The organism is Phormidium tenue FACHB-1050, from assembly GCF_014696925.1.
In the GTDB taxonomy this organism is placed as follows: Bacteria; Cyanobacteriota; Cyanobacteriia; order Pseudanabaenales; family Pseudanabaenaceae; genus Pseudanabaena.
Genome location: NZ_JACJQY010000007.1, coordinates 1 through 57,671, shown reverse-complemented (window position 1 = coordinate 57,671; position 57,671 = coordinate 1). Strand labels below are relative to the sequence as shown.

At 43.0% G+C, this 57,671-nt stretch carries 51 protein-coding genes (1 of these 51 running past the window's edge); 33 read left to right on the top strand and 18 right to left on the bottom strand.

What is annotated here, in order from left to right; all coding sequences use genetic code 11:
* A protein-coding gene (locus tag H6G05_RS06505; protein ID WP_190577357.1) for a Shedu immune nuclease family protein crosses the window boundary here: on the top strand, positions 1 to 1,712 show its 3' portion. It extends 319 nt beyond the left edge of the window; only the last 1,712 of its 2,031 coding nucleotides appear in the window; its start codon lies beyond the left edge, outside the window; it ends in the stop codon at positions 1,710 to 1,712.
* Positions 1,713 to 1,726: 14 nt separating this feature from the next.
* On the opposite strand, the gene H6G05_RS06500 is transcribed toward H6G05_RS06505, so the two are convergent.
* Both H6G05_RS06500 and H6G05_RS06495 read right to left on the bottom strand, forming a co-directional pair.
* Positions 1,727 to 2,155, bottom strand: coding sequence for a DUF7680 family protein (locus tag H6G05_RS06500; protein ID WP_190577355.1), 429 nt, complete (start codon positions 2,153 to 2,155; stop codon positions 1,727 to 1,729).
* Positions 2,155 to 5,379 (bottom strand): ATP-binding protein, encoded by a 3,225-nt coding sequence (locus tag H6G05_RS06495; RefSeq protein WP_190577353.1) that lies wholly within the window; start codon positions 5,377 to 5,379, stop codon positions 2,155 to 2,157. The genes H6G05_RS06500 and H6G05_RS06495 overlap by 1 nt, the downstream gene beginning before the upstream one ends.
* Positions 5,380 to 5,545: 166 nt before the next feature.
* On the opposite strand from H6G05_RS06495, the gene H6G05_RS06490 reads away from it, so the two are divergent.
* Both H6G05_RS06490 and H6G05_RS06485 read left to right on the top strand, forming a co-directional pair.
* A complete protein-coding gene (locus H6G05_RS06490; RefSeq protein WP_190577352.1) occupies positions 5,546 to 6,037 on the top strand; it encodes a hypothetical protein in 492 nt (163 codons plus the stop codon).
* A 48-nt stretch (positions 6,038 to 6,085) separates the two neighbouring features.
* Entirely contained in the window at positions 6,086 to 6,748 is a 663-nt protein-coding gene (locus H6G05_RS06485) for a hypothetical protein (RefSeq protein WP_190577350.1), read from the top strand.
* Between the two features lie 506 nt (positions 6,749 to 7,254).
* On the opposite strand, the gene H6G05_RS06480 is transcribed toward H6G05_RS06485, so the two are convergent.
* The 4 genes from H6G05_RS06480 to H6G05_RS06465 all read right to left on the bottom strand — a co-directional run bounded on the left by H6G05_RS06480 (position 7,255) and on the right by H6G05_RS06465 (position 10,699).
* Complete coding sequence (locus tag H6G05_RS06480) at positions 7,255 to 7,644, bottom strand: hypothetical protein (protein ID WP_190577348.1); 390 nt, start codon at positions 7,642 to 7,644, stop codon at positions 7,255 to 7,257.
* Positions 7,626 to 8,405, bottom strand: a complete 780-nt coding sequence (locus H6G05_RS06475) for a ParA family protein (RefSeq protein WP_190401359.1) — start codon at positions 8,403 to 8,405, stop codon at positions 7,626 to 7,628. The genes H6G05_RS06480 and H6G05_RS06475 overlap by 19 nt, the downstream gene beginning before the upstream one ends.
* Before the next feature lie 114 nt (positions 8,406 to 8,519).
* Positions 8,520 to 8,744, bottom strand: coding sequence for a hypothetical protein (locus H6G05_RS06470; RefSeq protein WP_190577347.1), 225 nt, complete (start codon positions 8,742 to 8,744; stop codon positions 8,520 to 8,522).
* Positions 8,745 to 8,935: 191 nt separating this feature from the next.
* Positions 8,936 to 10,699 carry a hypothetical protein gene (locus H6G05_RS06465; RefSeq protein ID WP_190577345.1) on the bottom strand — a complete coding sequence of 588 codons (1,764 nt, stop codon included), beginning with the start codon at positions 10,697 to 10,699 and terminating at the stop codon, positions 8,936 to 8,938.
* 674 nt (positions 10,700 to 11,373) lie between these two features.
* Between H6G05_RS06465 and H6G05_RS06460 the strand changes: the two genes are divergently transcribed.
* Positions 11,374 to 12,063 (top strand): zinc metallopeptidase, encoded by a 690-nt coding sequence (locus tag H6G05_RS06460; protein ID WP_190577344.1) that lies wholly within the window; start codon positions 11,374 to 11,376, stop codon positions 12,061 to 12,063.
* A 48-nt stretch (positions 12,064 to 12,111) separates the two neighbouring features.
* Here H6G05_RS06460 and H6G05_RS06455 read toward each other — a convergent pair whose 3' ends face one another.
* Positions 12,112 to 12,642 carry an HAD family hydrolase gene (locus tag H6G05_RS06455; protein WP_242025303.1) on the bottom strand — a complete coding sequence of 177 codons (531 nt, stop codon included), beginning with the start codon at positions 12,640 to 12,642 and terminating at the stop codon, positions 12,112 to 12,114.
* On the bottom strand, positions 12,620 to 12,868 hold the full coding sequence (locus tag H6G05_RS25280; protein WP_242025302.1) for an HAD family hydrolase: 249 nt from the start codon (positions 12,866 to 12,868) through the stop codon (positions 12,620 to 12,622). The genes H6G05_RS06455 and H6G05_RS25280 overlap by 23 nt, the downstream gene beginning before the upstream one ends.
* Before the next feature lie 227 nt (positions 12,869 to 13,095).
* Here H6G05_RS25280 and H6G05_RS06450 point away from each other — a divergent pair, with 227 nt between their 5' ends.
* Complete coding sequence (locus H6G05_RS06450; RefSeq protein ID WP_126390956.1) at positions 13,096 to 13,311, top strand: hypothetical protein; 216 nt, start codon at positions 13,096 to 13,098, stop codon at positions 13,309 to 13,311.
* Between the two features lie 14 nt (positions 13,312 to 13,325).
* Complete coding sequence (locus H6G05_RS25275; protein ID WP_242025301.1) at positions 13,326 to 17,750, top strand: hypothetical protein; 4,425 nt, start codon at positions 13,326 to 13,328, stop codon at positions 17,748 to 17,750.
* Positions 17,751 to 17,790: 40 nt separating this feature from the next.
* On the opposite strand, the gene H6G05_RS06440 is transcribed toward H6G05_RS25275, so the two are convergent.
* The 4 genes from H6G05_RS06440 to H6G05_RS25270 all read right to left on the bottom strand — a co-directional run bounded on the left by H6G05_RS06440 (position 17,791) and on the right by H6G05_RS25270 (position 22,221).
* Entirely contained in the window at positions 17,791 to 18,111 is a 321-nt protein-coding gene (locus H6G05_RS06440) for a helix-turn-helix domain-containing transcriptional regulator (protein WP_199310362.1), read from the bottom strand.
* Between the two features lie 31 nt (positions 18,112 to 18,142).
* Positions 18,143 to 19,801, bottom strand: coding sequence for a GTPase (locus H6G05_RS06435; RefSeq protein WP_190577342.1), 1,659 nt, complete (start codon positions 19,799 to 19,801; stop codon positions 18,143 to 18,145).
* Between the two features lie 58 nt (positions 19,802 to 19,859).
* The gene (locus H6G05_RS06430; protein ID WP_190577335.1) at positions 19,860 to 21,842 is read right to left on the bottom strand and encodes a GTPase domain-containing protein; all 1,983 of its coding nucleotides are present in this window, start codon (positions 21,840 to 21,842) and stop codon (positions 19,860 to 19,862) included.
* 112 nt (positions 21,843 to 21,954) lie between these two features.
* Positions 21,955 to 22,221 carry a hypothetical protein gene (locus tag H6G05_RS25270; RefSeq protein WP_242025299.1) on the bottom strand — a complete coding sequence of 89 codons (267 nt, stop codon included), beginning with the start codon at positions 22,219 to 22,221 and terminating at the stop codon, positions 21,955 to 21,957.
* A 51-nt stretch (positions 22,222 to 22,272) separates the two neighbouring features.
* Between H6G05_RS25270 and H6G05_RS06420 the strand changes: the two genes are divergently transcribed.
* The 26 genes from H6G05_RS06420 (at position 22,273) to H6G05_RS06295 (ending at position 48,062) form a co-directional block, all read left to right on the top strand.
* Entirely contained in the window at positions 22,273 to 22,704 is a 432-nt protein-coding gene (locus H6G05_RS06420) for a hypothetical protein (RefSeq protein ID WP_190577327.1), read from the top strand.
* A 102-nt stretch (positions 22,705 to 22,806) separates the two neighbouring features.
* On the top strand, positions 22,807 to 23,223 hold the full coding sequence (locus tag H6G05_RS06415; RefSeq protein WP_190577325.1) for a Rho termination factor N-terminal domain-containing protein: 417 nt from the start codon (positions 22,807 to 22,809) through the stop codon (positions 23,221 to 23,223).
* 140 nt (positions 23,224 to 23,363) lie between these two features.
* Positions 23,364 to 23,804 (top strand): hypothetical protein, encoded by a 441-nt coding sequence (locus H6G05_RS06410; RefSeq protein ID WP_190577324.1) that lies wholly within the window; start codon positions 23,364 to 23,366, stop codon positions 23,802 to 23,804.
* Positions 23,805 to 23,879: 75 nt separating this feature from the next.
* The gene (locus H6G05_RS06405; RefSeq protein WP_190577322.1) at positions 23,880 to 26,246 is read left to right on the top strand and encodes a hypothetical protein; all 2,367 of its coding nucleotides are present in this window, start codon (positions 23,880 to 23,882) and stop codon (positions 26,244 to 26,246) included.
* Positions 26,247 to 26,388: 142 nt separating this feature from the next.
* Positions 26,389 to 27,372 carry an Eco57I restriction-modification methylase domain-containing protein gene (locus tag H6G05_RS06400; protein ID WP_242025297.1) on the top strand — a complete coding sequence of 328 codons (984 nt, stop codon included), beginning with the start codon at positions 26,389 to 26,391 and terminating at the stop codon, positions 27,370 to 27,372.
* A gap of 89 nt (positions 27,373 to 27,461) precedes the next feature.
* Entirely contained in the window at positions 27,462 to 31,688 is a 4,227-nt protein-coding gene (locus H6G05_RS06395; RefSeq protein WP_190577320.1) for a DEAD/DEAH box helicase family protein, read from the top strand.
* 531 nt (positions 31,689 to 32,219) lie between these two features.
* Entirely contained in the window at positions 32,220 to 33,764 is a 1,545-nt protein-coding gene (locus tag H6G05_RS06390) for a group II intron reverse transcriptase/maturase (protein WP_190577319.1), read from the top strand.
* A gap of 568 nt (positions 33,765 to 34,332) precedes the next feature.
* Positions 34,333 to 34,803: a hypothetical protein gene (locus tag H6G05_RS06385; protein ID WP_190577317.1), complete on the top strand. Its 471-nt coding sequence runs from the start codon at positions 34,333 to 34,335 to the stop codon at positions 34,801 to 34,803.
* Positions 34,804 to 34,876: 73 nt separating this feature from the next.
* Positions 34,877 to 35,044 carry a hypothetical protein gene (locus tag H6G05_RS06380; protein ID WP_190577316.1) on the top strand — a complete coding sequence of 56 codons (168 nt, stop codon included), beginning with the start codon at positions 34,877 to 34,879 and terminating at the stop codon, positions 35,042 to 35,044.
* Positions 35,045 to 35,103: 59 nt separating this feature from the next.
* Positions 35,104 to 35,424 (top strand): hypothetical protein, encoded by a 321-nt coding sequence (locus tag H6G05_RS06375; RefSeq protein WP_190577314.1) that lies wholly within the window; start codon positions 35,104 to 35,106, stop codon positions 35,422 to 35,424.
* Positions 35,408 to 35,668 (top strand): hypothetical protein, encoded by a 261-nt coding sequence (locus tag H6G05_RS06370; RefSeq protein ID WP_190577312.1) that lies wholly within the window; start codon positions 35,408 to 35,410, stop codon positions 35,666 to 35,668. Before H6G05_RS06375 ends, H6G05_RS06370 begins: the two co-directional genes overlap by 17 nt.
* Before the next feature lie 120 nt (positions 35,669 to 35,788).
* Entirely contained in the window at positions 35,789 to 36,829 is a 1,041-nt protein-coding gene (locus H6G05_RS06365) for a DUF6744 family protein (RefSeq protein WP_190577310.1), read from the top strand.
* 68 nt (positions 36,830 to 36,897) lie between these two features.
* Complete coding sequence (locus H6G05_RS06360; RefSeq protein WP_190577309.1) at positions 36,898 to 38,115, top strand: AAA family ATPase; 1,218 nt, start codon at positions 36,898 to 36,900, stop codon at positions 38,113 to 38,115.
* Between the two features lie 63 nt (positions 38,116 to 38,178).
* Positions 38,179 to 39,636 carry a VWA domain-containing protein gene (locus H6G05_RS06355; protein WP_190577307.1) on the top strand — a complete coding sequence of 486 codons (1,458 nt, stop codon included), beginning with the start codon at positions 38,179 to 38,181 and terminating at the stop codon, positions 39,634 to 39,636.
* Positions 39,637 to 39,759: 123 nt separating this feature from the next.
* Positions 39,760 to 40,932 carry an AAA family ATPase gene (locus H6G05_RS06350; protein ID WP_190577305.1) on the top strand — a complete coding sequence of 391 codons (1,173 nt, stop codon included), beginning with the start codon at positions 39,760 to 39,762 and terminating at the stop codon, positions 40,930 to 40,932.
* Between the two features lie 117 nt (positions 40,933 to 41,049).
* On the top strand, positions 41,050 to 41,457 hold the full coding sequence (locus tag H6G05_RS06345; RefSeq protein WP_175358797.1) for a single-stranded DNA-binding protein: 408 nt from the start codon (positions 41,050 to 41,052) through the stop codon (positions 41,455 to 41,457).
* 90 nt (positions 41,458 to 41,547) lie between these two features.
* Positions 41,548 to 41,985: a hypothetical protein gene (locus tag H6G05_RS06340; protein WP_190577303.1), complete on the top strand. Its 438-nt coding sequence runs from the start codon at positions 41,548 to 41,550 to the stop codon at positions 41,983 to 41,985.
* A gap of 129 nt (positions 41,986 to 42,114) precedes the next feature.
* Positions 42,115 to 42,432, top strand: coding sequence for a hypothetical protein (locus H6G05_RS06335; RefSeq protein ID WP_190577301.1), 318 nt, complete (start codon positions 42,115 to 42,117; stop codon positions 42,430 to 42,432).
* Positions 42,429 to 42,641 (top strand): hypothetical protein, encoded by a 213-nt coding sequence (locus tag H6G05_RS06330; protein WP_190577299.1) that lies wholly within the window; start codon positions 42,429 to 42,431, stop codon positions 42,639 to 42,641. Before H6G05_RS06335 ends, H6G05_RS06330 begins: the two co-directional genes overlap by 4 nt.
* Positions 42,638 to 42,892, top strand: a complete 255-nt coding sequence (locus H6G05_RS06325; protein ID WP_190577297.1) for a hypothetical protein — start codon at positions 42,638 to 42,640, stop codon at positions 42,890 to 42,892. The genes H6G05_RS06330 and H6G05_RS06325 overlap by 4 nt, the downstream gene beginning before the upstream one ends.
* A gap of 1 nt (position 42,893) precedes the next feature.
* Positions 42,894 to 43,646: a hypothetical protein gene (locus tag H6G05_RS06320; protein WP_190577296.1), complete on the top strand. Its 753-nt coding sequence runs from the start codon at positions 42,894 to 42,896 to the stop codon at positions 43,644 to 43,646.
* A gap of 10 nt (positions 43,647 to 43,656) precedes the next feature.
* Positions 43,657 to 44,364 (top strand): hypothetical protein, encoded by a 708-nt coding sequence (locus H6G05_RS06315; protein ID WP_190577294.1) that lies wholly within the window; start codon positions 43,657 to 43,659, stop codon positions 44,362 to 44,364.
* Positions 44,316 to 45,050: a Mov34/MPN/PAD-1 family protein gene (locus tag H6G05_RS06310; RefSeq protein ID WP_190577292.1), complete on the top strand. Its 735-nt coding sequence runs from the start codon at positions 44,316 to 44,318 to the stop codon at positions 45,048 to 45,050. Before H6G05_RS06315 ends, H6G05_RS06310 begins: the two co-directional genes overlap by 49 nt.
* Positions 45,050 to 45,226 (top strand): hypothetical protein, encoded by a 177-nt coding sequence (locus H6G05_RS06305; protein ID WP_190577290.1) that lies wholly within the window; start codon positions 45,050 to 45,052, stop codon positions 45,224 to 45,226. Before H6G05_RS06310 ends, H6G05_RS06305 begins: the two co-directional genes overlap by 1 nt.
* A 530-nt stretch (positions 45,227 to 45,756) precedes the next feature.
* On the top strand, positions 45,757 to 47,301 hold the full coding sequence (locus H6G05_RS06300; protein ID WP_190577288.1) for a group II intron reverse transcriptase/maturase: 1,545 nt from the start codon (positions 45,757 to 45,759) through the stop codon (positions 47,299 to 47,301).
* Entirely contained in the window at positions 47,262 to 48,062 is an 801-nt protein-coding gene (locus H6G05_RS06295) for a ThiF family adenylyltransferase (RefSeq protein WP_190577286.1), read from the top strand. Before H6G05_RS06300 ends, H6G05_RS06295 begins: the two co-directional genes overlap by 40 nt.
* 73 nt (positions 48,063 to 48,135) lie before the next feature.
* Here the strand turns inward: H6G05_RS06295 and H6G05_RS06290 are convergent, their stop codons facing one another.
* The 3 genes from H6G05_RS06290 to H6G05_RS06280 form a co-directional block, all read right to left on the bottom strand.
* Positions 48,136 to 48,792 (bottom strand): hypothetical protein, encoded by a 657-nt coding sequence (locus H6G05_RS06290; RefSeq protein ID WP_190577284.1) that lies wholly within the window; start codon positions 48,790 to 48,792, stop codon positions 48,136 to 48,138.
* A gap of 121 nt (positions 48,793 to 48,913) precedes the next feature.
* Positions 48,914 to 52,054 carry a plasmid replication protein, CyRepA1 family gene (locus H6G05_RS06285; RefSeq protein ID WP_190577282.1) on the bottom strand — a complete coding sequence of 1,047 codons (3,141 nt, stop codon included), beginning with the start codon at positions 52,052 to 52,054 and terminating at the stop codon, positions 48,914 to 48,916.
* A gap of 47 nt (positions 52,055 to 52,101) precedes the next feature.
* The gene (locus H6G05_RS06280) at positions 52,102 to 53,328 is read right to left on the bottom strand and encodes a LysM peptidoglycan-binding domain-containing M23 family metallopeptidase (protein ID WP_190577280.1); all 1,227 of its coding nucleotides are present in this window, start codon (positions 53,326 to 53,328) and stop codon (positions 52,102 to 52,104) included.
* Between the two features lie 211 nt (positions 53,329 to 53,539).
* On the opposite strand from H6G05_RS06280, the gene H6G05_RS06275 reads away from it, so the two are divergent.
* Positions 53,540 to 54,691 (top strand): hypothetical protein, encoded by a 1,152-nt coding sequence (locus H6G05_RS06275; protein WP_190577278.1) that lies wholly within the window; start codon positions 53,540 to 53,542, stop codon positions 54,689 to 54,691.
* A 338-nt stretch (positions 54,692 to 55,029) separates the two neighbouring features.
* On the opposite strand, the gene H6G05_RS06270 is transcribed toward H6G05_RS06275, so the two are convergent.
* Genes H6G05_RS06270 through H6G05_RS06260 form a run of 3 tightly spaced genes read right to left on the bottom strand, consistent with a single transcriptional unit; the run spans position 55,030 to position 57,045 of the window.
* Positions 55,030 to 55,716 carry a DUF6753 family protein gene (locus tag H6G05_RS06270; RefSeq protein ID WP_190577276.1) on the bottom strand — a complete coding sequence of 229 codons (687 nt, stop codon included), beginning with the start codon at positions 55,714 to 55,716 and terminating at the stop codon, positions 55,030 to 55,032.
* Position 55,717: 1 nt separating this feature from the next.
* Positions 55,718 to 56,437, bottom strand: a complete 720-nt coding sequence (locus H6G05_RS06265) for a P-loop NTPase family protein (RefSeq protein ID WP_190577274.1) — start codon at positions 56,435 to 56,437, stop codon at positions 55,718 to 55,720.
* An 11-nt stretch (positions 56,438 to 56,448) separates the two neighbouring features.
* Complete coding sequence (locus H6G05_RS06260) at positions 56,449 to 57,045, bottom strand: hypothetical protein (RefSeq protein WP_190577272.1); 597 nt, start codon at positions 57,043 to 57,045, stop codon at positions 56,449 to 56,451.
* Positions 57,046 to 57,671: the final 626 nt, after the last annotated feature.

Here is a 57,671-nt window from a genome sequence, read left to right as displayed (position 1 = left end):
CGAAAGGTATTGGACGATTCCTATGGCTAAAAGTATTTAACTCAGTTTTTATTAAAAGCATATACAAGTCTGACAATAAGCCATATAGGCGAGAATTTAGATTTTCGCTCCAACATGAAGCAGTTACAGATTTGGTAGAAGAGGTCGCAGCAAAAACTGATAGTCTGAGAACCGAAGTTAATTTGCTGGGTTTCAAAGATAGCTATCGTAAGCATTGTCCTCAAAAGGCTGAGACTATATCTAAAAGAATTATTGAGCATTGCTTAGTCTTCTTTTTGTCACAATCATGTCCCAAAATTTACGTCCATGATGGCGATGAGACATTTGAATTAAATAGTCTTTTCTCCAAAACAGTTGAGGCAAACTCTAGAGAAGAAATATTTACTCTAAAAGCAAAAGAATTCAAGATTAAAAGCTTAAAACTATATGGTAGCGAAGAATCTGAACACAGGATATATTTTTGTGGTCAAGATAGAGAAGTAATAAATGAGAAGCTTAGCAGCTACATTTCTGACTTAAACAAACGATTAAAAGACGATCAAGAGAATCCTTTCACATATTTGGCTTATGTCACAGGAGCCTATCTTGACGAGCGAGTAAACCCTGAGCGAACTAACTTTAATATGACCAGTTCTTCCGAGATTGACTTTCCAGATGAGATTACCTTAGATGAACTCAAAAAGGAAACAATTTCTCAAGTAAAAAACTACTTGGCTCCTTGGCTAGAAGGTATTAAAGACAATAAATTTTTAGAGGTACAGAGATTTGTTACAACTAAGGCTCCTCAGTATCGGTCACTATTGAGACATCACCCTGCACTTCTAGATAATATCGAAGCAGGTTTATCTGAGGATAAACTTGACCTTGCCTTATATAAGCTCAATGCAAAAGTTACACTTGAAATCAAAGAGCTTAGTCAAACTTTTCTTACTGCAACTGTTGATGATTTTAATAATTATCCTGACTATTCTCAACAATATAACAAGTTTATCGAACAATTCAATGACTTTGGCAAAGCAAACCTCGCTCAATATATTGTTCATAGAAAAACTCTTTTAGATCTTCTAGATAGTCACTTAAACCGTGATGAGGAAGGTAATTATAAGCTGGAGAAACATATTCATGAGCTGATCTTTCCAATTAAAACAACTTCAGATAATGTTGATTTTGATCGACAAAACTTATGGATTATAGATGAGAAACTTGCGTATCATAAATACCTTGCATCAGATGTTCCACTTAGTAATTTAGAGGGGATGTCAATAGAGAGTAACGATCGCCCAGATCTTGTAGTATTTAATCATCCTTTTGCTTTTGTAGAGGGTGAAACTCCCTATTCATCTGTCGTGATCATCGAATTTAAGCGCCCTATGCGTAAGGGATATAGTGAGGATGAAAACCCAATCAATCAAGTTCTTGGATACATCAATAAGATTCAAGAAGGTAATACTACAGATAAAGAAGGAAGATTAATTCCGATCTCAAAGAATATTCCTTTCTATGCTTATATTATTTGTGATTTGACACCAAAGATTAGAGATCTTGCAAAATATGCTGGTTTTACTGTAGCTCCTGACCAAATGGGATACTTTAACTTCAATCCAAATCTAAACACTTATATAGAAATCATCTCTTTTGACAAACTTGTTTCTGATGCGAAGAAACGTAATAATGTTCTGTTTGAAAAACTTCACTTACCATTAACACGTTAAGGTAAATGTATTATTTAATCACCTAGTAATACCCGAATCGCTTTAAGAGCATTTCTTTTAGACCCATTGGACACCTTTGCAAACCAATAATGCGCCTCCTCATTACTCATCGCCGTCACACCATTAGCAATATTGGCAATCCTCTCCTCCTTCGAGAGTGGTTGTACCGTCTGAAATAGCAAAGCCAAACTTACCCCTGATTGTTCATCAAGGATATAGGGCGCTTGGCGATCGCATTTCAAAGTTTTGGGATCGTACTTATTTGCTTTCAGTGCCGCATAGATCGCCTGTCTGGTCAGTACTAACGCATTACCCTTGAGCTTACCGATCCGCTTTGCCGCAGGACGCTTTTTCTCACCCGCTTGCTTATAAGCACATTGATATAGCTCCAAAGCAAAATTATTGTTATCTGTGGGTACAACCCTTAGTTGAAACTCTTGCATTAGTAACTTACCCTCGCTGTTAAAGATAGACGCTCGACAGGATTACGCAGTAAAGCTTGTTGTAAGATTACTAACTCATTACCATTAGTGGCGATCGCAGGTTCAAAGGTAAATGTTAGCTTGAGACTCACATTAGCTCTAACTCCCTCAGTATTTAAAAGAGAATTAACAGGATTCAAGAAACCTTGAAAACCACGCAATCCACCTTGATAATCTAAACGCACAAATTGCTTGTCCATCTGAATTGTTGCTTTTTGATCAATCTCAAAGGTAAGTTTACCGAGTAACGGGAAAGATGTCGTAATCTTGCGATAGTCCATCACTTGATCGACCGTAATCTCGATACTCTGAATGTTTTTAACTTTGTAATCAGAACAGCGATCACTAAATCCTGTAAACGCAGCATTAACAGTTCCAGACAGATCAATCGTTTCAGGCTTTACTTCAAAAATTGAAGGTGCATCATGTCCATTTGTCGCCGAACCCATGTTAGTGGGAGTTTCATAGGAAACAATTGCGGCTCTAGTTTCCTGCTCTGCGGTTTCCCCATTGCCATAGTCAGCCACAATTTTAAAAATCGTGGTTTGACTAATTTGTACCTGACGACTATCCGATGGCAAAAATTCACCAGCGATTGGTACTCCATCCTGATAAAGCTTGACCGATAAAGCTCCCTGCGATCGCCACCGTAAATTCACAGTTTTTGCTAATTCACTACTGGGCATCACCTGAGCAGACAACTCGATCACACGCGGCTCAGGTGGCTTGAGAATACCACGCCGATATAATTCCATGCGATCGGAAAATTCAATTGTGTCTGGTAGACTTGGCAACTTACCATCATCACCACGAATATAGACCTTAGCACCAACTTTTAAATCCCATTGACCTTCCTGTATACCTTTACGGACGGTTTCTCTTAGTTTGGGAATATCCGCATCAAGCAACATCTGTAATCCTAGATTTTTGGCAAATTCTTCTTTTAATGCTCTTGTTGTCCAATGCTCTATTCCTGCTAACCAAACCTTTTGCAGAATGTAAGCAGGTGCAAATGCTCCCGCATCTTCTAAACGAATTTTTTGACAATCCTTTAAAGACTTGAGAATCACATCCTGTTGGTTTTTATTGCCTTTGACATCACTTGATGACTCCGCAGGTAAAGTGAAATGGAGCAATCCTTTCGGTGCTTTGACTGGATCGTTAGTTGGATAAAAAAGATGGCGATAGGTATTTGTTAAGGCAACTCTTACATCTAGGTCTTTGATACCACCTCTTTCACGCAATTGCTTACGCTGATTTTCTGATAAGTCCTCTTGGCGATTTGGTGACTTCAAAATGTTTTGAATGGCAAGATGCTCCTTAGTAATGTCGATCGCCCGATCTAGTTCCTGCTTATTTGCCACCAAAAAAAGCAATCGATTCCGAAATGTGCGGAACTTACCAGACTCACCAGTATTATTAAAAATTTGCTCAACTAGATTCGGTGCAACATCGGTTGAAGCATTCACGGTTCCTTGGTCAAAATCAATTACACAAAGCGCAATATCATCAGGTTTATCATCAACATCTCCCGAACTTTCAGGACTAGCTACTAAGGTAAATACTTTGTTGGCAAAGATACTATCGCGACGCGATCGCAGATGGTCTTTCGCTGTGAGATTGCCAATCTGTTCTTTCTCTTCCGCAATAATTTTATTGATCGATGGTTCTTCTTTAAAACGTGCGATCGTCGTAATCGGATCGATATCCAGATACCATGCCACGCTCGTTAATCGATCTAACACAGGTTCAATATAACTAATTTCAACAGTGGGCATCAGCAAAGCTAAATTTAGCTCTGCGCGACGGATACCTGCGGATGTACCTTGATTAATGGAATGCAAGAAGATTGTTCTCGCTACCCATGTCGCAAAGGGCGACTTGCCTGCTGCCTCCCACTCTTGATCGTGTATTTGGGCATGAGCAAGTTTCCCATCAGTATTAAAAATATCTGCCTGGATTGGGCTTCGCATCAATGGACGCTCTAATCGTGACGTAAATTCGCTGGTCACACCTTCATCTAAACCAATGGGAATATGGTGTGGATGAATCATTGGTATCCATACCGTCATATCTTGCCAGAGATGCCTTACCACCATCGCAAGTAACCGCAACGCCCCTCTTGTACGCTGAAAATTAGGAATAGATGCAATTTTTTTGGTTAATAAGTCAAATAGTTCTGGAGAAAATGGATAGCTAGACTTCAATACTTGAGCATGGTTCGCATCTTTACACCCATCAGGTAGATTTAGCCGACTGGATTTATAAACGCTTAAATAATCCTTTGCCGCAACATCAGCAGCTTTATCGTCAATACTCTTAAAAATTCTCTGCTTAACAATGTTGTAGATTTCAATATCTGTGCTGGGACTAAGTACCCGTTCTTGTCGAGCCGACGTTTGCAATGCTTCCTTTAGATCGTTGGTTTCTGCGCCAAAGGTATCGGATATCGAGGCTAAAGTGTAGACAAATACAATATTGTTACAGGCAGCCGTTAAATCCATCAGTGTAAATAGAAATGCAACGACTTGTTCAGATAGATCGCTTTTGCCTACGGCAATTGCTTTAGCACGGCGCAAATATTGAGCAATTTCATCAAGAATGATTACCGTCGGTTCTTTTTTGGTCAGTTTTTCGATGACAACTGTTCCTGGGCTAACTTTCTGCTCATCCGAACCTCTAAGCAAGCTATAGCCTTCTACCCCGCCAATTTGATAAGCGATTTCACCCCAAAGTGTATGTACTCTTATCCCTGACTCTTCATGCAATACACCATTTACTGGGTCAAGATCTTGACAAGCGATCGCCGCTACTTGGATCGGGCGATCTGGAATAATTGTAATGTCATTTACAAATCTATCTAACCCACTTATTTGTCTTCCATTTTTCGCAATATGCCAAATCGCGATTTCATCGTGGGTCTTACCTCCTCCAAAACTGGTTTCTAAGCGAATTACAGGCGAACCTGTATCTGCACCTGTTAAACGCCCAAATACTTCGGATATCAGAGTCTTGAGTCCATTTGTCGGAAAAGTATTCGCGAAAAATGTATTTGGATCTTGATAAACTAAAGGCGCACTACCATCCACAACTTGCTTTAATTTCGCAGCAAATACATCCTCTGATAAGTTACCGCCAAGCACCTCATCGCGTGGTACACAGGTTTCAAAAATAGATCGGAGCATAGATTCGGTAGTGCAAGACTTTTATGGTTAACGATTGGTAAGCTTTTAGCTGTATATAACAATATGTATTCATAACACATTTGTTCTCTAGCATACGCTACCAGAGCTTAAACCTCACATCTGAAGGAGTCTTAGCGATTTCTATTAGGTTATTTCTGTCCTAAATATGACTAAAAGTATTCCAGAGAAATGTAAAAAGTGTGCGATGCTTTCGGCGACTCAGGCTCAAGAACTTCATGGTGAGTTAGGCGATCGCTGTTGGAATCCTGCTGTTTGCTATAGTCGCCGCTCCTATGCTCGTCATCGAGATCGCCGTAATCTGGTTCGCGCTCATAAACGTGGTGATTCTGATGAAAGTTTAGTTGTGAATATTGATGAGTTTGCGTCAGTATATTGGGCTGTGCTAGTGGTTTATCGGCAGGCAGGAACGGATACGCCGATTCATGCAATCGCGGCGCAAGTATGGAAAGGGCAAGAAAAGTTTGCGGCGGTTCCACCAATTCATTGTGCGGGGATGGTAGCGACTCAGGTGCATACATATGTGCAGAAAGTATTGGTTTTGCTAGAGTCAAATTATGGGATTAAGAAATTCGCTAGCCAAGAACGTCTCGATCCTTGGCTTTGCCCTTTGCGTCCTTGCCCTTGTCATCCTACCTAATTGGGTTTGTGAGCGTTTCGCAATCCCATCAAAACTTCTGGAGAAACTATGCAAGTTAAACAGCTTGAGTTGGATTTGTGGGATGTCCTTTCAACCGCGAGACAAACTCCTGAAGAGGCTAATTTATCAATGGTGTTTGAGCTTTTGGATCTGACTCTGGTTGATCTCGATACGCGATCGCAGTTACGAGTAGCAGGAGAAGCGGTATGTCAGATTGCAGATTTGTTTTGCAATCGCTCTAATTTTTTATTTGAGGAGTTACATTCTCGTGCGGTAAATGGTGAGCCGATCATGGCTGATGATGCTTTTGTTCGTTATGTGCGTCAGTCTATGGTGGCCGATTTTGACCAGTTTATTGAACCTTTGCAAAGTTTACCTAGGAAGATTCCTGAACAGACTAAACAGGGTAATTCGATAGTTGGCGCAATTGATAAGGAGGTTTTGATTCAAGCTTTGGAGCAGGAAAGTTTGCTTAGTTTTGAGGAGGAATTTGAACGGGCGATTAGTACGGCTCATGCTGAAGATGTTTCGGCTTGGATTGAGGCTATCGCTTATTCGCTAAAGATCAATGCTTTACCTATGCGTTTACTGGCTTTACAGGATAGTTTGCAATTGCCCATCGTCGAGATTTGGCTAGGTTTACTTTTAGGTGATTTCAAACTGGAGCAAAAAGGCGTTTTCTATAATTCAAACGAAATTTGGATTGGCTAAATTATATCTTGTAATCATTATATGATGACACCAAGATGTAATTATATGATTATTTTTTCAGTCAAAATCTTCTCAGCAAATATGTGCTTACATCACGCTCAGATCTGATACCTATCAATCAGATCTGATTTAGGAGAATTACCAACACTCCAACAATGTTGTTCAGTCTTAATCACAATTATTTATGTAATGACTGCAAGATATAATAATGTCTTGCAGTCATTACATAAATACACCAAGATATAATGAAACCTTGGTGTATTTATAAGATTCACAGAAAGGGTGCGACCTCTATTTGATAGATCACTACCGCCTAAGCATTCTGGCTTTTGTTAATTCAGGTCATAATCCTTGAGTGAATTCGATGAAAGGTATTGGATGAAGATAGCACTCCAGAAAAAGTCAAGACACTAAAAGTTAGTAAATTTAGAGAGCATTTATATAATAAGCTAAACATATAAATAAGTCTTGATATAAATATATAATGACACCAAGACTTATTTAGGTTAACCTTTTAAATTTTTAATCGCACTTTCAGCTCGTAATAAGATGCCTTGCTTACGTCTATGATCATTGATTGCAGTTGCTTGCTGAGAAATTAATTTCATAACTTCTTCGTTTTGTTGACAAATTTCCCAAGCTGCTTCTATAAAAGCATCCTTAGTAATACCTTGCTCTGACTTCAAGTTATTTAATGCTTTACTGATTGATTTTCGGAGTCTAACAGTAGAGGCTACTTTTTGTTCTTCAGGGTCTGTAATCGGTTGTGTTTCCTGAACCTCAATAAATTCCTGATTGTTACTAATATTATTAACCTCACTACCAATTGAGGTATCTCGATGCACTTTAGGACGTTTACTACGTCTCAAAAAATCTTCTATTTCTGCGGCACACATAGTTCTAAGTCCTCAACTACCTGAATAAAGGGGTGTTCCAAATCTCTATATCCAATTTCAGAAAGTGTTTTACCGTTATCCATCGCTTGTTTATGTCGTTCAGACTGCAAAATTGATGAAAAGACTCTGAGTTCTTCTTCGATAGCAGTAGCTTTGATGAGAGTCGTTGCTTTCTTGCTCGTAGTTGTTTGGTTTGCCCCAACCCACACATCTTTAAACGGTAGCACGCCCAAAATATCGCCATTGAGCAATTCAATGTCCTTCAACTCAGCAATTGTGTCAATAGTTCGTAGTAGGGATTGAACTCCTTTGATCGTACACTCGCAGGAAATAAGCAGTTTATTAGCTGCGCCCATACAAGAAATACACAATTGAGATCGCTGAGGAGGTGAGTCAATGATACAGAAGTCAAATAGATCATTGAGCGGTTTAAGATACTTACGAAGCATAAGACCACCCATGCCAGAGTCAGCTAAATGTTGCTGAATTTTATCTAAGCCATCATCACTAGGTATCAAAAATATATTGGGCGCTTCTAACTGATAAACAGCTTCAATGGGTTTTACAACTCCCTTTAGAACTTCAAATAAGCTCGGCTCATCTTGCTTGGTTTGATGTCTTGAGTAAAGTGTTAGAGAGCTTTGTGGATCGCCATCTACCAACAAAACCTTGTACTTGGCTGCCAGCATGCGAGCTACAAAGTAAGCGCAGCTTGTCTTACCCTGCCCACCAGCTAATGAACATATTGTTAATGTAATCATATAATGATGTGATTAGTTTTTGGTGTCATTAATAGATGAACCAATATATAATTACACCATTATATAAATAAAGCAATAGTGACATCCATGAATCTAAGTCATTGAGTTATTTATCTAATAACGGTTTGATCCAATCAAAATGGTAACGCAGCATCCCGCTCTTAATCCCAAAAAACTTGGTTCTGAAGCACTCAGCAAATCAAACCCACCATCCTGAACGCTATTGATGACCTGAGACACATTGAGTTGCAAAAGCTCCAAGTTAGTCATCGCATCAGTTGTGATATCACTAGATTTAATAAGAGTATGGGGAATATCACCAAGATCAAAACCCGACAAGACATAAATCACCCCGCCGCAAGCGGACGGGGTATCAAATTCTTTTTTACTAGAATATACTCACACCGCTCTGCGGTGAGGTATTTACCCTCTTAGTTGAATAAATTTTGTCACCATCCTGAAAGCGATCGCCCGATTTCGGGCTAGTTTCTCAGAAATGAAACGCACCACGTATCCTGTATCTACCCCCATTAGGGACTGGAGTTTGTCTGCCGATCGCGTTCTAGCCTTTCTAGTTCGGCTTGCAAGCTAGCAATTTCCGATGCAGATTTACTCCTACGCAAAATTGGCGTTTCTAGTAAAGCTTTGAGATAGCCAATCCTACTACCAATCGCTGATATAGGCTCAGATTTTGGTGGTTCATAGGGTCGCAAACAGTCGGCATTAGCCGTGCGGGTAGATGGATTTTGAGAGATCGTGACCTTAGAAATTTCAGCTTTTGGCTGACTTAGCCTACCATGAGTCTCGATCCACATCGGATCGCTAGGTTTTTGCGGCGACTTTGACAAGTCTGTTGAGACCTGAAAATCAACGTCGGCAAATTTTGGCAATTCTTGCCCTCGCAGGGGCGTTTCAGACAGAGCTAACGCTTTATATAGGACTTTTTCTGTAACAGTCTTTTCTGTCTGGGTTTCAGCTTGTTCGACAGGGGGGGCGATCACTATGGGGGATGGGGCGAAATTGTTTGTATTTGGACTGTTACGCGATTCTGTGAATTCTGGATGCCATAGCTGTTTGTTTTCGTATAGGGTTTCTACTGATACTTTTGCTGTTTTGGCGATCGCTTGTGCCATCCCTCGGATTGTTTCTGGCATTTCTCCTGTTTTATTTAGTTCGTTTACACTTGTGCGGATGCGTTCTAGCCTTTCTGCTTGTTTCTGGGCTTTTTGGATTTCTGTATTTTCCTTTTCGTTGTCTGTTTGTTCTTCCTTTTTACTGCCCCAGGGGAAATGATGCTTGATACACCATTTGGCGATGTCTTTGGCTTTTTGTTCGAGTCTCTTGATATCTCCGCAAAATTTTAGGAATCCTGCGGCGGCTTTTGCTGTTTTGGTGATGTATTCGGTGATCGCATCGTCTTCTTCACAGCCTAGGAAGACTCGGGCGTATTTGCCCATGAGGTATAGTAGCTCGTTGGATTGCCCCTGTCCTGTCCATCCTTGTTGGATTTGTTTTTCGAGGTCTTCTCGCCATTGGATCGTTTTTCGATTGTCTTTGGGTGGTTGATAGTTGGCTTTGGCTTCGGCGATCGCCTGTTTTAGTAGGTCGATGTCTTGATGCTCTTGTACGGTCAGCCATGTTTCGACAAATTGATTTAGATCCCGTCCAATGATCTGGAGGTCGTTGTCGAGTTGGTAACTGCCTGTTTGCAGTGGCAGTCGATGTCCGTTGTATTCTGAGTCGTATTTTTTGGTGTTGGGGAAGCTTTCGATTACTCCTGCGGCGATTTCGCAGTTGTTTTTTTGCAGGCAGGCTTTGATCGCGCAGGCGATGCCGAAGCTGGGGACTTCTTGCCACAGGGGATAGTAGATATGTAGTCCTTCGCTATGCGAACTCTGCACGATTAGCGGTCTGACTAGTCCTATGTCTTCTAGAGCTTGGAGGACTGTCTTAAATTTCTCGTGATTATTGCTGGGGTGGTAGGGGCTGCCTTTGTCTATGTCGAGTAGGGCATATTCGGTTTGGTTGCCGAATCTTACGCCGATCAGCGTTTCGTTATCTGCCCAATAGTCATATAGTCGCCTTCCTGTGATGGGGTAGCGCGTTTCTGTCTTCCATTCGGGTTTATTCGTCCGATCTACATTTTTGGCGTAGATAAAACTCCACGCATAGGGGAAAAAGCTCGCAAAGGTTTGCGCTGCTAATTCTGTTGTGGTTAGTAATTTTGGATCTATGCCTTTGGTTGTAAATTCAAGATCCGCAACATTAGAAATACGATCTATCTGTGAGGTCAAGCTACTCGACCTCTTTTTTGCTTGCCTTCAGCGATCACTTTGCAGATCTGCCGAGTCAAGTCTCGCAAATTTAATAACATCTCAATTGTCCTGAATGTAAGGGTTGTAGCGTCTTCACTCAGGAAACGGATAGATTTTTTAGACTTGTTTGATCGTTATTTTTGACAAATTCAAAAAATTTGCAACAAAAATTGTTGCTAAACTCGTATCTTGCATTTAAGATATAAGAAAGCACCGAACAAATCTTGCCTTTCCAAAGCAGCTCTGCCCGTTTCCAAAAAATTTAATTTGTACCTTCGGGTTTTAAAAAGCTAGTGGTTCGCGTCACTGGCTTTTTAACTTGAAGGGGAAAACTAATTAAGTAATCTCCTGTAGATAAAAAACTGCAATTTAAGCATACATCGATCACTCTAGATCTAATCTCTAAATTCTCAAAATTTGCTCGAACTTATTGTCAATTTTGGTTCAGGGTCGCCATACTGTCATCTGTGACACTATTTTGTAGCAAAGTATGATTTCAGTATTCATAATATTTCGGGATTTTCCCACTTTGCTGACTACAACGACTTGATAATGTTTGAGAAAGTGCAGCAGTAGTGGTGTTTTCACTACCGTCAGAGGCTGAAGTAGCAAGGGGATAATGAGATACAGAACTGACTAAAGGAAAAAAGTTTATGTACTTTCACTCGTCCTACTTAATCCTAATTCCAGGGATGATCTTGATGTTTTGGGCGCAACATCGGGTCAAAGCAACCTATGAAAAATATGCCGAAATTCAATCGAGTTTAGGGATGACAGGCGCACAAGTTGCCAAGACCATCTTGCAGCGTATGGGTATTCATGATGTTACCGTTGAGCAAGTCGAAGGACAACTGACCGATCATTACGACCCATCCGCTAAAGCCGTGCGATTATCGGAGTCGGTGTACGCATCGTCATCCCTAGCCGCCGCCGCGATCGCCGCCCATGAATGTGGTCACGTATTGCAAGATGTACGGGGCTATCAATTCATGAATATCCGTGCATCGCTAGTGCCAGTGGCAAATATCGGTGCAAACTTTGGCCCCCTGATGGTAATGGCAGGGCTATTTCTAACCTCATTGGGTAGTTTGAGTACAGTTTTTATCAACATTGGCATTATTTTGTTTGCAGGAGCGATCCTGTTTCACATCGTCACCTTACCCGTTGAGTTTGATGCATCAAGCCGTGCTCTGAAACTAATTGACGAGTTAGGAATTTTGCAAGGCGATGAAAATCGAGGTGCTCGTAGTGTTCTGAATGCGGCGGCATGGACGTATGTAGCGACAGCGATTTATGCAGCATTGCAACTGGTGCAATTGTTATTGATTAGAGGCGATCGCTAAATTGTTAGTCCTTGCCAAAAAATAAGAGGCGGTGCGATGCGCCGCTTTTTACGTTTGTAGTAATAATTTTGCCAACTCAGAAAAACCAGCAAACTCAGAAGCCTCAGTAACGTACTTGGGTAAATGCAGCATTTTGTCTTGATAATGACGAACATTTGCTACGCCGACCGAGATGGGAAATAAAGCAGGATCAAACATCGCCTCATCATTAGGACTATCGCCAACAGTTAGAACTTGCTGCGAATTGAGTTCAGGAAAATATTTTTTTAGAACTGAGAGCAAGCCAGTAGCCTTATCTTGGCTGAGGGGCTTGATATGACATTGGACATTGCTATAGGTAAAACTCCAACCCATGAGATCGCATTGAGCAGAAATTGCTTGAATATCATCAGCCGATAAATTATCGACATCAAACGTCCAATCGGTAATACGGAACTGATTATCAGCAGAAGTGAGAAGATTAGGAAATAGCTGCTTAATGTGATGGAAAGTATTTTCTAGAAGAATGCGATGTCTAGATAGATTAGGAACCGAAGAGAGCAAATCTTTTTGACCATCAGCCTGTAACCCCCCCCCCATTTTCAGCGATCGCCCCAGAGACAGGTAAATAATTCACCAAAGCACTGACCCAACCCGCTGAGCGACCTGTCACTAACAGGACTTTAATTCCCGATGATTGTAAATCGAGAAGAGTCGAGATGAAATCAGAAGAGAATTTTCCATTGCGGGTAAGAGTACCATCAACATCGGAAGCAATTAAACGGGTGTCGGACAAATCAGCTTGATTGAGATTGAGCAGGGTCATACAGAAGAAATGAAACTACAACCAGAATACAGCCAACGTGAAACTATTGGAAAATCTAGCGATTCGCCGATGAAGCTAAAACTACCATAATGGAGTATTGACAATCCCAGAATTTGTACCAACAATATTCTCAAACATCAATCCAGAGAAATTGATAAAATATACTCTCTAGATTATCGATTTCTCCAATCCGTTGTATTCAATCCTAAACACCTAAAGAGGAACCAATGAGAAACAATATCCAGTCCAAGATTGACGCAGGTTATACCTACGACGAATTACTAAGTGAAGGACTAGCCAGCTTTGATGACATAGCACGCTATGAATCACAGTATTCCCTGTATGACGAAGATGCAGAACCAAAGCCCAAAAAGGCAAAAGCCAAACCGAAAACACAAGGAACTAAACCAAATAAAGAAGCAGAAATTGACTTTGAATTCTAGCGAGAAATCATGACATGGAATTTAGACAGATTGACCTGAAGACAGGGCAAGAGTTACCCTTGCCCCCGAAAACCGTTGAGCATAGCTACCTCGAACTGAAGATCGGGAAAGACATTGAGCCGAGTAAACTAGCTGTTGGCAAGATGTACGACGGCATCACTGAGCGAGACATAGAGCGACTGCAAGAGCAAGGGCTGTATCTAATTCTTGCTAATGGGAGAACTGCTTATTTTGGCGATCGCGAGATTTCTGAAAAGGTAAGCCAAGAAATCTTCACCAATCATAGCGATGCTGTCGCCTATGGCAGTTTACCTGTATCAGAAGCAAAAACCTCAATCTATAAAGAAAGCGCCAGAATCCTAATCATCGATGATGAAACACTGAGCAAAGATCCAGATACAGGAATCTACCAAGCGGACTGGGGAAAGGAACTCATCACCCTCAGCAACGGTATTACCCTTAGTAACAAAGCAATGGGAGCGATCGCCAGCAAACTCGGCGACTGCTATAGCCTGATCTCTCCAGAACTCGCAAACCAACTGAAAGCTGAACCGAATCGCCCATTTCAATATCGCGCCGCCGTACCTGAGTGGCAGGGTGTAATCAAAGGAACCTGTCGAGCCAGCTTGCTTTGCCAAGCCCTAGAAGTCGATGGAATTATCGCCAAATCGAGCATCAAAGGCGATAACAAAACCACCACCACAGGAATCCACGAGATCAGTCTATTCTGGTCAAGAAAAGAAGATGCTAAATTCACTGAACAAAAACTGGGTACTCAAGCTCTCGTCTTTTTCCCTGAAGGAGTCCAAGCAGACGTATTGCCTAAGCTGAAAATCAAAGCCGAACGCTTAGCTGAAGCCCAATCTGACCCGCGTAAGGTAGCGCAACTGTATATCGAGCGTCATGAAAAGCGACAACAGCAGAGGCAAGAAGAAACAGGCGATCGCGCTAACATTACACCAATCATTGAGCCAGAACTAGCACTGGAACTAGGATTAAGCCCACAAGAAAACACAACAGCCAATGAAATTGAACGAGAGACAGTAACCTCACCTAACGAAGAATACCAAGATTGGCTCTATGACATCCTCAAAACCGACCTAATCGAAGGCGGTCATTGTCAGATATTAGAAATGGAAGATATCGCCAAACGCTTGCGAGAATTCCTACAGAGTGAATGGCAAGAAGTCGCCACAGGAGGCGTTTACGTCCCCAGTGGTATTGCTCAACCTCATAATCAACTCCAAGAAGGAGAAGTCAGTTTTACAGGACTACCCGATGGAGCCGAAGTTGCCATCTATCGCAGTCCCGTCGCCAATGCCGCCAACTTTGATGTATTTACGAATAACCTCACAGTTTTGCGGGAATTAGATCCCGAAGCCTATAGACAGAGAGGAGTTTGCTACCTCAATCCCAACGATGCGAAACGACTAGTCATCGACTTTGATGGCGATCGCGTAGGGATAATTCCTAGCCAACTAACCTCAGACCAGCAAGCCAGTTCCAAGAGAACAATTGAGCAGTACCCAACCCTAATTCAAGAGATTATTGACAAGAATCTGCCAGAGAACAAACCAATTCAAGTCGAAAAAGAAAAGAAGATTCCCCGCGATGCAGCCAATGGATTTGCCAACCTAGCCAGTGCTGCGGTCAATGCTGCCGATAATCCCACAGGACGAGTTGCAAATCTAGGCATGAGGCTAGAAGCCTTGCGATGGGATGCCCAATATATCCCAGAATCCGAAAGAAGCGAATACTTGCAGGACATAGGCAAACACTTCCAAAAGCTACTTGCCGAAGACAAAGAGGATAAGAAACCCTTTCGCATTCTCAATGACGTATGGAGGAACCAGATTGTCGAAATCAGCCAAATCGCCAGTACCATACCCAAACTCCCAGAACCAGAAAAAGCACCTGTTGTAACTCAAGGTTTAGCCAAAACCGAGAGACTGCTGTGGCAGTTAGAAAGCCTAGCCGCCGTCAACTTACAACGTGCTGTCGATACGCCCAAAAGTGCCAGAAAAGTCAATGAAGATGAATTTCAATTTTGTCAGAAAGTCGCTAAATACAAACAAGTCGAATGGATTAAAGACAAAGATAATAGCTACGCCTATATCGGTACTGAAGGCATCAAAACTAACACCCAAGACCCCGTAGGCTGGATGGTGGAACAAGCCAACCAGATTTACAAAGAATATAGTTTAATTGGCGATCGCAACTACAATCGTTTTGACCATATCTTCCCCAAAGACAGCCACACCGCCGCAGATAGCGAATGGGCAAAGGGAATTGCCACACACTACAACAAGCTTATCTCCGAAGCTGCCGCCAGTCGTAGCCGTCTCGAACATGAAGAAGGGATTGCTCTTACTGCAACATCTAGCAAAGGCAACAAAATCGAAATCGTCAGCGTGATTAGCACTGACCCCGATGGCGAGTCACCAATCTGGGAGATCGCCCGCAAAGGTGAAACTGTCGATATCAAGATTGCTAAGAATAAAGACTGGAAGACCGAAAAACAATATCCATACAAAGCCGTAGCCCTAATCGATCAAGACAAAATTGACGTGGGATTAATCTCGCCAGCCACCTTAGCTGCCTATGGGAAAACCCTTGAAAAGGACAAAATCTTCGCCAACCTCAAACTAGAATTCCAACTAGGAATCTCCAAAAATGACGTTGACGACAAATTTGCTGCCGCCGAGAAATATCTGGAAACCCAGAGGGATGCAATTCCAGAAGCCGAAAGAGATCGCCGAGCTGCTGCCCTATGGCATAACAATAATCGCGCGATCACAGGCAAGATGTTTACGGAAGTCGTCGCCAAGCAACTGCAAGAACTACAGGTAGAAAAAATCAAAGTAATTGGCTTGCAGTATGAAACCAACGAACTTAAAGATCGACAATGGCAACCCCATGAATCCCTAAATTGCCGAATGGCAATCGAAGCCAATCCTCAAAGTCCTATCTATGACAAGAGAGTAATTCAAGTCCAGACGGGTGACCAATGGGAAAATATGGGCGTTGTCCACAATGATGCAGCCTATATGCCCATTGGCAGTCAGTTCATTGCAAATATCCATATTTCTGCCAGCAAGAAAGATGCAGACTTAGCGATCGACAGAAGTACACTCAAATTGCCTGAAATATGGCATGGATTATCACCAGAACGAGTCAAAGAAGCAGTCAACCTTGATGCCATTGTGCCGCAATTAAAAGAAGCGATCGCCAAGGCTGCTGCAAACCAACCGACAATGACCGAATTCGTGGCAAAACTTGCCGATGAGAACGTGGGTTTAAAGGCACAAGTGCAAGCAGGAGGCAGAATTAATGGAATTACCTATCTCTATGAAGGACAGGCTGTAAAAGCAAGCTTAGTCGAGATGACATGGAAGAATCTCGCCGCGATGGGAGTGCGATACGATCCCCAGCGAGATCGAGAAGCGCTTACCTCAGTTGCTACTGCTACCCAGAGTAATACTCAGGCTACCCCACAAGAGGATTTCAAGGAAAAAGAGATTGCTGAAAAACTTGAACAATCAGTAAAAATCACAGGAAAACCCATCAAGATGGTTTATCCCCTAAAGCTGCATGGAGAAGTGAACTCATTGCCAGTCGATACCTGTATCGAAGCAATGCGCGGACATGGTAGATGTCACACGACGCGGAGATATGAACCCTATGCCGCCTATGGATTTAAGGAAGGGGACATAGCGATCGCGATCGCAGGAGAGCAGAAAGTCGCATTTCAGGTGGGTAAACAGTACAAAATCACCCCAGAAATGCTGAAAGACGTTACCTATCAACAGCAATGGTCGCAGATGGAAAAACATAGTGCCAAGGAATTGACGACATTTCAAGGACATAGCAACACATGGGGAATGCACTTTCAGCCTTTAGGAGATTATGTAGATGGAAAGATTGTGCCATTTCCGACACAACAACAATCTATCAAACTAGATCGTAATGAAGTAGCTGAAATTCAGCAACTAACGGAGTGGAGTCGAACCGCTGAGTATTTGGGCAAGAGTGAGAAATATATAGACCGTATTCAAGACCTCATCGCAGGTGAAAGTATCACCGAAAAAGCACAGCAAGCAATGCACAAAGATCATCAGTCATTGAGCCAGCACATCGCATCGCAGTGGCGAGAAGTATTGGCTACTCCCAGTGAATATGTGGGATCTAAAAATGGAAATCTTGTATTTGAGCGTAAAGGAAATGAAGGTAAATATAGGGCAACGTGGGAGCAGTCTACAGATACGTTGACCTTAGATACAAAAGCCTTGAGGCAAGGAAATATCGAATATGTACCATTGCTGGTGCAAAAAGGTTTAGAAATTGCTCAGAGTCAGGTGACTGTCAAAGATGCTCAGAATGTCGATCGCGCTCTTAAAGTTATTGCTGAAAATCAAAAGGGGAGACAAGAGCAAAGGTAGTGAGGGGTGTGACCGTTCTGAGGTTTCTATGGCAGATATTTTAAGCGCAAGCAACAGTATGAACTTTGGTATCGACTTGAAGGGTTTTACGCAGGACTTTGAGATTATCCATTGTGGGATTTCCTTTTGCAGATAGCATTCTATGAAGGCTTTTGCTGGGCTTAGATGTGGCGATCGCTAGTTCTTCAAATCCGATAGTGGCATTAACGAGATCCCTCAATATGAGTCTCGCGGTTTCTGGTTCGCCATTGAGGAAAAGGGAAATAGCTTCGTCAAGTAAAGCGGCGGCAAATGCTGAATTTCTTTGAACTCTTGCATTAACTGTTTCTTTAAAGTCGCGTGTTAGGGGGATAGTTGTCATTTTTTCTTATCACTTTTGCCGCATGAGTACTTTAAGAAAGATTCCCGATTTCAATTTTGATTTCTTGAAGTTTAGCTGTAATCAATACTTGAGCATTAGCTTTTTTTGCATCAGCTTTTCTTAGAGCATTTTGCTGATCTTCTACTGCCTTAATTTCGTGGAAGTAAAATCCATTAATAACTTGCTGTTTGATATTCGCCTCATAATCCACTTTGATTTCAGAAGCTAGATTTCTAAAAGATTCCCTAATATTCGATCTAGCTTCTCTTAGTTTTTGTTCAATACGGGCTTTTTCTTCTTTTTCTTGAATTGTCATAAATATATCAACAGCGATTCCCACTGCACCTATTACCGCACCTAAGCCATTAATAAATTTTGCGCCATTTATTGCACCCCAAGGCTTAAACTTAATACCTATAAACTTACCAATATTGTATACAAAGTCTCTAGAGACACCTGAAGCAAGTACACCTACACTTTTAAGTAAATCGGGAGAATTTTTCAAAAAGTTAGATGTTTCCGTACTGAAATTAACTCCATAGTTATTACCTTTAGGGATTCCTGATGATGGAATAGCAATCTCCTCGGTGAGAGATCTACCTAGTGGAGATTGCATGAGTTCTTCTAGGTCAATTTGTAGGTTTTGAAGTTGTTCTTCTAAATCTGATTGAATTCTTTGGGTCGTGCTGCGTGACAATATTTCTATTTGTTGTTCAGCTTTACGGATTTCACTATTGACATCATCTTCAGTGTGTTCACCATCAACTTTACTAGCAACGGCATCCCCCAACATGATAATTTCGTGTTCAAAATCATTTAGTCTTGCTTGGTAGTCATTCTGGAACTTAGTTTGAGAAGCTTTAAACTTTAAGACTTTCCTGCGGAGTAGCTCTAGTAGATTGCGAGTAGTAGGATCATCGGTACTCAGTAGGTTTCGTGCCTGATCAAGTGTATCAACGGCTCGATGTAGAGGTGTTGCAAGTTTTGCAGAAAGTTTATTTCTATTAATTAGCTTCTCTAGCGAACTTAAAAAATCATCAAAATTAGAATCCTCAATGAGAAATTCTTTTTCTTCTTGATCTTGCTCTAATTGAGAGTTTAAATATGATTTAGCGTCAATGAAACAAGTATAAAAATCATTAGGATGATACGGCTCAATAACTTCTAGTATTGACTTGATTAAATATTGAGGTTCACCACCTGCACTCATTTTGTTAACCACAAGAAGAATCTGTCCTACTCGTTGCATTTCACAAACCTTCTTAAAAAATTCTCCGCCTTGAGGATTAAACAGTTCATTAGAAACCATAAAAACGAGCAAATCACATCTAGAAACTCTATCTAGAGTAATTTCGTCATGCTCTGTTTTTCCTGCATAGATTCCTGGTGTATCAACTAGTAATACATCATGCCAAGGGTATTCTGTTATAAAGTCTGTACATACATCAGCACTAATTTTGACTGTCGGATCTCCTGTCAAAGCCTTAATTAAGGTAGATTTACCAGCATTGTATTGACCTATAAAAGCAATGGTTAGCTTAGTTTGTAATTGATAATCTTTGAAAAAATTTTGAAAGTCGATTAAAAGACATTCAATTTTATCATCTTGATATGATTCAAGTATTTTAATAGTTTCTTGACAAAGACTATCAACTTTTTGGGCTTTTTCTTTGAATTGAAATTTAGACATTAGTAACTCCTGTATAGTATTTGCTGTATTTATAAAAATTTATCAACTTAAGTTGATTTTATTTAGCCATAAGATCCCTGACTGAAATTAGCTTAACATTTTGTTCTTTCAATGGTTGTATACCAAAAATATACAACTCATTAGAGATTTTAGATAATTGGTTTATATAGGTTTTAATTCGTTTCAGTTCCTCATTTTGCCTTGAAGTAATGTACTTTTGTAGTAAATCTTGATAAGACTTAACGATTTCATTTTCTGATGTATGCAGTTTTCTATATAGTAAATCTTTTGCCTCTTGTTTTTGCCTTTGCCAAGCCCTACGCTCATCATTACCGCTACCAAATAGCCAGCCAAAGATACCAACCACAACAGATGCGATACCTGCAACCCAGCCAATAGGATTCCAGAAATTTGCTCCTGCAAAAGCTGCTATTCCTACTGCGATTGCAGAAGTTGCCCCCAAACCCATGCTCACATACCTTAAAGTGTCATCTGTATAATCTTTTTGGAAATTATTAATTTCAGGAGGATCAATTTTGATTGTTCCCATGTCATACATATACTCTTTCTCAAATTCTTTTAATGCTTCTTTTACTTTATTGACTAGTTCTTGAAATAATCCCTCCATTTCTTTTTGAATATATTCAGTCTCCTTGTTTATTCTCTTTTGATATTCCAGTTGAGCGCCCTCTTTACCTAAATAATTATCAACAAATCTAGGAATCCACCCTCGAATTTTATCGAATTTTTCCTTGCATTTTCTTTCAATCCTTTGATTGCCTTCTTTAGATATTTTTTGAAGTTCTTTCTCTAGGTTTGGTAATTCATCATTCATAAATCCAACTTGTACCTCAAGTGATTTTCGATGTGTATTGAGAGACCTAATAATATCGTCAATAAAATTGACAACTCCATTACAAATTGTTAGCACTCTTTTCTGATAGCCTGTTTTGACAATCTCTTTAGTAATTAAATTGTAAACTTTTTCAACACGACTTAAATTCCAAAGTTCATCTGAATAGTCTAAGTATTCATTTTGGGTACTCAAAAATGCTGCAAGTGCTTGAATATAAACAATATCGACTTTTTCTACTTCAAAAATGTTAGCAACATTTTCTTTGATACGTTGTTCGTGTTCTTGTAATCTTTTAGTGTCAAAGATTTTCTCAGGTGCTTTAATAAATCTCTCAATTCTTTTCTTGTTATCAAGTTTTTCTTTGACATTTAAAAGAATGAAAAAGTATTTATTGATTTGTTTTAACCAAGCCATAGCTTCAAATTCTTTAGGCTGGATTGAGTCATCGCTAACAAGAAAAATTACCATATCAGCTTCACGGGTGATTTCCATTGCTTTACGTTTATCTTCTTCTCCTTTATAAGCTTCTATCCCAGGAGTATCAATTAAACGCAGTCCTTGCCATTCATATTCTTTAACATCTTGAGTTGTACGTTGCGCTCCTTTTCCAATTGTACCGCCATCACCACGAGTAAATGCTTCCCGAATTGTGCTTTTACCCGCTTTTGTTTTTCCAAACAATACAACAGTAAAATCTTTTAGGTGTTCTTTCTGTTTGTCGAGATATCTTTTTAGGTCGTCTAGTTTTGTTGTAGATTGATCGCTTATTTCAGTAGTTATTTGTCTAACCGTTTCGCCAAAAAGGTATTTAGCCGCATCTTTATCGGCTAATAATTGGGGGGCAATTTCATCTAAATTTTTTTCGAGTTTCTCAAGTATTTGTGAAACTCTGGTGTAGTAGACTAAACTTGTGTCGTAAGCCCTTTTTGAAGCTGTTGAGCATTTTTTTAAGGCTTCCTTAAATTCTTTTTCAGAAGTAGTATCTTTATTCTTTCTGCTAGGTTGGTCTTTGACAACTATTTCCCGTGAAGGAAATATAACTTCTTGAGTGCGGCTATCAATTATACGAACTTCTCGATCTGAATACTTCTCAACTAATACTTTTTTCGCATGATCAACATTGCTATGTAGAGCTATAGTGACCCAATTATTTTCAATTTTACGCTGGCTTTCGTATTTAGCCATATTTGACGAGATATAGTAGTTATTTAGCAAATATCTTAGATTGTGTTTATAATTTTGTCTATAGTATTTCAGACTTTGATTTTGATGTGAATGTACCTTGTTTTGATTTTTGTCAATCCGTAGATTTACACGAGCGCACCCTGCTTGAATTCCGCGAACTATCTGTCAAACCAAGCGAACCAGAAATCAGCCGAAGTGGAAAAGAACCGAGCCAAGCGTAAAGCCATGCTAGGCGCAATGCCGCGACGACGATAATCTCATTTACCCGTTGATATTGATAGGGAACATGAATAGCATAGGCTAGGTCACGCTGAGATAAGCATAGAGGAACTTCATAACTTATCCCAAAATAGGAAGAGCGCTTACGCTTGAAGTCCATGACGATTGACAAATTAGGAAAAACAATCTTATGGAAATAGCAATAAGTGCATTGACAGGCCGAACACAGGCGCAGGTATTTAGATCGAAATCACGCTGTCTGAAGACGACCAAACAGCTAATAGACCTAGCCAAATCGATGAATGCAAAAGTCACCGATTTAACAGACGGCACAAAACTATTAACCTTTCGAGACGGCACAAAGCGAACAGTGCAGAACCAAGATTCGATATTGGATGCAGTGAGAGACAGCGTTCAAGAACTAGGCGCATATCTCAGCCAACACCCCGACCAAATCTCGAAAATTGGCACAGGTGTAGTGGAAATGCTGACCAGTGCCGAGTATTTCGCCAAAGCCGCCATGAATCAGTGCACCACAGATCGGGCAAATTGTCGGCGAATTGTTGAGAATCAGTTGGAAAGCCTGCACGAAGACTTCCCCTATATCTTCTCTAAAAAAAACGCAGCCAGACAATTGAACTAAAAATCAGTCTAGCGATCGCGCTCAAATTCGATTGGAATTGCAAAGATCGCTAGAACCATTTCTCAGCAAAATTAAACAGCATTAACCCCGATCAGGAAACCCATGAAAACTCAATCATTATTCGAGATCGCAACCGAAGCGATCGTAACAATCAGCCTCATCGCATTACTGGGATTAGTGACCGCACTAACCTACGCTCTACTATCGTTTCTAGGGACTGAACCCACCGATCAATCGCTTCTAAATTCTCAGGGGCAAATACCTGAAGCCACAGTCAGGAATCTAACAGCCACAAACTCAGTGCTACCAGATGCAACAGTATCTTTACCCTCAGCAAAAGCAGCCCCGAACTTAGAATCGGCAGTCAAGGCAACAAATACAGAAATCATAGCGACCGTCGCGACTAAGCCACTCACGAAAATGACCGTCCAAGAACTAAGACCCTTAGCCAGAGAACGCAAAATACCTAACTGGCGAAAACTGAAGAAGAAGGACTTGATCTTCTACTTAACCGCCTAGTTTGCAAGAGAAAGCTTGTCAATGTAGATATTCATCCAAGAATGTTATCTGCATTGACAAGCATGAGCCAAGAAGAACGCTAGCGCGTAAAGTCCGTGAACGATTGTCAACCCAAAAAATAAAGTTAGGAGACTAAAAACATGGCGCGTCAACTAAGATTCGATACCCCTGAAGAACTTGCCGATAAAATCATTGACAAACTGAGTCAAGCAGAATTGCACGTAACCACCAGAGCCTTGATCGTCCATATCAACGCACAAATCCCCGTCAAGGAACTGGGAAAGACAGTAGCAGCCAGTAATGCAGTAGTTGAAACCAGCCGCAAACCCAAAGCGCGTAAACCACAAGTCAGCACAGACAAGATGTGGCTATATCAAGCGAAGAAGGGATGGGCCTTGACCAACCTCAGTATGCCAATTGAGAAAGTGAGCCAACGCTTGCAAACTCACTATGGCTGCAAGATTCTGGCAACCAAGGAAGGGAAGATCAACTTTCTACCATCCAAGCCCACTACCATTGACGAACTGCAAAAGAATGGATTTGTCGTTTATCGTCAAGACCTGAATAGGAAAGCAGCCTAACCTATCCATAAATCAAAAGCAGATAGATTCAAACCGTTGAATCTATCTGCTCAATTATTTTGAGATTACAAACAAATGCTAACGATCGCCAAGACCAACCTCGCCACAGGCGAGATCGTCGATAACGAAATCCAATTTCGGGACACCTTGCTCGAAGCCTTACATCCAGACATCAACCTCAGCATCGGCAACATTTCTACCTACTTGCAAAAGATAGCCAAAGCCGAAAGCATCGCTAAAACCAGCAAATCTGCCAGCAAGCGCAGTACCGCCGCTAAAAGCATTGCACCCCTAAAGAAACAAGCGATCGCCGCCTTAACCAAAGGGATAGACAAATACCAACTAGCGGGAGCGTCGGGAGCCAGAAAACATGGAGACTTCTTCTTCAGCCAAGGATTAAATCCCTTTGCCACCTATTTCCCCAGCGCTATGGGACAAATCAACTACGGCTCTATCCTGATGACTGAATGCCTGAAGATATATGGCATCGAACGAGTAACCATCCTGATTGTCCAAGACAAAGAACATCGCACCGATGACTGTCACGGCAAAATCAGCCATGAATTTCTAAACCAACTGCGCCAAAGCGAAGATTTTGTCATCCACGCAAACACTCCATTCCAGTTCCGAGCAGGAGTCGCCAATCAATGGGTCGCCAAAGGAACATTGCAGCTCAGCCTAAATTGTCTAAAAGGAATCGACCTAATTCTGCCACTATCATGTTTTAAAGGACATAAACCAGCATTAGGTATTCACAAACTAACCAACCTGAAACTAGGAATCGTCAACTTCGCCCAAAAGCGGCGAGTCAAAACCTCCTACACCGTCTGGCAATGGTTTAGCCAACAAGCGATCGCCCAAGATGTGTTACCAACCACCCAACAGAAAGCGGAAACCCTAGTCGCCGCCCAGTCAGACATCAAACAACTTTGCCAACTGGTACAAACAGAGCAATGGGTCAAAGTAGACGATCCTGAAGAAGCAAGTAACGAAGAAGAAGCCGATGGCAAAATCCTATCGGAAATCCTCAAACATGACATTCATGGACAACTGCTAGAGCATCCCTATGTGGTGCGAAAGATCGAAGACTTAGTAAGACGACGTTGGTTAACCCTAGCGACAAGTGGCGGTATCAATTTCTCCAGCTTCATGGCACAACCCTGCCCCGAACTGGGCGAACTAGAAATGTGTATCCCCGAAATACCCGAAGGCGAATATGTAGGATTTCGCTATCCCATCCGCGATCGCAATGACTTACAGATTTGGACAAACAAACACATCAAGGGACTAAACCAACAGGGAACCATGTATGTCAACCCAGACATCGCCCGTGACTATTGTGGCATGGACTTTGACGGTGACACCTTCTGCGTGAAATCAGTTAAGAAACTACCTGAAATCGCCAAAGAAATTCGTCAGCACCACATCAAGCCCACCACTTACAAACCAGACAAAGTACCAGTGCAAGGCACATTAGCCGAAGTCGCCCTCAGATCCACCGAAAACCAAATTGGACTGATTACCTATTACCTAGCCACCGCATGGGCAACAGGTAATCATCAATACATTGGAGGCTTAGCCCAAGAAGTGCAAGTCGCTGTGGATCGGCTCAAATCCGACCTCAGCCACGACCAAGCCTTTCTAGATGAAGTCGGCAAAAGCTTACCGAAACTAGATTGGCTAATTGACCGCAAGCGTCAAGGAGTTTATGGCAGCTACTACGATGCTAAGCAGAGATGCAAACAGCCCGCTAGAACAATGGAAGCCAACGGCGAATACAACGATGCAATTTCTTTATTGATTCAGTCAGTAAATGAGATCTGGCAACCTGTAGATTTACACGAACGTACCCTGCTCGAATTCCGCGAACTATTTGTCAAACCGAACGAAACCCTCTACAAAAGAGCGATCGCTCGACGCGATGAATATACCAGCAAGATTAGGGAAGCCATGAAACTATCAAGCGATCGCGAATCCCGCAAGAAAATCCTGAGAGCAGCAGTGCAATGGGCAAAAGCACTAGGCGAGAAACTACGGGAGAAAAGCGATAAAACCGCCCAAACCTGTGCCGCCGCCATGTGGCAAGCCAGTCACAACGGCGATCATGGCACTGCAAGTGTTGTGTTCAATATGTTCCTCCTAGAGATCTGCGATCAGCTCCATGACAACCAACTGATGCGACTGCAAATAGTGGGCGCACAGTATGGAGAACTCGCATCAACCAAATGGACAGGAAATGGAGAACATGCCTGTATTCCCATCGTTGTATCTCAACGCCAAGAAGATGGCAGATATCAGATAGAAGTCATCCGTAAAAGCAGGAAAAAGCCATACCTGCTGGGACTAGTCGCCAAAGACTCCGCCAAAGTATTGGTGGGTGAATACACAGCTTCGCTGAAAACACAGCAAAAGACCATAGTTTGCGAACTGGTGGCTGCGTAGAAATCAAGGAGAAAAAGGCAAAGGTAACGATTTTCACACCAAATATCTGAAAAGGGACACGACAGCTTTAGTTGTGTCCTTTTTTCTTTTTTTTATGGCTAGCGCCAGTTCCCAAGAACAAAAACTAGGGAAAAAGCCAAAAATGTACCAACCCATATTTGAGATCACGCCAGAAATCGAGCAGCATTTTGATAGTCCCCTGCGAGTAAAAGCCGAAGCAACCGTCGAGGCGATCGCCCTCAGTAAATCAATATCAACAGCAACACAACAACAACAGGTAGAACTAGCCAAAGCATCAGGATGGGGAACACTCACCGATATCTGGGTGAAAGCCAATCATCAAGGTAATACTTGGCAGCATCGATGCCATGAAAAACTAAGTCAACTATTGACCCAAGCCGAAATCCAAGCCGCCAAATCCGCAACGGCAACCGCTTACCAAACTAGCTTTGAAGTAATCCGCGCCATGTGGGATCTCCTTGGTGATATTGGTTTTACAGGTGGAGCGATCATTGAACCCGCTTGCAATACCCTAGCGTTCATGGGATGTCAGCCTACAGCGATGAGAGAGATCTCTCAATGGGTCGGCATAGAACTAGACCCAATCTCTGCCCAAATTGCGAGATTGCTATACCCAGAAGCACTGATTTACGCTCAGGGATTTGAGACAGTGAGCCTAAGTGACAACAGTTTTGATCTAGCGATCGGTAATGTTCCCTTTGGCAATTACAAACTGTACGATCCACGGTATGCCCACATGAACTTAAGCATCCATAACTATTTCCTAGTCAAATCTATAGATTTAGTCAGAGAAAATGGATTGATATGCTTGATTACCAGTTGTTTCACCCTAGATGCTTCTAATACCAGCTTTCGGAAATATCTAGCGAGTAAATTAGAGCTAGTGACTGCGATTAGATTGCCAGACATCGCTTTTAAGAGATTTGCCAACACGGAAGTAGTTGCCGATATTCTTATTTTCCGTAAACTCACAGAAACTGAACAGATAGCCACGAATCAAAAGAATTATAAATGTCCTGATTGGGTAAAGACAGTTCCATCGGGCAAACACACAGTCAATCAGGAGCCAATCATGATTAATCAATGGTTTGTAGAGGTTGCCTAGCGGCTAGGCTAAAGAGTAACCACACCAAAACTACCGAGCGAGTCAATCCTTAAAAGGATTGACTCGCTTTTTTAATTGAGAACAAACCCATGTCTATAACCCCATTAAAATTCCGCAATATCCTTGGTGAACTGACTGTCTCCAAACTATATGGAGGAGAGCATTTAGGAGTAACTGCCCCAGCAAACTTTGACCTGAGAAAAGAGATTAGCAAAATCGGTAAAGCGATCGCAAAATTCTATGAACCCTCTGTAACTCAAACCAAAGTAATTCAGATCCCACCGCAGTTACAAAAAGTGCTACCCAACGCCTTTTGCGAACATGAAGGACAAATCTATCGTCGCACCGACTATCAGCTAGAACTAGTCGCAAACCAACAACAACGCATTCGCGCCGCCATGTCTGTCGCTAAAATCCTAGACCTAGTGCTGAGAATGCAGCAATACGAAGACGAAAAAGAACTAGCCAAACTGCGTCAGATTCTCAATCAAAAATATGATGAGTTCGCAATTAGATTCGGACATTTCACCAGCAAAGAGAACCTCGGTATTTTCCACGATGACCCCAACTACTATCGATTGAGAGCATTAGAAATTGACCGAGGCAAAGGCAAAAGCCCAGCCAAAGCCCCCATCTTCCATCAAAGGACAGTCAGAGCCACCCCAAGGTATCGAGCAGACAATGCCAAAGATGCCCTAGCCCAATGTCTGGATGCCAAAAGTTATATCGATCTAGACTGGATCGCTAACCTGATTGACAAAAGCATCAGCACCGTCATCACTGAACTAGAAGGCGACATCTTCTACAACGGCACAATCCCACCCGCAACAGTGAATGAAACTACTAATTCCGAATGGATAACCAGAGAAGAATTCATCAGTGGCAACGTCGTCAACCGACTCAACAAAATCATCGCATGGCAAGAAAGCGGAGTCCCCAACTGGCTAAACATCGACAAATACCATCAAACCATCAGCAGCAATCAACCCGTCCCCTGTTTACCCGAAACCCCAGACGTAGATATCAAAGTGCGCTGTGCAGTCAAACTCGGCATCAACGTCAATGGCATGACCACCGACGAGCTAAACCTACTATTGCACAACACGATCCGCGTCAAACTAGGAACGACATGGCTCCCCGAAGATGTCATCAAAGAATTTAGCGAACAACTACTTAGCCATGCAGGAATCAGCACCGTCAAATTCCATCCCGACCCAGCCAACATCTGGGTAATCAAAGGCGACAGCAAACTGATCAACTCACCCCAAAACAAAACCGAATGGGGAACCACCAGCCACACAGCACTTGAACTGATAGAACACTCACTGAACCAAAAAGATCCCAAAATCTATGACCATATCACAGACAAACAAGGCAACGTCATCAGCATTTTGAATGTAGAAGCCACCACAGCATCGCGGACAATGCAAGACAAAATCCAAACCGCCTTTAAAGCATGGATCTGGAGTGAAGGCGATCGCGCCGAACAACTATGTCTGCACTACAACCAATACCACAACCTCTACCGCGACACCGTATATGACGGCTCACATCTAACCTTCCCCAACATGGCTCCCGACTTTCAGATGCGAAGTCACCAGCGCAACTTCGTGCGTCGCGTCGAACGGCAAAAAGCATCCTTTGCCGCCCATCGGGTTGGCTATGGCAAAACTGCCACAATGATTGCCGCAGGCATGGAGTTAAAACGCAAAGGCATGGCTCACAAAGTCATGCACGTAACCATGAAATCGATTTTGCCAGGCTACAGCAAAGAATTTAGACGACTTTATCCTGAAGCCAAGATTCTCGTACCGAATGCTCAAGACTTTGCCAAAGATCGCCGCCGAGTCCTACTGAGCCAAATCGCCACCCACAACTATGATGCCATCATCCTCACCTACGAACAATTCTTCAACCTGCAAATCAGCGAATCAACCGAACTTCTGTTTCTCGAGGAGCAAATGTCCGCAATTAGCTCTATCTGTGAAGCCACCAACAAAGAAGAATCCAAACAAGTCTTCCGCAACTTAGAAGCCATGCGAAAGAAAATCTCTTTACGCATCCAAGAAATCGAAAACAGCGATCGCAAAGACCGCGTGATTTACTTCGAGCAACTGGGAATTGATGCTTTATTTCTGGACGAAGTACAGCAAATCAAACGACTGCAAATCCTGACCACCCAGCACAATGTTGCGGGCATTCCCACAGGGTATAGCCAACGCGCCCATGACTCCTTCATGAAAGTGCGATACCTGCTCATCAACGGCAAAAGAGTCATCTTTTCCACAGGTACACCCCTAAGCAACACTATGGCAGAAATGGACGTGTGGATGCGCTATCTGCAACTAGACCTGCTACAACAGCAAGGACTAACCCACTTCGATAGCTTCTGTTCGAGATTCTGTGAAACCAGCACCGCCTTAGAAATCAGTCCCACAGGCAAACTGAAATCGAAAACCCGCCTCCGCGAATTCGTTAACATGCCCGAACTGATGGCGATGTGGTGTCAAGTCACCGATATCCAGACCGCAGCCCTTGCCGAAGTGAAAACCCCGAAGCCCCATTACCATGTGATGTCCTGCAAACCATCACCAGAGCAAATCGCCTATATGGACAAACTCTGCGATCGCGCTGAGGCAGTGGCAAAACGTAAAGTCAAACCCGAAATTGACAACATGCTCAAAATCACAGGCGATGGAGCCAAAGCTTGTATGCACACCAAATTGGTATCGCCTAATGCAAGTGAATGGATTAACAACAAACTGCTAGCCTGTGCATGGAATGTCTGGCAAATCTGGACAATTACCGCGATCGCCAAAGGCACTCAAGCAATCTTCTGCGATCGCAACGCACCCAAAAAAGACAGATGGAATAGCTATTGCTATATCCGCGATACTCTCGTGATACTGGGCATACCCGCTGACCAGATTGCCTTTATTCATGATTACGACACCGATACCAAAAAAGCCAAACTATTTGAAGCCATCAATGAGGGCATGATCAGGATTGTTTTCGGTTCGACATCAAAACTGGGAACAGGCGTGAACATGCAAAGCAAACTCATCGCCTTGCATCATATTGATTGTCCATGGCGACCATCGGATTTGGAACAAAGGGAAGGTAGAGGCGTGCGTCAGGGTAACGAATGGAGTGATGTCTTTATCTTCCGTTATGTTACTGAAGGTAGGAATAACCAAGCAGGATTTGATTCATTTCTGTGGCAAGCGATTGAGAACAAACAACGGATGATTTCGCAGGTGATGTCGGGTGATCGCACCCATCGCACCATTGAAGACATTGATGAGACAGTCCTCAATGCCGCCCAAATGAAAGCGATCGCATCGGGAGATCCGCTCATCATGGAACGCGCTACCCTCGAAGCTGAATTGCAAGGACTAGGAATGCAATTGCAAGCCTATAACGACAGGCAATTTAGGGATAAATCCAAGATTCAGTACCTAACTGACATGGTAAATACCACCCATACCGCCAGCATTCAGCGCATTCAAGACGACCTAGCCACAGTATCTCAAGCGAACCTAAAACAATTCATCAGCGATCGCGGAGTGATGCTGGATAAAGCCGTGCTCATCGATCATCACATTACCGAACAAGTGCAACGTCTAAAAGAAAGCTATCGATTGACCCACATCCAAATTGGACAATTTGCAGGACTGAACGTATTTCTAAGCAGATTTGGATCAGAGGTTAATGGGTATATCGGTACGAGCATCAATTCAGGCTATGAATTTAACGCAGAATGCCAGCAACCCTATAGTTCACTATTGCATGTAGTGAGAAATGCGATCGCTGCCAAGCTAACCACAGCCCAAGAGAATCTGGAACGAGACAGACAAGAATTGCCAATACTACAAAATCGAGTCAGTCAACCCTTTGAGCAAGCACAGGAATATGAGCAGAAATCAAATCGGTTAGGATTCCTGAAGGAGATGTTTGATGCGATCGCCCATGAATCTCCTGTCGATGATAGTGAAACTGACAACTGTGTAGATGGCGAAGACTTGGAAGAATCGCAAGAAATCTTCTGGGAAAGAGACTCTAGGGCATCTCAACTAGAGCCACCATCAACAGCGATCGTGGAGGCATTAAGGCAGAGACAGTTTGAGGATTGGGTATCAGGTGACGCTGATAACTGGCTGGAACAAATCGCGCAGCTTGTTAGCAATGTTGAGATTGAAATTCCTGTGAATGGCGATCGGCTTGGGGCAATCCCAGAATCCAAGCTATTGGCTGACTTTAGATTAGTTCGAGGAGGCGAACAACTTACAATTCCACAAAAGGTGCGATTCGTTTAGCGTGAATCACGGTAACCAGTCCGTACATAACCGCTAGAGTCAAGACTCCCAAGTCTAGCTTAACTGTCCAGACGATGTAAGTGTAAGCCTTACCGTCTAAACTCAAGACTGACTCCTTATCTGCCCACAGTGACCAAGCTCGTTACTTGGAGGCTGAAGCTGGGAACAGGGCGCAATCAGATACTAATTGCAAGTAACACTGGCGCTAAAGGGAGTCCCCAAGATGAAATAGAGCCTAGAAAAGCAATCTAGGAGTAGGCAGACGCAATCCTTAAAATCTGACCTCGCCAGAGATTAACACCCCGCCGCAACTTCTTTTGATTAGCAGCATGAGTAAGGGGTTCTGGCGATTGAATTGGCTACATCTAAAGGGACATATCAATCTTTTGGACGGAACGAATAAAAACGAGTCTAAGGTCTGTAATTTGTCGAAATTACGGTAGACCAGACGAGAGGATTAACCCCTTAGACACGGGTAGGATGGGGCGTAATTGCCTCAAGGTATTCAGAAAACATAAACTAGAGCAAATCATGGTTAGCCACGATAGAAATATTAGTGAACTTTGGAAAGAATTACCTTGGAAGAAATTTCGAGTTAATCTTTTTAGGTTGCAAAAGCGAGTGTTCAGAGCGGTTCAAGTTAAAGATATGCGGAAAGCAAGGTCTTTACAAAAACTAATTCTCAAATCCAAATCAGCTAGACTACTAGCAATTCGGCAAGTAACGCAGCTAAATGCTGGCAAAAAGACGGCTGGTATAGATGGCAAAAAGTCCCTCTCATTCGAGGAACGATTTGAGCTAGAGAAAACTTTAGCCAAACATCATATCAACTGGAAACACTCAGGTCTGCGAGAAATCCCTATCCCTAAAAAAGATGGGACAATCCGTATGCTCAAAGTACCCACAATTGCGGATAGAGCTTGGCAATGCTTAGCAAAATATGTACTTGAGCCAGCACACGAAGCAACCTTCCACGCACGAAGCTATGGGTTCAGAACAGGACGCTCAGCGCATGACGCTCAGAAATTCCTATTCAACAACCTTAGAAGCATAAGCCACGGAATCAATAAACGAGTTATCGAGCTTGATATTGAAAAATGCTTTGACAGGATTAACCACTCTGCAATCATGGAAAACCTAATCGCCCCTTCAGGGCTAAAGCTTGGCATCTTTAGATGCCTCAAAGCTGGAGTCAATGTAGGTTTTCCAGACCAAGGAACGCCACAAGGCGGAGTAATAAGTCCATTATTAGCCAACATCGCACTAAATGGCATCGAAAGTATTCACAGATACAAAGGTTCCAATAGAGTTTGGATAGAGCCATCAATCCGTTACGCAGATGACATGGTTATAATCCTACGCCCTGAAGATAACGATGTTGAAATACTTGCCAAAATCAGCGAATTTCTAGCCTCAAGAGGTATGAAAGTTAGTGAAAGAAAAACCAAGACAACCGCCACGAAAGACGGTTTTGACTTCCTAGGCTGGCATTTCAAATGTCAGAAAAACGGAAAATTTAGAAGTACACCCTCAGAGGCGAACTATAAATCTTTCCGTAAGAAGGTAAAAGCCATTGTCAATAGCTCGAATTTTGGTGCAATGGAAAAAGCTAAAAAGCTAGCACCCATTGTTAGAGGCTGGAGAAACTACCATCGCTTCTGCAAGATGGACGGTTCAAGGAACTCGTTATACCATATCGAAACCAGAGCATACAAGGTGTTTAACAGGGAAACCAAGCAAAATCGCTACTCTAGCAAGAAATTACTAGATAAAGCCTTCCCTGCCGTTCCTTACTCTGAAAGCAAACATATCAATGTCAAAGGAAATAAATCCCCCTACGATGGCGATATTGTCTATTGGAGCGAACGTAATAGCAAGCTCTATGACAACATGACCTCTAAAGCCCTTAAAAGGCAAAACCATTCATGTAAAAACTGTGGATTAAAATTCGCAGATGATGAAAAAGTACATTTACATCATGTAGATGGAAATCATAATAATTGGAAGCATAAAAACCTTGTAGCAATACATGAAAGTTGCCACGATTATCATCACATGAGCAAAAGCGCAAGCTAAGAATATCGGGAGCTGGATACACAGAAATGGGTACGTCCAGATCTAACAGAGAGGGGCTAGGGATAATACCCTACCTCGACTCTACCAATGTGGATGAGCAAAGAGAACAGCTAACATTATTCTAAGAATTCTGTTCTTTTAGAATAGAATTCCATAGGGAAAGCGCTGTCGCTAAAAGTCTGTGAAGATTTGAGATGCAAAAATGATCCAAGAAAATTGCCAGATGTCACTGTTTAAAAATAGCAAATGTTATGTAATAGTGAGTTTCAAGCGCTCAATCAAAAAGATAGCATCTAGGCTCAAAGACCATTATGCTTGCGAAATTCTCGAATGCAATCGAGATGCAGTATCATTCTTGCCTTCAAAAACTGGAACAATTCAGCAAATGCTAGCAAGTGGAAAAATACAAGACTGCACTGGAGAAAATCTAAAGATATAAATCAGTGTGATAGAAAATTAGCCTACCCATACTCATGTAGTAGAATGGGTAGGCTAATTTTTTATCACACAGGTTTGTAAGAAGTCCTTAGCAGGAATTTTGTGACGAATATAAGGAGTAGATAAAATAATGGCGTGGAAATACAAAGCGTCTGACCTACCGAGTGGCAGTGAATCAAGGCAAAGCCATGTAGAATTCATTCGCGTGAATCTCGAACTACTGCTAGCCGTAGCGTGGCACGGCTACGAAAGCGAAGGCAGAGGCGCGATTATCATCGATGTCGGCAAATCCAAAGAATCACAAATTGGTATCAGCCCCTATCAAAAATGGCTGAATTCTGAGAGCTATGGCTGCTACCTAAGCCAAGCCACAGCAGAGCGTATCGCCAAAGAATCGGGATATCCAAACCCATTCCAAAAGGATGAGAAGAGACAGATTCGAGACTACAAACCCAAAAACCAAGTCGTAGTCTGCTTTATCCGCACCGATGGCGGCTTTAGCTCCTATGTTATCGCCCATCCATTCCTGACTGCGAAACAAGCCTATGAAGCCAATAAATCTAGACTTCAAGCCGAATTCGCAGTAGATAGAACCGACTAACCCCAAACCCAATATTCAACCTTCAAAAGCCTCCCGATGCAGATCGAGAGGCTAATTTGTTATGGAGTCAAATATGACCACCAAAAGATACAAAAGCGTATTGTGTGGACTATTGCTACTGGCGATCGCCATCCATCCAGAACAGCATCACGTAGAAGAAAAGCAACCAAGAATCATCCACATCCAAACCCGTCGCCAGCGCAAATATTGGCGAAAGAAGCACAAGAGGATTAGTGCGTAGAAGAAATTAGCAGTTAGCGATTAGCCAAAAGCTAACTGCTATTTGTGAGTTCCAAAAATATGACAACAAATAGTTTCCAGTTCGGTGAATCTTCTCATCTTGCCAAGATTGAACCAGAAATCAAAAAAACAAAAAAGCTAATCGCTTTTCTACAATCCAAACTCGACAAGAATAACAGAAAAAAGAAGACCGCTATCGATCTGCAAATAGCTAAAAACCATTTGCAGATACTGTCACGCGATTGTGAAATAGCAGCAAACGTGAAGCCAATTATCAAGGAGCAAAGCTTGCATGAAAAATATCAAAGGCAACATCCATCAAATCAAAACCATGCTGAAGATTTGCAGCAAATATCATTGGGAATTGAAAAAGATTATTAGCTCTCGGAGCAAAGAAGGCTCTTATCTATTTGTAGGAGATATTCGAGCTGAATTCAAATGCCATCACGATCGACCAACTCATGCCAAATTTGACCCATCATTGACAATTCGCAGTGACGGAACGGTAGATCTCAATGAAAACCTGTTTCAAAACGACCCCTATACAAAAGAGATAAAGCAACTGCTAGAAGCAGCCCATGTGAGTACGGAACCTACCAGAAAACTAGGGACGGGAATCAAGTAAACAGAAGTCAAGTAGAGCCATCCCAAGACAACCGCTACCGAATTCACTATTACCAAACAATCGCCTAGCAGACTGCAAAAGGCGATCGCTCATCTATATCTAAATTAGAGGATACAAGCCATGAACACAGCAGCGATGATCGCCACCCAGCAAGCATTGATCGACAAAGGAGCCGAATACTTAGGCGACCTAATCGCATGGTCAATCAGTGCCGAAACCCGACTAAGCGAAGCCACCTTAAAACGAGCCGCCGAGCAAGTCAACCTCAACTTCAGTTATTTGCCCGAAAGTCCTAACAAACTGAGCGCATTCAAAAATGCCCGCACCAAAACTCAAACCCAACTGAGCAATCAAAACCTCCTCATCCGTCAAATCTCCAATAACGGAGTACTGGTCTATGGATTTGTCCTAGAGAACAAGAACGAGAAAGACAAAAAGCTGCGCTATAACCAACTCGCCTCCTATAGCTTTGATAAGAGCAACGAGACAACCAATTGGAACCAAGAAGACTGGAGCTATGAAAATGAATCGCTGATTGACATAGCCAGAACCACCTTCGACAAATGGTATGCATGGAGCCAAGAAATCACCAGCAAAGAAATCCGCGCCATGCTGACGGAGTTCGTCAAAAAAGCAGGAGTACCATTTCGAGAACGAGGTGGCACATACTTTGTTGCGCGTAGTTATCGGCTAGAACTAACCGCCTTTCGCGAACTACTACCCCTGATTCACAAAGAAAACAACATTCGCTGGATGCCGATCGCAGGCATCGGCGACATGGACATCATCGCCAGACAATCCTTAGAAAAAGAAGTGCAATCGATGTCCATTTACCTAGACGAACTTCTAGACCCTCAAAAAGTATCAGAGACAAAAGGCAGCACCCTGAAAAACCAACTCAAGGTATATCGGGAAGTCGAAGACAAGACGAAAATGCTATCCGAGCTATTGCAATTTCGCTCCGATGCACTGACCGACAAACTCGCCAAACTGCGTCAACGTTGCCTAAACGTCTTAGATGAAATTGTGACAACGACAGCAGTGGAAATCCCAGAGGAAGAAATCACCCAAACAGAAGAAATCATCGCTGAACTAGAAGAAACCAACCTAACAGAAACGACAGACGAGAACTCAGACAACCTATTCGATCTCGGCTTCTAGCGAAGTATCTAGGGAGTAGCCAACGCGCTACTCCCCATTCAAAATCAAAGATTAAGAGGAACTCAACAATGATGGCAACCGAAATCGCGCAGACCAATGGACATATCACCGCCTTGACCGTAACCCCAAAATCAGCCTTAGCGAAATTGCAACAACTGCGAGAAGAATTGAAAAGCGTGTACCTAGACCGCAGCGAAGCGATCGACCTAATCATGGTGGGACTGCTATCGAAAATGCATATCTTCTTAGGAGGCAAACCCGGCACAGGCAAAACCGAACTCGCGAAAGCCGTCTCAGACGCAATCACAGGAACCACCTTCTTCCATTACCTGATGACCAAAACTACTGTTGCCGAAGAAGTATTAGGAGCGCCCGACCTTGCCGAACTGCAAAAAGGCAAATTCGTGCGCGACACCGAAGCAATGTTACCCGAAGCCCATCTAGCGTTAATGGATGAAATTGGCAAAGCCAATAGCATTGTCCGCAACTCCGCATTAGGACTGATGAACGAACGGGAATTTCTAAACGGCAAAACCAAACTGCAATCACCATTAATCACCATGATTGGCTGTTCCAACGAACTCCTAGATGGGGAAGAAGATGGAGCATTCTGGGATCGACTGAGCCTGCGGTACATGGTCGATTATCTAGGCGATGAAGACCTGCGAACATTACTGCTCCGCAAAACAGGCAACATTGCCGCACCGCAGATTACCACCATGCTGAGCCTAGCAGAACTAGAGCAAATGCAAACCGCTGTGAAAAACGTGACATTCCCCGCCCCAGTCATCGCCTCCCTGATTGACCTGCAACGGGAACTAAAGAAAGAAAACTTCATCGTCAGTACCAGAAAATACGTGCAGATTGTCACCATTCTCAAAGCCTATGCTTATTTGCAAGAAGAACCCGAAGTAAGCGAAGACAGCTTTGAAATTCTCAACCATGTGATCTGGAATCATCCTAGAGAACAAGCGCTGATCAGAAAAATCGTCGCCAAAGTGGGCAACCCCGTGAATATCCAAGCCCAAGAAATCCTCGCTGCCATCACCGAAAAGCTTTCAAACTTGGGAAACTGTCCAGTTTATGGCACAAAGAAACAGCAAGACGATTGGGCAACCGAAGGTTCGGGAGTACTGTCCGATATGCGAAACATGATCGACAGACTGCAAAGCCTGATTGCTCAACACCCAAACAGGGCAAAGAAAGCACAACAAGCGATCGCCGAAATCGAAGCCAAGAAGAAACCATTACTAGCGAAAGTCAGCGAAATCATGTACGGAGCATAGCCCCAACCAAAAGAGAGCAGACTATCTGCTCTCTCAACTTTCTCAACCTAATAGAGACTCAAAATGCAAGAACCATTAGTGTATGTAATCCCCAAATGGACAGAGTTGTGTATAGATGATTTTAAAGAAAAGTCATCCAGACTGAATGATGTTATCGAAGAAGGCGATCGCAAAATCTACAACTTTGAAACCTTTGTCAGCGAAACCTACCATCGGCTGTACGATCGCCAGCCCAACCGATTAGAAGACAGTGCTATTAAACCAGAAAACAAAATCTGGATCGCCATCCACCAACAGATGAGCGAACTAGAAGTATTTCAACAATTTAGCAACCGCCTGAACGGAGATGAATTTCTCTCAGGCATCGGCACAACCGCCCTATGTATCGCCATCGTGGAAATGCTGCCCGAACCAGTCGAGCCACTAGAAGACCCAGAAGTAATCCGAAAACAACTGCGAGGCATCTTTGAAGCGATTCAAGAGCAAACACCCAGCGCGGGACTGATGCAAAAGATTCAACAGTTAAAACAACAGGGACTAGAAGTCCGACTTGCATGTGAAGCCTACGCCGACTCAATTAGCCCATCAGAAATTGAAACCGCACTGCTGATCGGCATTGCCAAAGCCGAAGCCGAAATGCAAGCGATCGCCGAAAGCCTATCAGCCTTTAGCGGCAGCAGCAATTACAGCAACGAAACCCAACTCAAAATCGCCGATAAAATCCATCTAGCCCAGCGCCTTCAAGCATCGCCAAAACTGCAAGCGATCGCTGAACTCGCAGGCAAGAAAATCGCGATCGCTGCCAAGATGCAACGCAGCAAAGTCAAAGAAGGACGCACCGAAATCATCGGCGTAACCACAGGCAACGACCTAACCCGACTACTGCCTTGCGAGCTAGTCAAGCTCACCCAACCCGCACTATTTCCCATATTTGCCCAAGGGTACATCGAGCGATCGCTTTTGCAACGAGAATTAATCAGCCGCGAACCCCTAGCCAGAGGACCAATCATCATTTGTCTAGATTCCAGTGGGTCAATGGCAGGGAAAGCAGAAATCTGGAGCAAAGCGATCGCTCTAGCTCTATTGAGTATCGCTGTGAGCCAAAAGCGCCATTGCCGCATCTTGCACTTTACAGACATAGTGGAGCGGATCGACGACTTTGCAGGTGAAACTCCCGACACTAATCGCGTAATTGACTGCATCGAAAAGTTCTACAACGGCAGCAGTACTTGTTTTACAGCCGCCCTCACGGGAGCATTAGCATCGATCCAACAGCACGAACATACCAAGAAAGCCGACGTGGTATTAATCACCGACGGACTAGACAACCCATCATCTAGTTTCATGGAGCAATGGCAAGCAGACAGGAAAAAGTATGAATTTAGTTGTTATGGCATTTTGATTACCAGTGGCAACCTTAGCAACTATGAAAGCACGATCGGCAAGCTATGCGATCGCTATGTGCAGATAGAAGATCTCACAGACGACGGCGAAGTATCTGACTGTTTATACAGCATCTAAAAAACTCTGAAGCGAGAAAAGGCGGCGCGATGCGCCGCCTTTTCTCGCTTTTCCTCTAGCGAGGCTCGCAAGGAAAAATTCCAAGTATTTACCAAACCCACTTACTCAAAAGGAGAAATATCTATGACCTACTCATTTCAGCAAGCAACCAAAGAAAACATCAAACTCCGCATGGCGCTGTACGGGCCACCAGGCTGTGGCAAAACCTACACCGCCCTGCAACTAGCATCAATATTGGGCAAGAAGATTGGACTGATCGACACCGAATATGGTTCTAGCCGTAAATATGCCAACCTGTTTAACTTCAAATCACTAGAACTAACCAAATTTGGTCCCAGCCAGTATTACAATGCCATTGAAAGCGCCGAAGAATCAGGATTTGATTACCTAATCATCGACTCCCTATCCCATGCATGGTATGCCGAACTAGACGCAGTGGGCAGTGACGTGAGGAACTGGGCAAAAGTCCGTCCTATCGAACGCCAACTATGGGACAAAATCATCAGCTCAAGCTGTCACATCATTGCCACAATGAGATCGAAGATCGAATATGACTTTAACACGGCTGAAGTTGGTGGCAAGCAGAAAATCACCAGTGTCCGCAAGATTGGCACAGCACCAATTCAAAAGGAAGGCAGCGAATATGAACTGGACATCTGTGGCTTACTAGATGACCAGAACACACTCACAATCTCCAAGAGCAGATGTCCCGAAATTAGTAACGGTATTTTTCCAAAACCAGGGAAGAAGTTTGCCGAAATGATTCAGACATGGCTTAGTGATGACACTCCAGCCAACAAAAATGCTTTTATCCCAGTGATCGCTGTACCTGTAAGTCCAGTTATCCAGCAACCACAGGTACAGCCCGAACTAGCCACCGTTGCCAGCAGCAATGGTCATGTATCTCAAATTGCTAGTACCAATGGTCATGTAGCAACAGCCGTGGAAACTAAGCCAATTGCCAATCCTCAAACTAATCCCAGCAAACCTGATAACCCCGCCAAAGCCGCCTTCAAAGCATTATTGGCAATTACCCAGCAACAGATCAGCAAAGTGATTGAGACTAGCATTGAGCTGTATGGAGCCGATGAAAGTGGTACAAAACCCAAATTCAACAGTGAGAATATGACCGCTGAACAAATCAAAGCCGTCTGTGAAGCACTGATGCGGGAATGGTTAGGGCTAAAAGGATACACCACCGAACTAGCCCAGAACCTGATCGACATTTCGACATCGCGGCATCCAGGACAATATGCCGCGATCGCCAAAGACATCGCCAACCAACTGGAATTCTAGAAATCGCAAAATCAATAACTCACCAGTCAAAATGGATTGGAGAGTTATTGATTTTTTTTAAAGATACGCTATCGCGTAGAAGTCCATGACCTGATTCCTAAATGGAAGGAAAAACTCATGTGTAATTCTACTAATCTCGTAGTCCTCTCTGGTTATGTCGGTAATGTATCTGAAATTCGTCAAACCAAAACCAGCGGCAAAGACGTTCTAGACTTCAGCCTCGCCGTGCAGCCCAAACCTCGTCGCGACAGAGATGGTAATTGGATCAACCAAGAACCTCTCTGGGTAAAGGTAGTCTGCTGGAATGGAACTGCGGAATATGCCGAAGAGCGCGCAGAATCTGGGCGCTTCGTCGAAGTAACTGGAGTTCTGACTCAACCAGAAGAGTATAAGTCCAAGAAAGACAAGAAGCATCATGCGCGAACTGTGATTCATGCCCAATCTCTAAACTTCATTGATGTTGTGAAGAAGTCTGCCGAAGACGAAGAGTATCAAGAATCAGCCCCTTTCTATGATGACTTCTAGTTGAAAAAGCAGAGAGCAGTATTGCTCTCTGCTTTTTTTAGTCGCTATCGCTCAAGGCTCCTGCCCAGCTAAAAAAGTAGGAAAGCAACTATGATTTACACTCACAAAGGCTATCAATGTTTGCTATCGGTTCGATTCACCAATCAAGGCACTGAATGGGTAGCTCAAGCCAAGAAGTATTCAGTCAGCCTTGAGCAGAAAGTATTCGCCCAATGGCTTGGTACAAAATTGATTACAGGCTTTGACAGGGAACAAACTAAACAACGCTTTGCTGAGACAGTGGAGTTATTCTTGCAAGAACATGAGGATATATTCCCACTGTATCCCCGACCAGAACTACCCGATGCAACCATCGAAGCAATTCTGGACGAGCGAGTGTATCTGACTGTCAATGATAACGGTAGACATCACACCGCCAAGTTCAGAGTATTTACAGAAGAACGTTTGCGCGTATTCCCAGCCCGAATCCCAATTCCAGTTGGCATCAAGTCTAAAGCGAAACCAAGGTATAGACAAATTGCCGCCTAATCGAGCGAAAAAACAGCAAAATCCTCATATTTGAGGATTTTGCTGTTTTTTTAATTCAACTAATGCTTATTAAAAACGGCTAGCGCCATTGCTAACGAAGATAGCCATAATTCCAGTAGCGAAAAAGCCATGACCAACCCAGCAATTGACTTAGACAAAGACAGACTAAAGCTGTGCATTGAGATATTGCCAGAAGCAGACTCAGCCGAGCGAATGGTGATAATTTCCATTTGCCGTGAACAGGGCATGCCATTGATTCAGACGATTAGATTGAAAGAGTTAGTGCCAATTCCTTTGCCCCTAGCCCAGATCGTTCAAGCTTATGCCACCAGTCAGTTGGCAATCCAAGAACCAACTGCAATGGTTGAAGAAGAAAAGCCAGAACTAATCACAACCACCAAACGATCCCTAGTATCGACAAAATCAGAACAGATGGCACTATTATGAATGGAACAGAAGTGAACTATAACATCAAGATTGAAGGACAGACGATTCCCGTCCCACCTGAAATTGGCAGCAGTGACGAACAAATTAGGGCTACTCTCAGCCTGTATTTTGAAGGAATCAAGAACTCGAAAATCGAAAGAACCGTGCAAGCCAACGGCGATATCCTCGTGGATGTCTGCAAACTTGCTGGGACAAAAGGGGCAATATGAGCGAGACAGCGATCGCTACTTTGATAACAACCCCAGAAGAAATCCCACCCCTGCTTGAAATACTGTGGGAAATTGAGCAGTACGAAGCGCAGGGGCATCATTTAATCGAGCTGAGTGAGATCATCGGGTTAGAGGACTTTGAGGAAGCAAGCAAAAAACTACACAAACAGAGCCTATGCAATCAAAGGACAATAGACAGCCTGAAAAGAGCAAACCCGATCGCCGCACCGATGACGATCCGAGGATTCTGAGATGGACAAAGCTAAATTCGAGTGGTTAGCAGCAAGCTCTGCCGACAGAGCTGTGGAACATATTGCAGCCCTCCAGCAACGAGCTACGATGCTGCAACTGTATCAGTATTACTATCCTGACGAATACCAACAATCAAAGGCTAGTGTCAAAGTTACTAGCCTTGAAAACTTTAGTGATAAGGAGCTAGAATTTCTGACCTTAGTGGATGAGCAATTCTTCCCACTACCATTACTGCTAGAAGAATCAGAACGTATCTCCTATATTCCCGTAGAGCCACTTGGCACTTCATGGTATTACGATAACTTTGAAGAACTAGGAGCGACCGAGAAATTCTTGATGAGTCTAATTCATGGATTAGATAGGGATACATGGGATGACATTGAGGGAGAACTGGAACAAGACTTGCCACCTGTCGCGAGTTACATCAATTACCAAAAGTTAACTCGGGAATGCAAAAAGGTAAGAGGGACAATCACCCTCTTACCCATAGCGTTGGATATGCTAACTCAGTCCACAGGCAATCTATGGCTAGATATCTCCTATGAGAATGACATCGTAGATGCTCATTGGACAGTAGAGGTAATAGATAACTTAAGAGAAGCCTATATAGAAGCCCAAGCGATCAGGCAAAAGTATCGAGAATTCATCGAATGGCTAGATCAAGACACCGCCAACTGTATCAAGGTGGTCAAGCTCTGGAACAAATGTAAAGAGCCAAATCCCGAAATACGCAACCACTATCTTGCCGCATGAGGAAACAGCAATGCTAATCCTAGACCCACTCCAAGATGCCCTCAAACCCGATGGCTATCCATTAATCGAAGCAGAGGCAAAACTCCTGTTTCTGAAAGGAGGACATTACTGCTTTCAATATCGACAGGGAGAGAAAGAAACTTACAAGTTCTTATCCCCTGAAACAGTGAGAGCTGCCTTTCAACATGAACGTATCGACTCAGGCTGGATACCCGACGGAGTAAAACGATTGGGTATTTGTCGTCAAGGGCATTGGTATGTGCAGTTTATGCCACCTGCAAAACGGACATTTACCTTCGCCGACCTACAGGGTGATGGAGAGCGAATCTCCCTGACCATTCCCATGATGGGGACAGTATTTATGCTATGCGGTGACACTTGCTACATCTGGGCAACCAAACAAAAAACCTTTGAACCCGAAGCACCTATTTACCATGTGCCATTACCAAACATCTATGGAGATGGCAGGATCTGTATGGGAGTTGAGAATAATCTCAGCAACTATGCAGAAGGGATAGAGCGCCTATTTAAAGCATGGCAGATGTTTATGACTGCACCATTTAACAATCATCTTGTGGATAGCAAATCAAATACCCATCCAGAAGACATCCGCGAAAAACTGATCCAATTGCAGAAATCCAACCGCTACCCCATCAACGATCTCGTCCAATGTGGCAGTTCCGTAAAGGTAGCGATCAACATGGTAATCAACCAATGAAATTATTAGAACATATCCAAAAGCACGTAGCCACAACAAATACCGCATTGCCATCCGCCCAGAATCCCCCGTTAATTCAGCACATCATCGCCACAAATCAAAGCTTGCCTGAAATTGCCCCAACCTCAATGTATGAGTATGTGTACGGCAGTAATGGCACATTTGTCAGGGCAAAGAGGCAAGGTTTGACAGCGATCGCGCCAGTGTCGTATTACAAAGCCAAAGGACTAAGAGCAATATCAACATCTGTACAGATGACATACCCCGCAGTCCCCGTAACGCTAGTAGAGCAAATGCTCGAAGCCTCACGCATTGCTTGCGACACTAATAATCGCCCAGTTGAAATTGTATTTCACCTATATTTTGAAAATGGCAATTGGCAGCTCGCGATTCCAGAACAAGAGCAAACAGCCACATCCTGTAAGCCATTGGACAATAGTGTAAACAGCACCTACGGCAAAGCAATTATCGAAATCCATTCCCATCATGGCATGAGAGCTTACTTCTCCGAAACAGATAACCGAGATGAGACAGGCTTTCGGATTTATGGAGTGCTGGGTGAAATCTTCTCCAACCCACAGATCAGGATGCGAGTGGGAATTTACGGTCATTTCTACGAAACCGCAACCACAGGGATCTTGGAGTTACCAGCACAACTAACAGACTGCTTAGCGGAGGATTGGTAATGTCAAATCTATCATTACCCTTTGCCGCAGCTGTCCCCATCCTGCTACCAGCCTATGAAGAACTAGACCTAATTCTCATAGGCTGTGGAGGCACAGGCGGATGGTTAGCCGTGAACTTGCCACGCATCGCCTATTTACAGAAACAAGCAGGGAAAAAAGTAGTGCGATTCGTTTGATGGTGAATCACGGTAATCAGTCCGTACATAACCATCAGAGCCAAGTCTCCCAAGACTAGCTTAACTGTCCAGACGATGAAGGTGCAAGCCCTTCCGTCTAAACTCAAGACTGACTCCTTATCTGCCCACGATAACCCGACTCGGTTACGGGAGGTCGAAGCTGGGAACAGGGCGCAATCAGACATCAATTGCAGATGACACTGGCGCTAACAGGGAGTCCCTAAGACGAAATAGAGCCTAGAAAAACGACCTATTCCCGAGCAGACGCAATCCTAATGTCTGACTCTACCAGAGATTTGTATCCCGCCGAACTGACTTTGCTATCGGTATGAGTAAGGGGTTCTGGTGGTTGAAATGGCTACGTCTAAGGGGACAAAACAATCATCTGGACGGAACGAATAAAAACGAGTCTAAGGTCTGTAAATTGTCGAATTTACGGTAGACCAGACGAGAGGATTAACCCCTTAGGTTCGGGTAGGATGAGGCGTAATTGCCTCAAGGTATTCAGAAAACACAAACTAGAGCAAATCATGGTTAGCCACAATAGAAATATTAGTGAACTTTGGAAAGAATTACCTTGGAAGAAATTCCGAGTTAACCTTTTTAGGTTGCAAAAGCGCGTGTTCAAAGCAGTTCAAGTTAACGACATGCGGAAAGCAAGGTCATTACAAAAGCTAATTCTTAAATCCAAATCAGCTAGATTACTAGCGATTCGGCAAGTAACGCAGCTAAACGCTGGTAAAAAGACGGCTGGTATAGATGGTAAAAAGTCTCTCTCATTCGAGGAACGATTTGAGCTAGAGAAAACTTTAGCCAAACATTATATCAACTGGAAACACTCAGGTTTACGAGAAATCCCTATCCCTAAAAAGGACGGGACAACCCGTATGCTCAAAGTACCTACAATTGCGGATAGAGCTTGGCAATGCCTAGCAAAATATGCACTTGAACCAGCACACGAAGCAACTTTCCACGCGCGAAGTTATGGGTTTAGAACGGGACGTTCAGCGCATGATGCTCAGAAACTCCTATTCAGCAACCTCAACAGTGAAGCAAATGGGATAAATAAACGAGTTATTGAACTCGATATTGAAAAATGCTTCGATAGGATTAACCACTCTGCAATCATGGATAACCTAATCGCCCCCACGGGATTAAAGCTTGGCATCTTTAGATGTCTTAAAGCTGGAATCAATGTAGGTTTTCCAGACCAAGGAACGCCACAAGGCGGAGTCGTAAGCCCACTATTAGCAAACATCGCATTAAACGGAATCGAAAGTATCCATAGATACAGAGGTTCCAATAATGGATGGAGAGAACCATCAATCCGTTATGCGGATGACATGGTGATAATTCTTCGCCCTGAAGACAATGATGTTGAAATACTTACCAAAATCAGCGAATTTTTAGCTGCAAGAGGTATGCAGGTTAGCGAGAAAAAGACCAAGACAACCGCCACGAAAGATGGATTTGACTTCCTAGGCTGGCATTTCAAATGTCAGAAAAACGGAAAATTTAAAAGTACGCCCTCAGAGGCTAATTTCAAAGCTTTCCGCAAAAAGGTAAAAGCCATTGTCAATAACTCGAATTATGGTGCAAAGGTAAAAGCTGAAAAGCTAGCACCTATTGTTAGAGGTTGGAGAAATTACCACCGCTTTTGTAAGATGGACGGTTCAAGAAACTCGTTATATCACATCCAATACAGAGCATTTAAGGTGTTCAACAAGGAAGCCAAGCAAGATCGCTACTCCTGTAAGCAATTACTAGATAAAGCCTTCCCTGCCGTGCCTTACTCCGAAAGTAGACATATCAATGTCAAAGGGAATAAATCCCCCTACGATGGCGATATGGTTTATTGGAGCGAACGTCACAGTAAGCTCTACGACAACATGACCTCTAAAACACTTAATAGGCAAAACCATTCATGTAAAATTTGCGGACTCAAGTTCGTAGATGATGAAAGAGTACATCTGCACCATATAGATGGAAATCACAATAATCGGAAGCCTAACAATCTTGCAGCAATACACGAAAGTTGCCACGATTATCATCACATGAGCAAAAGCGCAAGCTAAGAATATCGGGAGCCGTATGCGATGAAAATCGCACGTACGGATCTAACAGAGAGGGGCTAGGGATAATACCCTACCTCGACTCAACCTCAGTTACTTTCATCGATCCAGATCGGGTAGAAGCAACGAATATTCCTCGCCAAAACTTTACTCCTAACGACCTTGAGCTTCCCAAAGCATCGGTATTAGCAGCAAGGTATGGATGGCAATGGGGCATCGAAATCAGCGCCATTGTCTCATCATTTAGAGCAGACATGGCAACATCGCGATGGAAACACCTGACCATCTGTATTGGCGCGGTGGACAATCCAGAAGCTAGAACTGAAATTGCCCAAGTTTTAGAAAATGGAAAAACAACCTTCTGGTTAGACTGTGGCAATCATTACGATTCGGGGCAAGTACTAATTGGATCTAGCGCCACCGCGGACATTATGAAAGGAGCCTTTCATATACCCACATTTTGTACAGCCCTGCCATCACCCGCCTTGCAACATCCAGATCTACTGGTGGAGCAAGAGGTAATCCAGAAAGTCCTATCCTGTGAAGAAGCAGCGATCGCCAATGCTCAGTCGATGTCGATCAATCACCGTATAGCTGATGAAGCATTGGACATGCTACTACGCTTACTAAGCGGAACCCTGACCCGTTTTGCTACCTATGTAAACTGCAAACATGGCAGTGCATGGTCTAGATTCAACACCCTAGAAGAAGTAGCAGCAGTGATTGGCAAGCCCAAACAATACCTAAGAGCGAAGCCCCAATAGAGAAATAAGCAGTCCGAACTAATCAGATCAACAAGAGCAGAGCGGACTGCTTATTTTTTCCTGAGCGAGAAACCTAGCCGAAGCAAGGAATTTCATCTAGCCAAGGAATACTGCATAGTTTGAGGACGACATCAGCACTAGCATATTGAACAAGTACGTCCCAGTTCTTGCAAGCAATGATGCGATGGCGGTTGCGTTTGAAACTCAGAGGAGGTTTGAGTATTCTTACTGATACAGGAATTCGCTTTTTATGGGCCGCTACAATGACTTGACTAGTACAGGGAAAGCAAATATCACAAAGCATAGGATAGTGAGTATCTGAGCAGAGAAAATCAATAATTTCGATGACAATATCCTGACTGATACTAACAATCAAGGAATCCTCATCAGCGAATAAATCCCGCACAAGATTAGCTGAACGAGGCGAAACCCCACCTAGAAGTTGAACATTGTTAAACTTACCAACTTCGCTAATAGCAGTAGAAACGAAAGATTGAGCATCTGCACAATGTTGCTTGATAAACTGAGCCGTGACATTGATATCGATAGGCTCAGAAAGCTGAGAGTCAAGAAAGGTAGTAAAAGGTTTTAGTTGCATTTGTTTAATTGCAAACCGATCTTGATGATACTTAAAAAAAATTCGAGAAAAGTGTTCACGCAGAAAATCAAATCGTTGATCTTTTTGAGCAACGAAAATATCGGTTAATGTACCCACATAGGACTCCATCATAAAATTTCTAAACAAGGATTGCCCCACCTCAAACCTTAGAGATGATAAATCTCCCTAAACTGACTGATTTTTATAAGATATCTTTCCACAAAAATGTCTGTTTGTCCAAATAATTGCGAAATTAAGATTTTACTTGAGAGCAATTCAAGAATAATTTTGAATTGAACATGACTTGGAAGTTGAAAAACAAGACTGATAGCTGGTTTTTGAGCTTATACAGAGGGTGATAGGGGGAAATATCCGATGTGAGTACATGGCGTAGATAAGTGACCGTGGCAATCAGCCTAGTCCAAACCGCAAACTTGCCGTTTCTAGCGATCGCCCCCTGACTATCATTTGTTATAAGGGGGGGGCGATCGCTAGAAACGGGTTGAGTAGCTGTTACCTGTTGCCGAGAGAGGGAGCGTCTTTCAAGAATCGCTTGCAACTGATGCCAAGCATCAGCATCAAGCCAGCAGACATTAATCATGCCCTCATCGCCATGAATGCGCTTAGAACAGATTTTGACCCCAAGCTGATTACAGAGAATGCGAAAAATCCAAATATTGGTCGCATCTTGAGGAACATTGAAGCCCAAGTACCTTTTGATATCTTTAGCAAATTGCCGACAAAGACTACCCAAGTTCTCCAGATCTGAGTCAGTGTATTGAACATCAGGATTAAGTAACTCCTTCAAACCTAATCCCGATCTGATATAGCGTCCCAATTCATGACAAGGCTGATCTGGGAGGAAAATACCCATACCAAACTTAGCTTGACGAGTAAAGGCATGAACATCAGCATCAATAGCAAGCTCTGATTCAAACAAAGCTTCCAATTTAATAATCTCCGATCGCCTTTGCCCATCGCGATCGTATTCGACGAGTTCTGGAGAAACCTGATCGAGACAATAAAACTTGGCGATCGCAGTTTTTTCTAGATCCAGTAAATCTTGATACGAGTGAGACTCATTTGAGAGTAAATCCTTTTGTTCGGCAGGAGACAAGATTTTGGCGCTAGAGACAGCTTGATAGCGTTCTTGTCTAGACTGAGCCAAAGCCTCCTTAATCGACTTACCAGAATCATCTTTATTGATCGTCACCACCGTAACTTGATTACCCTCAAACACCAGACGAGCCAGCAAATAATTTCGCAAAGCCCACATCGCCGCATTGGTTCTAGCGGTCACATTTGCCCATAGGTCAATGTGAGGATTGTCCAGAGAAACATGATCGGCGACAGGCATTAAAGAATCTCCCAAACTCGCCCGAATCAAACTAACCTCCCGATCCCAGCGATTCCTGAGCGTACTTTTAAGTTGAGACGGCGAAGAAGATCGATCAATTTTGCAGAAATTAATACCACGTTCGGCACACCAAACGGTGCGCGGGACATTATCCCTGACCCGAGACAAAGCCTGACTCGCATCAGCATCCGTGACCGTACCATAGAACAAACCATAGACCTTATGAAAGCGCTTGACCTCAATTGAAACACCTGTACTCATCGAAGGAGTGGCAATGATCACATCGTAGTTGAACACCCGCTTATTAACATTGCTCATGAAATCCGTTTCATGCCGCCCACCACTGGTATCCGAGTTGAAAAGCAAGATCCTAATCTTGGGACGAATCGCCCTAATTTTTTCAACCAACTTAGCGATCGCCTTGCTACTGGACTTGCTATCCGTCGCCACAAACACGCGATTACCCTTGGTTATATCCGCGATTAACTCCTGAATAATCGGCACATCGTTATTTGCCACAATGAATCGAGCAGGATAGCCTTCAGGTTGAAATTCATTCTTGATCAAAAAGACATCAGAACCATCACCCCGCAAAGCTTGGAGATAGTTCAAGCTAATATCTGAGAGATCGGCATCAGCAACAATTACCCGTCTAGCGACTTTCACGAGGATGTGCAGACGGGCAAGCAGTGCCGAGCGTTTGCCATCTTTATTGCAGGTTGAGCCAGAAATCAAATGTCTGAGTACCTGTTCCACCTCATCAATGACGAGATCGCAACCGACAAATTGACGGGGATCAAAAGCCAACAGGCTATCGACACAGGCTCCCACCCGAGCCGAATATGCCGACTCTGTAATAAACTGCCCATCCGCCATATCAATGTCGCCTTTGAAATCCGCATTCATTACCTTGCATAGACCACGAACCAAACTGACACGATGACCCAGCAGCGCCAACTTATCCGTTCCCGCCACGATCGCTGCGATTGCTTTAGTTTTCCCCGTCCCCTTAGCCGATTGCAGCGCCACAATCCCAGTTTTGGGGATGTAATCGGGGATTTCATATCGATCCAACTGAAACATAATATTCATGGATAAACTCTTAAACGGCTTTACTGTAAGTTGGCAATCTTGTTGGTATTCCCAACTATAGGTGTTGAGGGAAATCGCAGTCGCATACACCTGAGCAAAAGCCTCAATACCACGCTCAACGATGAAATCATCAACCCCAGTTTTATCAGTACCTTCCAACAACGGCAGTTCAATTACCCGAACCTGACAGCCAGCATCCGCAAATAGCTTGCCCGTTTTAACCGTAGCCAGAAAAACATCATGCTTAGTTTTTTCCTTGGTTTCGGCATCAAAGCAGAAGCAGACCTGACGCTTAGGAATAGCAAACTTAGCTAGATAGGGTTGTAGAGCCAGCTTACCATCCGCACCTTTAGTCCGCCCCATCGTAATCCCGCTCAAAGCGATCGCCACATAACCTTGAGATAACAAGCAGCAAGCCTTTTTCATCCCCTCACAGATGAAGATCGGAATTTCAGGATGGGCAGCAACCCAAGACCAGAAATTAACAGAATCAGGTAAAGCCGAGAAATCAACCTCAACTCCATAGCGATCGGCTACCTTTTGCCAAATTGACTGAGGAACTAAAGCAAAACCACCGACCTGTCCGCGTTTAGCAGGATTCTCATACTTGCGGGGTTTCCCTTTTTTCTGATCAATTAAAGGATTGCTAAGCTTGACTTGGAATACTTCAGGTTTTTCGAGAATGGGATTCCAAGAATGAATCAGCGCTCCAAATAGCTCTGGACGTTGTTGCTTACCAGATTGCCAGACAGTACGCCACTTAGCAGGATTCCAATTCAGTGCCTCATGAATTGGGTAGTTGACTTCAGCACCACTTTCAATAATTTCATCTGCTATAATTTCCACATTAGCAGTAAAAAGTTCGGGCGAGATCGCACTGCCATCAATCCATTCACGGTAAACTAAATCAGAAAAAGAATGTAGATCTAAAATTGTTGATTTCATCTTTAATATTAAGTAGATAACTAAAGTTTTGTTAAAAAATGCTCAGTTTACCGTTTTGCAAGATAAGAAATCGGATCGACTGCAACACCCGATAGGGGGATAATTTCAAAATGTAAGTGAGGACCTGTACTGTTACCTGTACTGCCAACAGCACCAATCACTTGGGATTGATTGACTACAGATCCTTGTTGAGTAGAGATATTGTTGAGATGGGCATAACGAGTGAGAAACCCATCAGGATGACGGATATCGATCATGTTGCCATAACCACTATCATCCCAACCCGCAAACTCAACCACGCCAGCCGCCGCCGCCCAGACAGGAGTGCCAACAGGAGCGGCAATATCAATACCTTGATGGACTCTACCCCAACGCCAACCGAAACCAGAAGAAATCGTTCCTTCAGTGGGCCAAATTATCACCGATGAATTAGCAGTGGAGGTAGGAATACTTGAAGATGCTGGATTTGGTGGATTGACTGGTACTCCCTGAAGCTTGGTCGAGGCAATTACCTGTTTATGACGATCAAGCCAACTATCAAGGGCTTCTACCTCTCTAGTCAGTTGAAATAGTTCTACCGTAGTCATACGAGCCTCTGATTCAGGGAGTATCGCTAGCTCGGTAGGTATATTATCCGCTTGAAAATGAAATCTCGATGACCAGCTTTTAGCAGTCAGGAGTGGTGACAATGTATTTAGGCTGTTGAGATTAGAAGTAAAACTTTTGGTCATTTGAAGCCTTTGATGCAGTAGATCCCTCTTGAGAGTGAGATCCTGTATGGTATTTGCCTCACGGTTTGAGAGTAAACGCTTGACATCTCCAGGAATGACCAGAGGTTGCTCAATCCTCAGATCGTCGGGAGTCAACAAATTGGAAGCCTTGGCGATCTGAACTTGTGGCACTTGATATAAGCTAGCCACCTGACTGAGGGTATCGTCGGGCTGGACTTTGTAGATAATGCTATCAACAGGAGGAATGACAAGTTGAGAGCCTATCTGCAAAGGTGTCGCAGCACTGATACGATTAGAATTAGCAAGCGCTGCTGCATCAACCTGATACATCTGAGTGAGGCTGTATAGGGTATCTCCTGTTTGTACTTGGTGCAATTTAGCACCAACAGTTGGGAATACTTTAAGGCTAACAACTGTTGGTTTTAGGGAATTAGAAATTACTTCAGCACTGACAGGAAGCAAACAACTAAAGCTATACCCAGCAAGAAGTCCTGTAATTACTAGAGGTCTACAAACGCTTCCTAAAAATGTTGTGTTTTGCACAAATGTTTTTCTAGACTGTGAGATCATAGTATCAGTAATATACTTTACCTAAGGTTACATCTATTGCTTGTCTTTTCTGACAAAAGCAACTTAACAGAGCATAGTAGAAAAAGTTAGTATTTGGGAATACTTTTACTAAATTTTACCTTTATATATATATTCTACCTATTGTAGAAAGTCAAAAACGCATTTGAATTTTGAGGACTAGGTAATGAAAAAGCAAAAAGTAGACAAGAAAAAAAATCCAAAGGCAAAGACTTCAAAGGTAAAAACTCCTAAAGTTATGCCTGATGTATCAGAGTATATTCAGCTGTACAAAGAAAAACACTATGCGATTCGAGAGATAGCCCAGCATTTTCAGGTAGCGATTTCGACGGTATATAACGCTATGGTTGCGTCGGGGTTTAATGAATTTAGACCCAAAAATGCACGGATGAACCATACAAGGATGTCTAAAGAAGAACAGGCGATCGCCCTTTACCAATCAGGATTGACAAGGACGGCTGTAGTCCAAAAGCTCAATATTGGAGCGAAAACTCTCAACCAAGTCCTAGAAAAGCACGGCATCCCCATCCGCCGAGGAATTGATTTAGTTACCTCAGCCAATCGCGCGGCTCAGTTTCACAAAGCCTATAACGATTACCACTTAACCCTCAGAGAAACCGCAGAACTATTTGGAGTATCCCATCCGATCATCGTGAGGGAACTAAAGCGTAATGGCTATCCAATTAGGCAGACTGTAGACTCAAAAAATCGTCCGACCTTTAAACTAAAACATAAGCTAGGAGGTATCGCCGGATTACCCACACCCAAGCTGACTCCAAAACAAAAAGAGCGCCGTCAGATCTTGATGCGGATCAGGCAGAGACGCGAAGATCAGCAAAAACTTAAGCGACTCAAGAACTATGGTCGCGCCCAAGAATATTGGCAACTGGTGAATGAAGGAGGCATAAACTTTGAGGAAGTGGGCAAGATCTATGGTCTGTCAGGTAAAACCATAGAACGGGTAATTGTCCAAGCAGGGATCGATATTTCCTCGATAGCACAAAGGGAAAAAGCTGCGGCTCTCAAGGAAGAACAAGCGATCGCCCAGAAATATTGGGAGCTATATAGCAAACCAATGAGCCTAGACGAAGTGGGAGCCATCTTCGGTCTGAGTGATTCCACGATCCGAGGCATGTTAATTAAACATGGGTATGAGATTAGAAAGCGCGGCAGGATTGAGAACAGCGATCGCAATAAGCCGAAGCCGAGGGAGAAAAAACCGAAGAAAAATAGCTTGGAAGCATTCATCCCAGTCGAAAATATAGAAGCAACGGAACAAGCATTGGACATACTAATTTTAAATACAAAAGTTAAGTAATCTGCATCACAATTGACTGCTGTTGTAAATGTTACCTCTACTAAAAAATAAATCAACCAATCTGTTGGCTGGGGTGTTTTTTAGCTCAAGGACTAGGAGCAATCAAAATCAACGCCGATCTTCATATCCCCTCTGGGTTTCAGCACCATACCCAGAGAGGGCACTAACATTTAGGGTGTCTCTATACTATTGACAGTAGTAACGATAAATCAAGGGCTTCAACCTTGTATTATTGAGAATACAGCTATTTTTAGAGAGAATCTTTAGTTGATTAAAAAAACACTATATCCAATGAATTGGATATAGTGTTTTTTCGATTAATGATCGGTGTAATAAAATCAACGCCGATCTTCATAGCCCCTCTGGTTTTCAGGTAAAACCCAAAGAGCGCATAAACCTCTAGTAACGTACTTACCATTGAGAATAATCAAAGCATCCTTAAGGTTTTGCTGGTCTTGCAAACAGGTCTTCAAAATGTCTCGATTCCAGTCCATGAGATTTTTGGCAAGTTTGCCATCATCGCTCGCTAACCAGTCTAAATTCTTTGCTGTCTGAGGATTTAGACTAGCTTGAGGAGAGACTACTTTAGCGATCGCCAAGCCCGAAACCAGACCCGCTGCTAAGCCAATCATCAACATCCCCGCACAGAAACCAATGAAGGGCAGGCTAATCGCCCGCCAATAACCTTGGGATTCCTGATGCTGTTTGTTTTTGATGATATTCGCGATCGCCTGACTAATCGCCACCTCCTGTTCCTTAACCGCAGTCTCGCGCAGCGTCGCTAGAAAGTCACGGAACTTTTGAATACCAACATCAAAGCCATTGGCTAAGGCATTTTGGAGTAGGTTGGGCGCAGTGGCAACCGTTGCCGCAACTTGGGCATTGGATAGAAAAATCGCAATATAAGGATCGTTTTGAGGAATGCCAGATTTAGCCACAATCTCGTAAATCTTGGCTTTGACCGTGGGATCGTAGTCATGGATGGCAATATCCAGATAAGTTTTGGGTTGAGGATCGCTATTCATACTAGGATTTGGATTCTTTTTTCTGGACGTTTTGAGGCAAGAGATTGGTGGATTCAAAGGCTTTGTAAGCATCTCTGAGGAAGGTTTTGATTTGATTCCTGCCAATGATGCCAAATTCGGAGTAGTTAGAAGCCTCATCAAAAGTTAGTCGTTTAGCATTGATTTCAATGCGCCTGCCATCTCCCAACTTCGGAAAATCAATTACGGCTACACCATATTCGGCGATCGCCTTCTGGATTGCTTCATGCTCGTGGAAATAGCCCCATTCATCACAACGACCCCAGTTTTTGATAAACACATGGGTGATGTAGCCTTGGTAATGTTCCAGAGACTCAATAAATAGCTCGATTGAGTCACTTTCACCATCACTGACGAACCACTTAATGAAAGACACGCCATGCTCTTTGCCCAAGTCTAGCAAGCCTTTGGTGTTAATCCATTGGGATACAGCGCGATGGGCTTGAGCGGGTAAATTGACGACGACAGTTTTCTTGAGCGCATAGTCAAAAATAGAGTCAGGGACATCCGCCATTTTCTCGTTTTCGGAGAAAAAAGCAGCCTTGCTGTCTTTGTAAATATTGAGGACAGTGGGATTGCTACGATCCGCTTCAATGCCAGCCAATGGGATGGCGCGATCCTTGAGGTATTGGAGCATAGTTCGAGCAACCCAGCTTTTGCCCACGCCACCTTTTTCACCATCGATCAGGTTAATAATTGCCATAAATTTGCCTCCTAATAACGATTGTAGTGTTTCAAGATTTTCTGTTGTGCTAAGTAGTCATCATCATCGTCGTCATCGTCTACAGGGACAGACTTGGGGACGATGCTTTTAGGATTCCTAGACTCAGCCTGATTAGTCTGTTTTAAGTCCGAATTTATTCTGGTAGTTGTAGGTTGAATGTCTTTGGTTAAGCCAATAACATTCTGATTAATAGGCGGTGAACTAGGATAATCATCCGAAAACTTGGCGGGTTCTGACGGCAAAATTGACAGAGTAGGAGCACCCGAGGCTTTTGCCGCTTTAGTAGCATCGCGTTTGGCTTTTGCTGCCGCCTTTTTATTTTCCACATCAATCTTCTGCAAATACCTTTGTACTGTCGCACCAGAGATAGAAATGTGTAGTTCACTTGTCAGTTTGTTGCTGACTTCTTCACAGGTGTATCCCGAAGCGATTAAAGATCTAATCCCACTTTCCAAAGTTCGGATGATATCCAATTTGCTTTTGAGTTTGTTTTTCTTCTGGGGTTCATTGATCCAGCGCTCTGATAAAGCTATTAACTTATCTGTATCCAAGTCCACTAAAGATGAACGTGAGGGATCTTCAGTCATTTTTTTAGCTGTTGTTTGGTGGATGGACATTTCTAAACTGTTACCCAAAAATTCCCAAATCTAGAAATCTCTGTCTCAGATTAGTTTTTATATTGGTTTTATCACCTCCCAGTTTATTGCTTTTTTCAATCATAACCATTGCTAAAGAATATTAGTTGGCTTTGCTTGATGAGATTTTTACAATTTGTTAACATCGGCACAATTCCTATCAATATCTGAAATCTAACAATTTTGTTTACCAAGAAAGTATTAAGTCAATCCTTATATTGGATATTTTTTATACTCGGACATTAATTTGTATTTCTTAAGTATTATATTTTGAGTGGTAATTCTATGCCAATTGAGTGAGAACTAGGGGCGATTTATGTCTCAAAATTGTCCTAAAATCGTCCCAAGTTTGTACCTTCTATTGTCCTAAAATCGTCCCAAGTTTGTACCTTCTGTTGTCCTAAAATCTTCCCAAGTTTGGGCGGATCGATCCGAATCCACAACGAATTTGCGTGCTTTGAGGTATGTCTAAAACTCCTCGCAAGCTATGTTGCTCGTCGGACAAGAAATCGCGCTATCGCTTGATTTTTGTTCGACGGCAACATTACGCTTGCCAAAGGGGAGTACCCCCTTTGGAA

Coding starts and splice junctions, on each gene's coding strand:
- H6G05_RS06480 (WP_190577348.1), bottom strand. CDS start 7,644: ATGTGTGCCGCAGAAATAGAAGATTTTTTGAGACGTAGTAAACGTCCT.
- H6G05_RS06325 (WP_190577297.1), top strand. CDS start 42,638: ATGAGCGAGACAGCGATCGCTACTTTGATAACAACCCCAGAAGAAATC.
- H6G05_RS06335 (WP_190577301.1), top strand. CDS start 42,115: ATGACCAACCCAGCAATTGACTTAGACAAAGACAGACTAAAGCTGTGC.
- H6G05_RS06400 (WP_242025297.1), top strand. CDS start 26,389: ATGTACCAACCCATATTTGAGATCACGCCAGAAATCGAGCAGCATTTT.
- H6G05_RS06365 (WP_190577310.1), top strand. CDS start 35,789: ATGAACACAGCAGCGATGATCGCCACCCAGCAAGCATTGATCGACAAA.
- H6G05_RS06320 (WP_190577296.1), top strand. CDS start 42,894: ATGGACAAAGCTAAATTCGAGTGGTTAGCAGCAAGCTCTGCCGACAGA.
- H6G05_RS06455 (WP_242025303.1), bottom strand. CDS start 12,642: ATGGGGGGGGGGTTACAGGCTGATGGTCAAAAAGATTTGCTCTCTTCG.
- H6G05_RS06290 (WP_190577284.1), bottom strand. CDS start 48,792: ATGATGGAGTCCTATGTGGGTACATTAACCGATATTTTCGTTGCTCAA.
- H6G05_RS06260 (WP_190577272.1), bottom strand. CDS start 57,045: ATGACTGAAGATCCCTCACGTTCATCTTTAGTGGACTTGGATACAGAT.
- H6G05_RS06450 (WP_126390956.1), top strand. CDS start 13,096: ATGAGAAACAATATCCAGTCCAAGATTGACGCAGGTTATACCTACGAC.
- H6G05_RS06330 (WP_190577299.1), top strand. CDS start 42,429: ATGAATGGAACAGAAGTGAACTATAACATCAAGATTGAAGGACAGACG.
- H6G05_RS06460 (WP_190577344.1), top strand. CDS start 11,374: ATGTACTTTCACTCGTCCTACTTAATCCTAATTCCAGGGATGATCTTG.
- H6G05_RS06360 (WP_190577309.1), top strand. CDS start 36,898: ATGATGGCAACCGAAATCGCGCAGACCAATGGACATATCACCGCCTTG.
- H6G05_RS06275 (WP_190577278.1), top strand. CDS start 53,540: ATGAAAAAGCAAAAAGTAGACAAGAAAAAAAATCCAAAGGCAAAGACT.
- H6G05_RS25280 (WP_242025302.1), bottom strand. CDS start 12,868: ATGACCCTGCTCAATCTCAATCAAGCTGATTTGTCCGACACCCGTTTA.
- H6G05_RS06355 (WP_190577307.1), top strand. CDS start 38,179: ATGCAAGAACCATTAGTGTATGTAATCCCCAAATGGACAGAGTTGTGT.
- H6G05_RS06430 (WP_190577335.1), bottom strand. CDS start 21,842: ATGGCTAAATACGAAAGCCAGCGTAAAATTGAAAATAATTGGGTCACT.
- H6G05_RS06375 (WP_190577314.1), top strand. CDS start 35,104: ATGACAACAAATAGTTTCCAGTTCGGTGAATCTTCTCATCTTGCCAAG.
- H6G05_RS06485 (WP_190577350.1), top strand. CDS start 6,086: ATGCAAGTTAAACAGCTTGAGTTGGATTTGTGGGATGTCCTTTCAACC.
- H6G05_RS06350 (WP_190577305.1), top strand. CDS start 39,760: ATGACCTACTCATTTCAGCAAGCAACCAAAGAAAACATCAAACTCCGC.
- H6G05_RS06380 (WP_190577316.1), top strand. CDS start 34,877: ATGACCACCAAAAGATACAAAAGCGTATTGTGTGGACTATTGCTACTG.
- H6G05_RS06265 (WP_190577274.1), bottom strand. CDS start 56,437: ATGGCAATTATTAACCTGATCGATGGTGAAAAAGGTGGCGTGGGCAAA.
- H6G05_RS06495 (WP_190577353.1), bottom strand. CDS start 5,379: ATGCTCCGATCTATTTTTGAAACCTGTGTACCACGCGATGAGGTGCTT.
- H6G05_RS06310 (WP_190577292.1), top strand. CDS start 44,316: ATGTGGCAGTTCCGTAAAGGTAGCGATCAACATGGTAATCAACCAATG.
- H6G05_RS06440 (WP_199310362.1), bottom strand. CDS start 18,111: ATGACAACTATCCCCCTAACACGCGACTTTAAAGAAACAGTTAATGCA.
- H6G05_RS06385 (WP_190577317.1), top strand. CDS start 34,333: ATGGCGTGGAAATACAAAGCGTCTGACCTACCGAGTGGCAGTGAATCA.
- H6G05_RS06340 (WP_190577303.1), top strand. CDS start 41,548: ATGATTTACACTCACAAAGGCTATCAATGTTTGCTATCGGTTCGATTC.
- H6G05_RS06390 (WP_190577319.1), top strand. CDS start 32,220: ATGGTTAGCCACGATAGAAATATTAGTGAACTTTGGAAAGAATTACCT.
- H6G05_RS25270 (WP_242025299.1), bottom strand. CDS start 22,221: ATGGACTTCAAGCGTAAGCGCTCTTCCTATTTTGGGATAAGTTATGAA.
- H6G05_RS06490 (WP_190577352.1), top strand. CDS start 5,546: ATGACTAAAAGTATTCCAGAGAAATGTAAAAAGTGTGCGATGCTTTCG.
- H6G05_RS06395 (WP_190577320.1), top strand. CDS start 27,462: ATGTCTATAACCCCATTAAAATTCCGCAATATCCTTGGTGAACTGACT.
- H6G05_RS06285 (WP_190577282.1), bottom strand. CDS start 52,054: ATGAAATCAACAATTTTAGATCTACATTCTTTTTCTGATTTAGTTTAC.
- H6G05_RS06270 (WP_190577276.1), bottom strand. CDS start 55,716: ATGAATAGCGATCCTCAACCCAAAACTTATCTGGATATTGCCATCCAT.
- H6G05_RS06435 (WP_190577342.1), bottom strand. CDS start 19,801: ATGTCTAAATTTCAATTCAAAGAAAAAGCCCAAAAAGTTGATAGTCTT.
- H6G05_RS25275 (WP_242025301.1), top strand. CDS start 13,326: ATGGAATTTAGACAGATTGACCTGAAGACAGGGCAAGAGTTACCCTTG.
- H6G05_RS06410 (WP_190577324.1), top strand. CDS start 23,364: ATGGCGCGTCAACTAAGATTCGATACCCCTGAAGAACTTGCCGATAAA.
- H6G05_RS06315 (WP_190577294.1), top strand. CDS start 43,657: ATGCTAATCCTAGACCCACTCCAAGATGCCCTCAAACCCGATGGCTAT.
- H6G05_RS06305 (WP_190577290.1), top strand. CDS start 45,050: ATGTCAAATCTATCATTACCCTTTGCCGCAGCTGTCCCCATCCTGCTA.
- H6G05_RS06475 (WP_190401359.1), bottom strand. CDS start 8,405: ATGATTACATTAACAATATGTTCATTAGCTGGTGGGCAGGGTAAGACA.
- H6G05_RS06500 (WP_190577355.1), bottom strand. CDS start 2,155: ATGCAAGAGTTTCAACTAAGGGTTGTACCCACAGATAACAATAATTTT.
- H6G05_RS06300 (WP_190577288.1), top strand. CDS start 45,757: ATGGTTAGCCACAATAGAAATATTAGTGAACTTTGGAAAGAATTACCT.
- H6G05_RS06345 (WP_175358797.1), top strand. CDS start 41,050: ATGTGTAATTCTACTAATCTCGTAGTCCTCTCTGGTTATGTCGGTAAT.
- H6G05_RS06405 (WP_190577322.1), top strand. CDS start 23,880: ATGCTAACGATCGCCAAGACCAACCTCGCCACAGGCGAGATCGTCGAT.
- H6G05_RS06415 (WP_190577325.1), top strand. CDS start 22,807: ATGAAAACTCAATCATTATTCGAGATCGCAACCGAAGCGATCGTAACA.